Source organism: Ferrimonas futtsuensis DSM 18154 (genome assembly GCF_000422645.1).
Lineage (GTDB): Bacteria > Pseudomonadota > Gammaproteobacteria > Enterobacterales > Shewanellaceae > Ferrimonas > Ferrimonas futtsuensis.
Genome location: NZ_AUGL01000024.1, coordinates 1 through 57,671 on the forward strand (window position 1 = coordinate 1; position 57,671 = coordinate 57,671).

General features: G+C 57.2%; 31 protein-coding genes. 22 read left to right on the plus strand and 9 right to left on the minus strand.

The annotated features are described in order from the left end of the window. Positions 1-422 precede the first annotated feature (422 nt). The 3 genes from nhaA to G505_RS21725 are packed head-to-tail and all read left to right on the plus strand — an operon-like array spanning position 423 to position 6,053. Complete coding sequence (gene nhaA / locus G505_RS21715; RefSeq protein WP_084644023.1) at positions 423-1,844, plus strand: Na+/H+ antiporter NhaA; 1,422 nt, start codon at positions 423-425, stop codon at positions 1,842-1,844. Beyond that, positions 1,834-4,575: an aconitate hydratase AcnA gene (gene acnA / locus G505_RS21720; RefSeq protein WP_051216290.1), complete on the plus strand. Its 2,742-nt coding sequence runs from the start codon at positions 1,834-1,836 to the stop codon at positions 4,573-4,575. The genes nhaA and acnA overlap by 11 nt, the downstream gene beginning before the upstream one ends. After that, the gene (locus tag G505_RS21725) at positions 4,572-6,053 is read left to right on the plus strand and encodes a class II fumarate hydratase (RefSeq protein ID WP_084644017.1); all 1,482 of its coding nucleotides are present in this window, start codon (positions 4,572-4,574) and stop codon (positions 6,051-6,053) included. Before acnA ends, G505_RS21725 begins: the two co-directional genes overlap by 4 nt. A 522-nt stretch (positions 6,054-6,575) precedes the next feature. Here the strand turns inward: G505_RS21725 and G505_RS0114965 are convergent. Continuing rightward, the gene (locus G505_RS0114965; protein WP_028110289.1) at positions 6,576-7,277 is read right to left on the minus strand and encodes a Crp/Fnr family transcriptional regulator; all 702 of its coding nucleotides are present in this window, start codon (positions 7,275-7,277) and stop codon (positions 6,576-6,578) included. A gap of 277 nt (positions 7,278-7,554) precedes the next feature. On the opposite strand from G505_RS0114965, the gene G505_RS21730 reads away from it, so the two are divergent. After that, positions 7,555-9,636, plus strand: coding sequence for a hypothetical protein (locus G505_RS21730; RefSeq protein WP_157509238.1), 2,082 nt, complete (start codon positions 7,555-7,557; stop codon positions 9,634-9,636). Between the two features lie 872 nt (positions 9,637-10,508). Here the strand turns inward: G505_RS21730 and G505_RS0114980 are convergent. Continuing rightward, a complete protein-coding gene (locus G505_RS0114980) occupies positions 10,509-10,871 on the minus strand; it encodes a group I truncated hemoglobin (protein ID WP_028110290.1) in 363 nt (120 codons plus the stop codon). A 415-nt stretch (positions 10,872-11,286) separates the two neighbouring features. Here G505_RS0114980 and G505_RS22530 point away from each other — a divergent pair, with 415 nt between their 5' ends. Further along, a complete protein-coding gene (locus G505_RS22530) occupies positions 11,287-17,331 on the plus strand; it encodes a LamG-like jellyroll fold domain-containing protein (protein ID WP_084644020.1) in 6,045 nt (2,014 codons plus the stop codon). 35 nt (positions 17,332-17,366) lie between these two features. On the opposite strand, the gene G505_RS0114995 is transcribed toward G505_RS22530, so the two are convergent. The 7 genes from G505_RS0114995 to dinG all read right to left on the minus strand — a co-directional run bounded on the left by G505_RS0114995 (position 17,367) and on the right by dinG (position 23,589). Continuing rightward, positions 17,367-18,092 (minus strand): hypothetical protein, encoded by a 726-nt coding sequence (locus G505_RS0114995; protein WP_028110291.1) that lies wholly within the window; start codon positions 18,090-18,092, stop codon positions 17,367-17,369. Continuing rightward, complete coding sequence (locus G505_RS0115000) at positions 18,067-18,330, minus strand: late competence development ComFB family protein (protein WP_028110292.1); 264 nt, start codon at positions 18,328-18,330, stop codon at positions 18,067-18,069. Before G505_RS0115000 ends, G505_RS0114995 begins: the two co-directional genes overlap by 26 nt. Before the next feature lie 13 nt (positions 18,331-18,343). Continuing rightward, the gene (locus G505_RS0115005; protein ID WP_028110293.1) at positions 18,344-19,246 is read right to left on the minus strand and encodes a histone deacetylase family protein; all 903 of its coding nucleotides are present in this window, start codon (positions 19,244-19,246) and stop codon (positions 18,344-18,346) included. A 115-nt stretch (positions 19,247-19,361) separates the two neighbouring features. Continuing rightward, positions 19,362-20,075: a YccT family protein gene (locus G505_RS0115010; protein ID WP_028110294.1), complete on the minus strand. Its 714-nt coding sequence runs from the start codon at positions 20,073-20,075 to the stop codon at positions 19,362-19,364. A 10-nt stretch (positions 20,076-20,085) separates the two neighbouring features. Beyond that, positions 20,086-20,727, minus strand: a complete 642-nt coding sequence (locus G505_RS0115015; protein ID WP_035385463.1) for a primosomal replication protein — start codon at positions 20,725-20,727, stop codon at positions 20,086-20,088. Beyond that, entirely contained in the window at positions 20,724-21,500 is a 777-nt protein-coding gene (locus tag G505_RS0115020; RefSeq protein WP_028110296.1) for a TSUP family transporter, read from the minus strand. The genes G505_RS0115015 and G505_RS0115020 overlap by 4 nt, the downstream gene beginning before the upstream one ends. 1 nt (position 21,501) lies before the next feature. After that, the gene (gene dinG, locus G505_RS0115025) at positions 21,502-23,589 is read right to left on the minus strand and encodes an ATP-dependent DNA helicase DinG (RefSeq protein WP_028110297.1); all 2,088 of its coding nucleotides are present in this window, start codon (positions 23,587-23,589) and stop codon (positions 21,502-21,504) included. 62 nt (positions 23,590-23,651) lie between these two features. Here dinG and G505_RS0115030 point away from each other — a divergent pair, with 62 nt between their 5' ends. The 17 genes from G505_RS0115030 to G505_RS0115120 all read left to right on the plus strand — a co-directional run bounded on the left by G505_RS0115030 (position 23,652) and on the right by G505_RS0115120 (position 57,580). Continuing rightward, entirely contained in the window at positions 23,652-25,979 is a 2,328-nt protein-coding gene (locus tag G505_RS0115030; protein WP_028110298.1) for a DNA polymerase II, read from the plus strand. Between the two features lie 229 nt (positions 25,980-26,208). Further along, positions 26,209-27,237: a porin gene (locus G505_RS21740; RefSeq protein ID WP_157509241.1), complete on the plus strand. Its 1,029-nt coding sequence runs from the start codon at positions 26,209-26,211 to the stop codon at positions 27,235-27,237. 452 nt (positions 27,238-27,689) lie between these two features. Further along, complete coding sequence (locus G505_RS0115040; RefSeq protein ID WP_028110299.1) at positions 27,690-30,548, plus strand: TonB-dependent receptor domain-containing protein; 2,859 nt, start codon at positions 27,690-27,692, stop codon at positions 30,546-30,548. A 698-nt stretch (positions 30,549-31,246) separates the two neighbouring features. Beyond that, complete coding sequence (locus tag G505_RS0115045) at positions 31,247-32,023, plus strand: DUF3450 domain-containing protein (protein ID WP_035385464.1); 777 nt, start codon at positions 31,247-31,249, stop codon at positions 32,021-32,023. Further along, the gene (locus G505_RS0115050; protein WP_028110301.1) at positions 32,023-33,384 is read left to right on the plus strand and encodes a MotA/TolQ/ExbB proton channel family protein; all 1,362 of its coding nucleotides are present in this window, start codon (positions 32,023-32,025) and stop codon (positions 33,382-33,384) included. Before G505_RS0115045 ends, G505_RS0115050 begins: the two co-directional genes overlap by 1 nt. A 2-nt stretch (positions 33,385-33,386) precedes the next feature. Then, a complete protein-coding gene (locus G505_RS0115055) occupies positions 33,387-33,911 on the plus strand; it encodes a MotA/TolQ/ExbB proton channel family protein (RefSeq protein ID WP_028110302.1) in 525 nt (174 codons plus the stop codon). A 10-nt stretch (positions 33,912-33,921) separates the two neighbouring features. Continuing rightward, on the plus strand, positions 33,922-34,326 hold the full coding sequence (locus G505_RS0115060; protein WP_028110303.1) for an ExbD/TolR family protein: 405 nt from the start codon (positions 33,922-33,924) through the stop codon (positions 34,324-34,326). 2 nt (positions 34,327-34,328) lie between these two features. Then, positions 34,329-34,949, plus strand: coding sequence for an energy transducer TonB (locus tag G505_RS0115065; RefSeq protein WP_028110304.1), 621 nt, complete (start codon positions 34,329-34,331; stop codon positions 34,947-34,949). 12 nt (positions 34,950-34,961) lie between these two features. Further along, positions 34,962-36,215 (plus strand): tetratricopeptide repeat protein, encoded by a 1,254-nt coding sequence (locus G505_RS0115070; protein ID WP_028110305.1) that lies wholly within the window; start codon positions 34,962-34,964, stop codon positions 36,213-36,215. Positions 36,216-36,288: 73 nt separating this feature from the next. Further along, positions 36,289-38,106: a DUF885 domain-containing protein gene (locus G505_RS0115075; RefSeq protein ID WP_028110306.1), complete on the plus strand. Its 1,818-nt coding sequence runs from the start codon at positions 36,289-36,291 to the stop codon at positions 38,104-38,106. Between the two features lie 354 nt (positions 38,107-38,460). Further along, positions 38,461-40,968, plus strand: a complete 2,508-nt coding sequence (locus tag G505_RS0115080; protein ID WP_028110307.1) for a TonB-dependent receptor plug domain-containing protein — start codon at positions 38,461-38,463, stop codon at positions 40,966-40,968. Between the two features lie 618 nt (positions 40,969-41,586). Next, positions 41,587-44,223 (plus strand): TonB-dependent receptor, encoded by a 2,637-nt coding sequence (locus tag G505_RS0115090; RefSeq protein WP_028110309.1) that lies wholly within the window; start codon positions 41,587-41,589, stop codon positions 44,221-44,223. A gap of 567 nt (positions 44,224-44,790) precedes the next feature. Next, positions 44,791-47,688 carry a TonB-dependent receptor domain-containing protein gene (locus G505_RS0115095; protein ID WP_028110310.1) on the plus strand — a complete coding sequence of 966 codons (2,898 nt, stop codon included), beginning with the start codon at positions 44,791-44,793 and terminating at the stop codon, positions 47,686-47,688. A gap of 455 nt (positions 47,689-48,143) precedes the next feature. After that, positions 48,144-50,969, plus strand: a complete 2,826-nt coding sequence (locus G505_RS0115100) for a TonB-dependent receptor domain-containing protein (protein WP_028110311.1) — start codon at positions 48,144-48,146, stop codon at positions 50,967-50,969. A 276-nt stretch (positions 50,970-51,245) separates the two neighbouring features. Beyond that, positions 51,246-53,153, plus strand: a complete 1,908-nt coding sequence (locus G505_RS0115110; RefSeq protein WP_028110312.1) for a methyl-accepting chemotaxis protein — start codon at positions 51,246-51,248, stop codon at positions 53,151-53,153. Between the two features lie 225 nt (positions 53,154-53,378). After that, complete coding sequence (locus G505_RS0115115) at positions 53,379-54,452, plus strand: efflux RND transporter periplasmic adaptor subunit (RefSeq protein WP_028110313.1); 1,074 nt, start codon at positions 53,379-53,381, stop codon at positions 54,450-54,452. Continuing rightward, a complete protein-coding gene (locus tag G505_RS0115120) occupies positions 54,452-57,580 on the plus strand; it encodes an efflux RND transporter permease subunit (protein ID WP_028110314.1) in 3,129 nt (1,042 codons plus the stop codon). The genes G505_RS0115115 and G505_RS0115120 overlap by 1 nt, the downstream gene beginning before the upstream one ends. Positions 57,581-57,671 lie beyond the last annotated feature (91 nt).

Sequence of the window (57,671 nt, forward strand, 5' to 3'; positions counted from 1 at the left end):
ACCGACAGCGGCCCCATCAACACAATGATGGCGTTACTCCTGTTCAAGCCGAGAATCGGTCTAACTTACTGTCCGGAATTAGTTGACCACTACATGTCGACTAGGGTAGCGATGTGCGTATTCTTAGAACCGGAAATCAGATCCCTGAATAGCCACCACTTCCATAGACACCCCACAGCCAAACAAGCCATAAAATTGTTAGCTCTACACTGGCTTCTATTGAAGTGGGGCCGATTCAATTAGAACAGTGTCGATGCGGCTAAGGGACTAGACTGAGTGAGTGGGATTTAAGCTGTTCACAGGGGGTGATTTATGCCGTGGGTCAATGGTGACCGTGTGTTTCCGTGCGATGGTATGTGCTACGTCTTTGGAGGGGGTTGTGGTTATGCCAGGCGCTTACCGGGTCTGAGCCGGCGATCATCATGAAGGTTGGCGGTAATAAGTCATCCTGGGTGAAACGGGGCCATCCAACTCAACTGCCGAAAGCGCACATCGATTGGGTCACTTATCCGGTCACGCGTTTCGTTAAGCTCGAAGCCTCCGCAGGTTTGGTTCTGTTGTTTTCAACCTTGCTTGCTTTGGCGCTCGCTAACTCTCCCTGGCGTGAGCCATTCGCTGCCGTTTGGCATACCTCAGTTGGGATCAAGTTCGGCACCCTTGTGTTTGAACGGTCGCTGCATGGCTGGGTGAACGATGCCGCGATGACTCTGTTTTTCTTCCTAATCGCGTTGGAGCTCAAGCGTGAGCTGGTGCTCGGTGAGTTACGTCAGCCGCGCCTGGCCATGTTGTCGATCAGCGCCGCGCTGGGAGGCATGCTGTTTCCTGCACTCGTCTATCTGCTGTTGCAGTTTGGCGAGCCCGGTCAGCATGGCTGGGGCACCGTGATGGCAACGGATACGGCGTTTGTGATCGGCTGCTTGGCATTGCTGGGTCCGCGCATTCCCAGAAGTTTACGGATATTCATGCTGTCGCTCGCCGTTGTCGATGACATTGGGGCCATTATGGTGGTTGCCATTGGCTACGGCTCAGAGACCCATTGGCTCCCTATCGGACTGGCTGTGCTGGGTTTGTTGTTGATCCGGCTCATCGGGTTTCTTGGGGTGCGCAGTATGCCACTGTTTTTTCTGTTCGGCGGATTGGTCTGGTTGGCGATCGATGCATCCGGAATTCACCCGACCGTCACGGGCGTGGCGCTCGGTTTGATGGCCCCCACCAATAAATGGGTCACCGAGGACCGTCTGCATACCATCATGGACTGTGTGGTGGCTTATCCACCAGGCGACCATTGGAGTGGGGATACGCCCGGCCGCAGGGTGTTAAAAACTGCGGAAGCGGCGGCGCGTGAAGCGCTTTCTCCGGTCGAGCGGTTGGAAATGCTGCTGCACCCCTGGGTCGGCTTTGTGGTGATGCCTTTGTTTGCCCTGGCCAATGCGGGGGTGCAACTGTCTGATACGACGTTTACGTCTTCATTGGTGATGGCGGTATTTCTGGGGTTGGTGTTCGGCAAGCCGGTCGGAATTCTCTTGTTTAGCTGGCTGGCCGTAAAGTTGCATATTGCGGTTTTGCCCCGGGATCTCAGTTGGCGATTGATCCTCGGTGGCGGCGCGTTAGCTGGCATTGGCTTCACCATGGCGTTTTTTATTGCCGAGCTGGCGTATACCCCAGCGCAAATACAGTCAGTGAAATTAGCCATTTTGCTTGCGTCGGTTGCGTCTGCTCTATTCGGTCTGATTTTGTTGCGTTACCTCACTCCGTCTACGGTTGAGCGACCTGCGCCCCCAACAGGGATGCCACAGGGGCCGCCCGATCGTCGACCCACTGAGGCTAATGACTATGAGATCTAAACAAGCAAAGCAATGGCGCCAACGCTATTTGACCGAGCACGTCAGCGACGGCGAAACGTGGCGTTATTGGTCGCTACCCAAACTGGCGCAGGATCACCATTTCTCACTCGAGGAGCAACCGCTTATCGTGCGGCTGTTTTTGGAAAACGTCATGAGACACAGCCAGGGGGATGACGACCAAGCCAATATCATCCAACAGCTCGGCGCGAGCAACGCGTCGCAGGCGTTTGAGTTTTCGTTTTTCCCCAGCCGGGTGCTGATGCAGGACTATACCGGCGTACCGGCGATCGTCGACCTGGCGGCGATGCGCGATGCGGTGCACGCCAAAGGCGGCGATGCTAAGCGGATCAATCCGCTGTGTCCGGTCGATTTGGTGATCGATCACTCGGTGATCGTTGATAAAGCCGGAACCTCCGATGCGTTGTCTTTCAACCGGCAGCGGGAGATGGAACGCAACCGTGAGCGCTACCAGTTCTTAAAGTGGGCTCAGGGCGCTTTTGACAACCTGACTGTCGTGCCGCCGGGCAGGGGGATCTGCCACCAGGTTAATCTCGAGTATTTGGCTCAGGTAGTGCGCCAGGTGGATGGTGTCCTGTCTCCGGATACGCTGGTGGGTACTGACAGCCATACGACGATGATCAACGGCTTAGGGGTGCTCGGTTGGGGCGTTGGCGGTATTGAGGCCGAGGCAGTTATGCTCGGCGAACCCTTGAGCCTCAATGCACCCACCGTGGTTGGGGTGAATTTGCTGGGGGCGCTGTCCCCGGGCCTGACCGCAACCGACTTGGTGTTAACCCTGACCGAGTTACTGAGAAACCACGGTGTGGTGGGCAAGTACGTAGAGTTTTACGGAGCGGGGTTGGCCAACCTGAGTGTGGCGGATCGTGCCACGATCGCCAATATGGCGCCTGAGTATGGCGCGACCTGTGCGCTGTTCCCCATCGATGATCAGGTCATCGACTATCTCACCTTGACCCATCGCCCCGCCGATCTGGTGAAGCGGGTGCACGATTATGCCCTCACCCAAGGCTTGTTCTATCAGCCGGGCGAACACGCCAGTCCGGTTATTTACTGTGAGAACCTGACGGTCGATCTCGGCGAGATAGTCCCCTGTGTTGCCGGCCCTAAGCGGCCACAAGATCGGTTGCCGTTAGCGGCGATCAAGCAAAAGACCCTGGATGAGATCGCCTTGGCGGGTGAGCACTCGCGCCAACAAGGTGCGGACGGCACTAAGGGTCTGAGCGACGGCGATCTGGTGATTGCCGCTATCACCTCCTGCACTAACACCTCAAATCCGCAGGTGATGGTGCTGGCAGGATTATTGGCCAAGGCGGCGGTGGAGAAAGGAATGACGGTCAAACCCCACGTCAAAACCTCGCTTGCCCCCGGTTCTCAGGTGGTGGCGCACTATCTGGATCAGTCCGGCCTGCAGGGGTATTTGGATCAGTTAGGCTTTCATCGGGTGGGATTTGGCTGCACCACCTGCATCGGCAATTCCGGTCCACTCAAAGATGATCTGGAAGCGGTGATCGCGCAAGGCAAGCTGCAAGTCTGTGGCGTGCTGTCAGGCAACCGCAATTTTGAAGGTCGCATTCATCCCTTTGTGCGTATGAATTGGCTGGCATCGCCTCCGCTGGTGGTGGCGTTTGCCTTGGTGGGGCATACCCGTATCAATTTAGACACTGAGCCCCTGGGTACGGATCGCGATGGCAATGCGGTGTTCCTGAGAGACTTGTGGCCCGATAGCGCCGAGGTTGCGGCGGTGCTGGCGCAGATCAACCGAGCGCTGTATGGCCAGTCTTATGCAAACATGACCATGGGTGACGACACTTGGGAGGGACTCAAGGTCGACAACGCGGTGTGTTATCCGTGGCAAAAGGGATCCACCTACATCCGTCAGGCCCCGTTTGTGGCTTGCAACACGCCTCCCAAGCCGATGGTGGACGGTCGGATCTTGGCGATCTTTGGTGACTCCATTACCACGGATCACATCTCGCCAGCGGGTCCGATCGATCTGCGGACCCCGGCGGGCGAATATCTGCTCAGGCAAGGGGTTATGACCGAGGCCTTTAACAGCTACGGCGCGCGCCGGGGCAATCATGAAGTGATGGTGCGAGGTACTTTTGCCAACCGGCGGCTCAAGAACCGTTTAGTGGAACCGATGGAAGGGGGCTTCACCCGTATTTGGGATCTGGCGGGCGGATCGGCTCCTCAGCACAGTGACCTGAACACAGCGCAGACAGAGCCAGTCTCGATCTACCAGGCCAGTCAATACTATCTCGCTCATCATGTGCCGCTGGTGATCTTTGCCGGTAAGGAGTACGGCACCGGATCAAGCCGTGACTGGGCAGCGAAAGGCTGCTTGTTGTTGAATATCAAGGCGGTGATCGCACGCTCGTTTGAGCGTATTCATCGCAGCAATCTGGTGGGGGTGGGGATCATGCCCCTGTTGTTACCTGCCGATCTCGAACCCAATGCACTGCACCTAAGGGGCGATGAGCTGATCAGCATTACCGCGCCATCGGCCAATGGGTTTGAAGCGCTGGTGCCCCGGCAGACCCTATCCCTGCGGATCGCTGCTGCCGATCCATCGCCGCTTGAACCGGCAGCGCAAACGATCCCGGTGACGCTGGCGATAGAGAATGGGCGTGAGCTGGCGTATTTCTTCGCGGGGGGGATTTTGCCCTATGTGGCCAATCAATTCTGTTCACCCAAGCAGGACCGGGGATGAGAAAGCGCAACAAGCACGTCGCTCGCCGACTTAGCTCTCAGCCTCGTTTCGCTGCCGCTCCTGAGCCGACAAGGGCGGCGGATATTGCGCCGCAGCAGAGCGATGAGCGGCAGGAGGATGGCACGATCTTGTGGGGCAAGCAGACGCGAGCTTCGCTGCGCTATTTCAACATCGGCGAACACCGATTTAGTCCGCGATTTATTGCCGTGTTGGTCACCATTAAGCGTGCCTGTGCGCTGGTCAACCGGCAGCATCGACGGCTAACGACCGAGCACTGTGATGCCATCGTGCATGCGTGTGATGCCATATTGGCGGGCGACCATGCGGCACAATTTCCGCTGCGGATATGGCAAACCGGCTCCGGCACGCAAACCAACATGAACGTCAATGAGGTCATCGCCTCACTGGCCAACAGTTATGTTTCACAGGCTGAGCAAGGACGGGCGCAGCCAGCGCCCATTCATCCCAATGATCACGTCAACCGGTCGCAGTCCTCCAACGATGTGTTCCCCAGTGCCATGCATATCCTGGTGGCCACGCAAACTCAGCAGCGATTGCTGCCTGCGCTGGTTCACATGGAGCGGGTTTTAGCGCAAAAACAGGCTGAGCTTCACCCGATCTACACCGTCGGGCGTACCCACTTGATGGATGCCTTACCCATTCGTGTAGGGTCGATATTCTCGGGCTACCTTAGTCAGTTAACGGCGGCGAGAAACGCGATAGAGCAGAGTCTGGAGGCGGTGTATCCGTTGGCGTTGGGGGGCACGGCGGTGGGCTCTGGGGCCAATGCGCCGGCACCATTCGGTCAGCAAGTGATCGCGCTGTTAGCCGAGCATTATCAGTTACCCTTTAGCCAACACCCCAATTTGTACGCAGCCGTATCGAGTGAGGACGCACTGCTGCGTTATAGCGCGGCGTTAAAGCAGTTGGCGGCCAGTCTGCAAAAAATGGCGAACGATTTTCGATTGCTGGGCAGTGGGCCACGTTGCGGCTTTAACGAGTGGCACTTACCCGCCAATGAACCGGGCAGCTCTATCATGCCGGGCAAGGTGAACCCGACTCAATGTGAGGCGCTGAGCATGGTGTGCCTGCAGATCTTCGGCAACGATCTGACGGTCGCGCTGGCCGTTTCAAGCGGACAGTTGCAACTGAACACCTACCGGCCGGTGATCCTCTATAACCTGTTGGAAAGCATAGATTTGCTGTCCGATGCAATGAACGCCTTTAGCGACCACTGCATTGCAGAGCTGACCCTCAACCAAGCGCAGATCGACATAAACATGCGCAACAATCTATCGCTGATCACCCTGCTTACCCCCGAGCTTGGCTATGATGTGGCCACCGAAATCGCCCGCACTGCACAACAGAAAAACCTCCCGTTATCGGCAGCGGCTGAAGTCTTGGGACTATACACCCAGGAGCAATTTGAATTGCTGCTATTAGGGCGTTTGAATCGGTACTTTTCGACGATAAAGTGAGCGCTACGGAGCGTTGAGAATGGGATCTCGTTCAATAGAGGCGGCGCAAAGGAATGTGGTCCGTGTGCCCGTTGTAGATGAGTGGTTGACCATTCGACCATGCATCGGAGCGAAGATCGAGCAACCTCCCGGCCAGCCGATGTGGTGTTACTTTTCATCACCTCAAATCCTTGCCCGTAACCCTATGCAGGTTTTTGCTTTAGTTGCATGCAAACTTATGGTTCAAAAGTACGGGTAAGTGTCTGACGCTTGGTTGTTGCTTATGCAGACTTATGGTTTAAGCGACAACCTGCCTGATTTTAAAAGAAACTCCTTGTCAACGACCGTAGTGGTACACACGGTGAGACACTTTGGGCTTTTCAAACACGTCTATATCGTACTCAGCACCCTATCTGTTTCAGTCCAGGCATGGCATCTGCTACGCCCGTGTGGTTTTTGCCTCCAGCTCCCCCTGACCCTCTTCCAAGTCTGACATTCATCCGTGGCTGCGTACCTGTCGCTGTCGGAATCCTGTGTCACTCCCTACACATACAGCTTCCATCTGTGGGCGGATGCCTTGCGTAACACCTGTTGGCGTTTTAGCTCTGCCATAGCGCGGCTTACGGACTCTTCACTGATGCCCAACAGGGAGGCGCAGTCTTGGTTGGTCAGCAAGTAGAAGGTGGCTGATTGCTCGGATTGAAGGGACTCAAGAATGCTCAGAAGATTGATAACCCTGCTTTTTACTGGGCCCTGAGTCAGGTGGACGTGATGGTTGTCAGCGCTGAGGCTCTGTTCTTGCCATTGTGCCATCAACCGTCGATAGAGCTCGGGCTGCTGTTTTCCAAGGTGGTGCAGTGTGTTGGTGGGGATGCGGCACAGGTTGGTCGGGCCAATGGCCACCGCGCTGTGCTGATAGTGTGGTTCAAGCAAGGCCTCCAGTCCGATGGCAGACCCGGTACCGAGCAAGCGGACGATCCTGTCGCCGTTGTCTGAAGAGTACAACGACAGTTTTACGCTGCCACTTCTGATGGAGTACACCGCCGCGGCCTGGTGGCCCTCCTGGTAAATCATGGCGCCCGGCTTCATCAGGTAGTGAGCGATCGGTGAGAGCAGGAGCCTGTCTGTCTCAACATCCAATCCGGCGAACAGTAAGCGGTCGCGTATCACGCAACCAGCACAGTCTACCTTCTCCAGTCTGTGCCTGGCGTTGTCGCACCGAGTCGGGGGAGTGCTCCGTTTCATTCTGTGGCTCCTTGCCATCTGCCGGGGCATTGATCCAGTGATCATTGAACTCAAAATTGCGGATTATCAACCGCTTTTCCTCTGGCTTTTCTTAAATCTAGCTATACAAAGGATGAGAGTAAACTCCCTACAGGGTGCCCGGGGTTTTCCGTTGCGGTGTTCTTGATCGAAAGTGAGCGCTTTCAAAGAGTTTCGTTCCTCCTTTCTGTGGCTGTCCGGTGTCTGTGAAATTGTCGCCGAGTTCAGACCTTGTCTTAAATAAAATCAGGTGGTTACGATGAAAACTTTGTCAAAGCGTATCTGTGCGCCTGCGCCGATTGCTCTACTCGTATACTGTTCACTCCTTTCCCTGGCCAGTAACGGACAAGAGCCTGCGGCCGCGTATACCTCTCCGCTTCACACCTTCTCCATGGACGATCTTCTTATCGACTTCGAGGGACGGACTGTAGCTCAAGACCCTGCTGCGATCTGTGGATTGCCGGGCGGCATCAGTTGCCCCGGCGAGATTGATCCTGCGACCGGTCAGCCTTATGTCTATCCAATTGTTGATAAACAGAACATCACGCTCTACCCGGTCGACACCGAGTTTGGCTTTGAGGTGGTGGACTTCCTCGGGGCAGAGGGGAAGTCTCTGGCTTCAAGGGACTATGCCGAGGGGTACGTGGGCAATATTACCGAAGGCGATAAGGTCATCGGCGTCAAGGTGTCAAACGCCAAAACGGACACCTACAAGGTGAAACCCCCGCTGGGTACCTGGTGCCAAGGGCTGGGGGGAACTTCGGTTAAATGTTCAACGGAGCACTATACGGTCTTGGAGCACGCTCTCACTTGTCATGAAACGGTGCCTTACTTGCATGCGGACCCCGAGACGGGCAACCAGGGGGTGCTGATGCTTCCATCAGGAGAGCAATCACAGTGTGCCCTGGCAGGCCTTGATGATCAGCAGGTCATTGTCGGAGAGCAGACGCCGTTGACAGCGTTTTCACAGCTGGCTCCGAACGACAATCTAAGGGTTGATCGGGATATCGCCGTCAGTTCAGATTATTCCATTACCGTTAAAGACGATGGCAAGGCACTGTATCGCTGGGGTGGTTTGATTAAACGTCCGAATGATATTCGCCTGTACGCGAGAATACCTCTGCCTTCGGAATGGAAGGAACCCGGTGCAGAGTACGAAATCAGGAGCGCCAAGCTGGTGGTTACCCACTGGATCACCAATAACCCCAATGATCAACTTCGGCCTGAAGATCTTGAAAACGAAGCGGCCACAGGTCGCAAGCCCGCCTATTGGGTGGACGCAAACGACAATTGGCGTTCGGCCAAGGATTGCTTTGAAGGAGACGGTGACTTCATTGAGGAGAATACCTATTTCCGCCATAAGCCGGACAGCACGTTGATTCCGGCCGGGGATTCGCCGCCACTTGAGACGCGCCTGTCCAAAGATCTCAGTGAAGGTTACACCAATGCCTATTACACCAGTATCGATCGGGATCCATTTCAGTGGTCCTATGTGAACGCCGCCGAGGCAGCAGCCGGGCGCTTTCACTTTCTCGGTTTTGAACATCCACTGAAGGCCGAGGAGACGGTGCAGCAGGGACTGGTTCTGGTTTCCGGCCCCAGGTGGCGGTTAAGAGCCAATAAATTCGGTCAGGATATTCCTGGACTGGAGATCCCACGGTCAGAGTGCACCGTTCCGCCTTATACCCATGACAACATTCGCTACGAAGTGGGAACGCCGGTGACCACAGTGATCAATCTGCTTGACTGGGATGCTGAGAATGGGGCATCTCCCCTGGCAAGCAGCAGGGGCTGGGTCGACGTTGCCAATAATCTGGGGGTTGAGGTTCAGCAGGGTGTGGTCAGCATTCAAAACGGCATCGAGTACCCGGTCTCCACCAATGGTTTGCCCATGACCGAGGACTTTGATCTGGCGGTATACATCAAAGGTGACCGAAAGCCGACGGCATTATTTACTGCGCAGTTACTGATCAACCAGGAGATGTCAGAGCAACCCCTGGCCGATGCCATGAGCATCTACAGGCTCAAGACGCCCAACAAGGTCCGTATCTACAAGGATGACGTCCGCATAGCCGTTACCGTGCTGAACGAGGAGACGGCGATGTCACCCGGAGATGGTGAGCTCGTCATTGTGGCGACCCGTGAAGAGAGCGGGGAGGTGGTGGCTCAATTTACGACCTCCATCGACGGGCTGGAACCCGGGCGCAAGAAGACTTACGACTTCCTTTGGACCAGCCCGGGTGAACCTGGCTTGATCATCTGGACGGCGTCTGTACTGAAAGAGGATAAGGTGATTGCTGAGCTGTCCGATGTGACCCTGGTGCGTTCAAAAGGTCAGTAAGGTATTGCCATAACGCTGTGGCCTGAATCGTTCATGGAATGAGCTCGGCGGTGAGCAGCTGAGGGAGCCGGCAATGGCTCCCTTTTTTGTTGGAATAAGGTCAACACGTTGCCATCAGAAAATTGGCGCGTTTTCGTATTATCCCCCCCTTGCATAGTCCGCTGTAGGCGCGCCGGTGAGCGCCAGATTCTGCCGCTGTGTTTGATGGCACGAACGCGACTGAAAAGTGTCGCCTGAAACAAGGTGAAGTTTGTTGCTTAAAGGGTCGCCTTGTTCAATATGTAATCCATTGATTAATAAGCGCATTGATTGGATTTTGACCAGGCCATCCAAGGCCGGTTTTTGACTGAATCCGAGTCGGCAAGTTTGGGCATATTTGTGCTTTTGTCGGTTTGTGTTTTTTAGGGATTTCTACCTTTGAAATGTCAGTGTTTTTTACGGGTGCAGATGATGGTCTGGCTTCTGTGGTCAATGCTGGCGAGGGTCATAGGGTGTTGTATGATTACCAAACTGGGCTAAAAGTCAGGGTTGTATTCCGCTGCCCAAGCCACATTTTGCCTAAAAATGTTGGTTTATGACCTATTTTGGTGCGCGTTCAGGGTGGGTAAGGCAAATGCGGTTATAATGGTATACACCACTATGATTTGATTAAATTTTTTTTTGAGTCATAATGGGTTTAAGTTTAATGAGCCGAAGCTGGCCCTGACCGGGCGTAAGGAGGAGATGGATGAAATCAGTAATTAAAGAGTTATCTGTACTTGTAGTGCTGTTTGTTGCCATCGCCTCAGTGGGGATGATCGGCACCCCCATGGGTGGTTAACCCTGAGCTACCCTGGGAAGAATGATCCGGCAGGGATTGCCGGACCATTTATCTAGATACGGATTATCTGCCCCTTCAAGCCATAGAGAATGCTCAGTACCTGCTGGCGCGCCTCGGGTCCGATGGCATTTTTATCCAGTGCGTCCAATACGTCATCCACCACGGCCATAAACTCCTGCTCGGAGATGTTCATCCCCTGGTGAGCCGTGATCATATCTTGCCCTGAGTAGGATTGGGGGCCTCCCGAGCCGGCGCAGAAAAACTCCACGGACATCTTTTTGGCCCGCTCGATATTGGCGCTGTGTTGAAAGCGGCTTTGAACGATTGGATTGTTCAGGTGAGCATTGACCGCATCCTCCACGATCTGGGTGATGCCGGCTTCTCTGCCGAGAAGGTCGTACAGGCTAGAAGACATGGGCCCCTCCAAGCGTGGTTCGATGAGCCCAGTCCGGTAGAGTGGGCTCAAGCAGGGTTAACTGCTCAGGTTAGAAGTGCCCCACGGAAACATCAAGCCGTCAGACGGCCCCGACCCTATTCCAGGCAGCACTGCCCTTTAGGGTATTTTCTGTATAGGGATCGGCGTGTTGTGCCCGAGTGATTTTTTTTCGGGGACGCCTTCGAGCCTCCTTGTCCACACTTGTCCCAATGCTTCAATCAGTTATCCAGAGTTGCCCATTCGGCTTCATTGGAACCTCCTCAAAGTCATGAAACTTTTTCAGCTGTTGCCTGTGTGGCCTCGACTACACTCAGTTCAAATCATTTCGGTAAGACCATAAATTTTTTATGGATAAGCCGGGACTTTGGTCTCGATATGACAACGGGTGAAGGCTATGCGCAACTGGTTAGTTTCCATTCTGTTGCTCCTCACGCTGGGAGCCTGGCCAATGGTGGTCTGGCCGGCGCTGCTGGATGATCAAGATTTCACGGAGGAGACGCTGGCCAGGCCGGATGGCCAGGGTTGGTCAGGGGTGGTGGGGCTGGCCTTTTCGGAAGCCGGTGACCGAATCTATGCCTGGGAGCGAGACGGAAGGGTATGGATCATCGATGAGTCCAACCCGGTATCCAGCCCTTTTATCGACATCGCAGATGAGGTGCTGGCTTGGCGGGATCACGGCTTGTTGGGGTTCGCACTCGATCCTCGCTATGACGAGAATGGCCATGTCTACATTGGTTACATCGTCGACCGACACCACCTTCTTCACTGTGTCGAACCTGCCTCTGGGGTGGGGGCCCCCATCTGTGACTCGGAGTATGACCCCAATCTGACCATTCAGGTCACCCAGGCCACCATAGGGCGAGTGGTGCGATACACCGCAATAAAACCTCAGGGGGCCAGTGATTTCTCCGGGGCCACCAGTGTGGATTATGCCAGTCGCAAGGTGCTGATCGGTGAGTCTCCCAGCTCTGGGATGCCGATGACCCATCAAACCCATGGAATCGGGCAGCTGGTGTTTGGTACCGATGGGACTCTGCTGGTGGCCTTTGGCGATGGTGCCAGTTTCTCCTCCACCGATGTGGGCAGTGCTCCAGAGAGTGCCTATCTGGACGCACTGGCCGATGGGATCCTGCGCCCTGATGAGAATGTGGGTGCCTACCGTGCCCAAATGGTGAACTCCCTCAATGGCAAGATACTGCGTATCGATCCGGCCAATGGCGATGGTGTGGCCAGCAACCCCTATTACGATGGTGCGGCGCCCCGCTCTCCCGCTTCCCGAATGTGGGCACTGGGCCTGCGCAACCCCTACCGCATGTCGCTGAAGCCCGGAACGGGCAGCCATAACCCGGATGAGGGCAATCCCGGGGTGCTGTATGTGGGAGATGTGGGACTGAGCCGCTGGGAGGAGTTTCTGGTGGTGGACGGTCCCAACATCAACTTTGGTTGGCCCGCGTTCGAGGGGATGACCATTCAGAGTGGTTACTATTTTGCTTCCCCCAACAGCGCCCAGGCTTCCGCGGCCCTGGGATGCGATGTTGAATTCACCGACCTGATTGTTCAGGAGACCCTGAGCACACCCAGCTTCCCCAATCCCTGTGGTTCTGGCCAGATCACCTCCGTGCCGGTATTCGAACATCGACGCCCCAGCCTGGACTGGTTCCACGATGAACCGCAGACCCGCTACCCCGCCTTTGATGGCAACGGTGCAGCGGTGGCCGTCGGTGTCGGCGAACCGGTACCCGGAACTTCAGACATTCTGACTCAGGGAACGCCTTTTGCCGGTAACGCCTCCACTGGGGGGGCGTGGTATCTCAGTGGTGAATTCCCTGTGACCTATCACAATACCTATTTTCACGGAGATTTCGGTGGTCAGTGGGTGCGCAACTTCGTGATGGATGACAATGACAGGGTCACTCAGGTTCGCCCCTTTGCCTCCGACGCCGGGGGGGTGGTGTTTATCGCCACCCACCCCGCCGACGGTAGGCTCTACTACATCAGCTGGGCCACCTTTATCTATCGGGTCAGCTATGCTCCGGGTGGCAACCGGGTGCCCACGGCGGTGGCTTCGGCCAACCCCAGATATGGTCCCAGCCCACTGACGGTGCAGTTTTCTTCGGCCGGGTCCTCTGACCCCGATAACGACACCCTGAGTTACGCCTGGCAGTTTGGCGATGGCGACAGTGGCAATGGTGCCTCTCCCAGCCACCAGTACACCGCGCCCAACGGCAACCCCATCAGCTTTACGGCCACGTTGACCGCCACCGATGATGGCTCGCCGGCCCAGAGCGACTCCGATACCGTGCTGATCAGCCTCAACAACACGCCACCTCAGGTCAGCATTACCTCCCCGGCCGATGGCACCCTGTATCCACTGGGTAGTGACACCCTCTATAACCTGACGGCCCAGATCAGCGACAATGAGCATGGCAGCGGTGAGCTGAGCTGCGTCTGGCAGACGGTACTGCACCACAACAATCACACCCATGAAGACCCGGTGGACAGCAACTGCGCCAGCCAGGTGCAGATCGCCCCGGCGGGCTGCGACGGCGAGACCTACTTCTACCGCGTCACCCTGACCGTCACCGACGATCACGGGCTCTCGTCCACGGCAGTGTCCAACCTCTACCCCGATTGTGACAGTGTGTCGCCGCCGGATGCCAATGATGACAGCGCGTCGGTGGCCGTGGGGGGGACCGTGGAGGTGGACCTTCTGGCCAATGACAGTGACGACACCGGCATCAATGTGAACTCCCTGACCCTGCTGAGCCAGCCGGCCAGTGGCCTGGTGACTCTGCTGCCGGGCACCGGAAGGGTGCAGTACCAGCCTTCCATCACCACTTCGGGCAGCGTCAGCTTCCAGTACCGGGTGTTAGACGTTGATGGTTTTGTTTCCGACCCTGCCACCGTGGTGATCACCATCACCCTGGTGGGCGGCACCCCGGTGGTGGCGACGCCGGTGATCTCCCCCCCTGGCGGGCAATATACCGCGCCACTGGCGGTCACCCTCAGCTCCTCGACCGCCGGGGTCAGCTTCTACTACAGCCTGGACGGTTCAGATCCGGACCTGAGTTCGCCGACCAGCGACGGCAACCTGACCCTGGAAGAGGGGGCCACACTCAAGGTCTGGGGTTACAGGCAGGGTTATGTGCCGTCCCAGGTGGCGTCTCAGACCTATCAGCTGACACCTCCAGATAATGGTTTCCCCATTAATGGCCTGGTGGGCTACTGGCCACTGAACGAAGCGGGAGGCACCCTCATCGGCGATGCCTCTGGCAATGGTCATGATGGCCAGCTCAGTGGTGCCACCTGGGTCAATGGATGGGACGGCGGCGGTCTGCGCTTCGACGGCGTGGACGACCGTGTGGTGATTCCCCACAGCAGCCAACTGGCGTTCACCCTGTTTCAGAGTTTCTCTTTGAGTGCCTGGGTCCAGCCCGATGGCGGTCAGGGAGGCTGGGCGGGCCTGGTGACCAAGTCCAGAGAGCGCGCACCCTGGTATGGTCTGTGGATCACCTCCTGGGATGCCTGGGCGGCTGGCGGTCCTAATGCCATCTTCGACGGCCCCATCAGCGGCGGCTGGCACCACCTGGCCCTGGTTCAGGATGCCCTGGTGGACAGTCGCTGGCTGTACGTGGACGGGGTGCTGGCCGGTACCCTGGATGCCCAGTTTGGTGAGGGCAGTGGAGAACTCTGGTTTGGCGGCGCGGCCGGCGTGGCCGAGTTCTTCGATGGGGTACTGGATGAGATTCGACTCTATGACCGGGCGCTCTCAGCCGATGAGGTGGGGGTGCTGGCGACCACACCGCCGCCGGCAGCCGGGCCTGTGACCTCTGCGGACTGGGTTCAGATCTCCAGTGGCGCCACGGTGGATATTGACGTACTGGCCAATGACTCGGCCATCGCCGGGCTGGACCCGGCCACCGTCGAGGTGCTGACTTCGCCGGACCAGGGCAGCATCACCTCCATCAACAGCAGTACCGGGGTGATCACTTACAGCCACAATGGTGGCGCCCTGGATGATGGCTTCAGCTATCGGGTGCAGGACACTACCGGTGCCTGGTCGGTGGCCACGGCGGTGTCCATTGCCGTCGAGGCCTATCTGCCCCCGACGGTGACCATCACCTCGCCTCAGGATGGGGCGCAGATAAGCGGTAACCTGCTGGTGCAGTGGCAACTGTCCGGGGACGACTCTCTGTACGACCACATTCATGTGCGCCTGGACGACAACCCCCACGTTACCCTGCATAACACCGGCCTCACCAGCTATGATTTCGGCCAGGTCGACCCAGGCAATCACAGCATCGAGGTCTGGCTGGTGACCCCGGATCATCAGCCCCTGGCCAATCCTGAGGCCAGCGATTCGGTGTCGGTGACCGTGCTGGATCCAAGCGGTGGCGATCCCACCCTGGTGGGCTACTGGGCGTTGGACTCCGGCTCTGCCCAGACGGCGGTGGACAGCTCGGGTAACCAGAACGATGGGGTGATCCTGGGCGCCCAGGTGGTGACCGGCCGCTTTGGTCAGGGGCTGAGGTTCGACGGTGTGGATGACCTGGTTCAGGTGCCTCACAGCAGCGCCTTTGCCTTCGGCAGTGGCGATGACTTTACCCTGGCGTTCTGGGCCCAGGGCATTGGCAGCCAGTCCGGCTGGTCCGGGGTGGTGACCAAGTCCAGGGATCAGGCGCCCTGGTACGGCATCTGGGTGGCCAGCAACCGGCGATGGACCTCCGGCGGGCCACAGAACATCAGCGGCAGCAAGATCAGCGCCGGCTGGCACCATCTGGTGCTGGTGCAAAGTGGTGGCAGCCGTTACCTCTATCTGGATGGTGTCCTCAATGCCGAGGGCAGTGCCCAGCAGGCCAACGGTGGCGGTGATTTGATCTTTGGCGGCACCCTGGGGGTCAGTGAGCACTTCAGCGGTGTGCTGGATGAGGTTCGCCTCTACAGCCGGGCCCTGGATGCCGGTGAGGTGTCCAGCCTGTATAACCTGGAGCCTGGCGGTGTCAGTGTGGTGGCATTGGACGACAGTGCGTCTCTGGGGCAGGGGGAGAGCATCAGCGTCGACCTGCTGGCCAACGACAGTGCCACTCTGGGGCTGGATGCCGGTTCGGTAGAGCTGATGAGCGCGCCGGCCTACGGTGATCTGCAGATTGACTCAGCCACCGGCGTGGCCAGCTATCAGCATGATGGCAGTGCCACCACCGCCGACGGCTTCAGTTACCGGGTGGCGGACCTTCAGGGCAACCTGAGCAACACTGCCCAGGTGCAGTTGATCATAGAGCCGTATGAACCGCCGGCGGTGACCATCACCGCGCCGGCAGAGGGGGCGCAGCTGACGGGCAACCTGGTGGTCCAGTGGCAGACTGCCGGGGATCAGACCGGCTTCGACCACATTCATGTGCAGCTCGATGATCAGCCCTATGTGCCTCTGCACGATACCGGGCTGACCAGTTACGACTTCGGCCCGGGCACTGCAGGCAGTCATGTGATGCGGGTGTGGTTGGTGGACGCCAATCATCAGGCGCTCACCAATCCGGAAGCCTCGGATCAGGTCAGCGTGACCTGGAGTGAACCGGCGGTAGTGAGCCCGCCTGTGATCGACCCCAATGGCGGTGATTACACCTCGGAGGTGACCGTGACCCTGAGTGCCGACTCCGGTGCGGCCATCCATTACACCCTGGATGGATCGACGCCGGATGCCGGTTCCGATCTCTACCAAGTGCCGATTCTGGTGGGTCAGAGTCTGACTCTGCAGGCGGTGGCCATCCTCGATGGGGTCAGTAGCAGCGTCAGTTCTGCCCAGTTCAATCTGGATCTGCCGGGGGACGGCTTGCCCAACGCCGGGCTGGTGGGCTACTGGCCCATGGATGAAACCAGCGGCAGCCAGGTGCTGGATGCATCGGGTTCCGGGCTGGTGGGTGACATCAGCGGCGCAATTCGAGTGCCGGGCTGGGCTGGTAATGGGCTCTATTTCGATGGGGTGGACGACCTGGTGCGGGTGGCTCATGACGCGCAACTGACCTTTAATGCCGGGGCCAGCTTCTCCCTGTCGGTTTGGGTGAGTCTGGATGGGGATCAGGGAGGCTGGGCCGGCGCGGTGACCAAATCCAGGGACGAGGCCCCTTGGTACGGACTGTGGGTGGCCTCCTATGACCGCTGGATCTTTGGTGGGCCCGCCAACATCAAAGGACCAGTGGCGCGAAGTGGCTGGCAGCAGCTGACCCTGATCCAGGATGGCGTCTCTGGCAACCGCAGCTTCTACCTCAATGGTACTCTGGTGGGCACCGGGGCGGCGCAGTCCGCCGATGGGCCTGGAGATCTGCTGTTTGGTGGAGCGGGCGGCGTCGCGGAGTTCATGAGGGGCACCCTGGATGAGGTGCGTCTGTATAACCGGGCCCTGAACGCCAATGAGATTCAGGCGCTGGCAACCCTGGCGCCCTGAGGCTCTGCCTGAGCACAGCCCCGCCGTGCGCGGGGCTAGTGATTCTGTTGACGGGCGATTGGCATGGGCAAGGATTGAAACTGGGTTAACTCAACCTCGAGCACCAGGATCCCCAGACGACGGACCTCAAGGCGTACCAACTGATTGCCCAACTCCGGTGCAAACCAGAAATCGGCCACCCTGGACTTCCTGGGGTGAGTTTGGCGAAGGTGCAAAGTGGTGACGCTCCTGTCCATCAGTGGCAGTGTGGTCAAGCCGAGATTCTCGAAGCGGTAGTGGCGGGTCTCATCGCCCCAGGTGTAGCTGGTGACCACGTCTTGACCCGGCTTGGCCAACAGAGGAAGGTTCTGCAACATGGTGGCGGCCCCCTGGATGGCTGGGGTCATGGTGTCCGGATAGTCGATGAGTTCGCCATCCTCCAGTACCTCCATGGTGCCCTGAGCGCCCGGTTTGCCCCGGTACTCCACCGGGAACCAACCTTTTACCTGGGAGGCAAAGCTGTCGGTGTTCCAGCGCTCGTTAAACCAGCTCATGCGGGTAAGGTTGTTGGCATCGCCGAACAGGCAGAAATCGCCGCTGCCTTCGAGGAGGGCCTGTTGTCCCTCCAGTTTCAGGCTTTGGGTGCCCTGACCGCAGGGCACCCCCTGGCTGCTTGCCTGGTAGTGGGCGGTAAACGGGGCGGTGGGCAGGGGCTCGGCCACTGCTGGCAGGCTGGCCGCCAACAGCAGGCACAGCTCAATCTTTCCGGGGGTGATTTTCAATGTACTCCTGAGCCCGCTCCAGAGCCTGATCCACATTTTTCTGCATGGCGATAAGTTCGTCCATGGAGGCGTAGGCACTTAAGTCCACCCGGTGACGGAAGTAGCGACAGGGAAGCTGATTCAGGGTGAGACAGAAGAGATCGGCCAACTGGTCATCGTCGAACTTCTCCCCCAGTTTGCGTTCGGTGACGGTCTGATCCAACAGGATCTCATAGTAGTTTCTGATTTCAGCGTCCATGTGTCAGGGTCCTCTATCCCAGAGTTAAGGCGGCGCGGAACAGCTGCGCATGGCGCCTGGTCAGGCTGTCGGGGTCGCGGTCGTAGCCGCCGCCGATAACGCAGGCCAGGGGGATGGCGCTGTCCCTACATTTAGATAGTACCAGCTGTTCTCTCTGGCGTAATCCCTCATCGCTCACCTGCAGATGGCCGAGGCGATCATCCTTGTGCACATCCACACCCGCATCGAAGATCACCAGATCCGGGCTGTGCAGCCTCAGGGCCAGGGTCAGAGCCTGATCCACGGTTTGAAGGTAGGCGGAATCGCCCACCCCTTTTTCAACTGGGAAGTCCAGATCTGAGGGGGGCTTGCGGCTGGGGAAGTTGGACTCGCAATGGACAGAGCAGCTGATGATCTCTGGTCTTGAGGCACACAGTGCCGCGGTGCCATCGCCATGGTGGACATCCAGATCGAAGATAAGCACCCGGTCTATCCCTGGGTGGGTCAGGGCCTGTTCGGCGGCGAGGACCAGGTCGTTGAAGACGCAGTAGCCGCTGCCAAAGTCGAAATGGGCATGGTGGTATCCCCCGGACAGGTGCAGGGCCAGGCCATGCTCCAGGGCCAGTTCGGCGGTCAGGCAGGTGCCGGAGACCGAGGCCAGTGTACGGGCCACCAGGGTTTCACTCCAGGGGAAGCCCATGCGACGAATCGCTTTGTCGGACAGGCGGTTCGTCAGGAAGGCGTTGGCGTAGTCGTCGCTGTGGCACAGGGACAGGCGTCGGGGATCCAGGCTGTCGGGACGGTGCCAGAGAAGTCGGCCTGGCGCTACGGTGGTGGTCAGGTGGTCGTAAAGGTGGCGATACTTGGTGATGGGGAAGCCGTGGCTGGGCGGCAGCACCAGTTGCGAGTAGATGGGGTGATAAACGCAGTGCAGCATGGGCGACAGCCGCGGGAGAGGCTCCCGCATCATGGGGCCTGTTGACTCAACAGGGAAACAGGTTCGGCGTCATTTGAGCGCCGAACCTCTGCCCGCAAGCAACAGGCCCGGGGCCTTACATGTTGGAGATGGCCCAGGTCATAAACTCTTTACGAGTCTTTTCGTCGGCCTGCTGCCACCAGTACTTGAGCATCGCCTCTGGGTTCAGCTTAACGTCACCCTGCAGTTGGACCTGATCGGCAGTGCCCTGGCTGGGGGCGGTGGCGGCGACGGCGCTGGTTGCCACAGTCGCGGTGGTCGCGGCAGCCGCATTGGTGGCGCTGCCCGCCGGGGCGGTGGCGGCAATCACTTCCTGCTTATGCTTCTGCTCTGGGGTCAGCTCCTTGGTCAGGGTATCGATGATGCTCTCCTCACGGATGGTGGTCATCTCGATGCTGTACTGAACCTGCTGGCCGCCGGAGTGGGTCACCTTGACCTTGGGATCCTGGGCGAAGGCCTTGGCCTGCTTCAGATCGCGAATGGGGGTTTGTGGGCGCAGTTTGTACTCGCCATCGGCGTCGATGGTGATGTGCAGCAGGAAGGGGTCGGAGTTGACCCGCTGGTGGCCATCACCATAGGGCTCTTCGATGAGATCCTTGTAGACCAGGGCCACAGTGTGCTCGCCTTTCTCCAGCTCAAGCTCATCTTTGTGGCTGAAGAAATTGGATTTTACCTCCTGGCCATTGACGGCGATGAACTCCATGGACAGTGGAATGTTCAGTTCAGCCGCCAGAGTGTTCAGGCTCATGCCTCCGGCGATTAGTGCAGCCATCAGTGAGGCTTTGTTCATCCTGTGCTCCTTAGTGCTTCTGCCCACCCTTCTCCAGGCGGGCGATACGTTCTTCAATATAGGTCATAGCCTGACGACAACGGCCAAGCCGCTTTTGCGTTGCCAGAATCTCATTCTGTAGTGTGATTTTTTCCGCCCCCTGATGCAAATCAAGTTTTTGTTCCAATTCATGAATCTTTTGTTGAAGACGGTTGGCCCAGTTCTGGTGTTTTCTCAGCTCCTCATAGGCGCTGTGGCTGTTCTGCATCACCGAGCGGGCGATCCACTGGTACTTGCTGTCCTGCCGGGGCAGGCCCTTGCGGCGGCTGGAGAAACGCGCCCCTGCCGCCTGTAAGCCGGTGGCGCTCATCGCCTGCATCACCGCCTGATAGCGGTCGGAAAACTGCTGACACACCAATTCAAAGGTGTCACCGGAATCCGGGGCCTGGCTCAGCCGGCTCAGGGTATGCAGATCCTGCTCCAGGCGTTGCAGGCACTGAGCCAGGGAGGCGCCGGTATGGTCAAACAGGGCGGAGTGAAACCTTTGCTGGTGATCCAGGGCCTGGGTGGTGTTGTTGGCCAGGGACTGGTCATGTTGCTGGACCTGACTCTTGAGCTGCTCCAGTCGCTGCCTGAGCAGCTGCAGAAGTTCACTGCGGGCACGAAAACTCATAGCCAGGCCTCCACCGCCAGCTTGCCGGCGATGATCAGTACCACGGAGATGAACACCGGCCGGATAAAGCGGCTGCCAAAGCGGATGGCGGAGTGTGCGCCGATCCAGGCGCCGGCCATCAGGCACAGCCCCATTGCCAGGCCGATGCCAAAATGGACATGGCCCAGGCCGATAAAAAAACCGAGGGAGGTGGCGTTGCTGACGAAGTTCATGCTGCGGGCCAGCCCGGAGGAGAGCAGGATGTTCATCCGGTACAGCACCATGGAGGAGACGGTCCAGAAGGCGCCGGTTCCCGGGCCGGCGAAGCCGTCATAGAACCCCAGTGACACCCCCTGGCTCCACTGCTTGGTGCGCAGGGCCCGGTCTTTTTCCGGCAGCCCCCGCTGTTCATCACAGGGGGAGGGGGCCAGCAGGGTATAGAGGGCGATGATGACAATCACCAACGGCAGGATGCGGTTGAGCAGGTCGGCGGAGAACAGGTCCACCGCCAGGGTGCCTGCTGCGGCGCCGATAAAGGTGGCCAACACGGATCCTCGCCAGAACTGCGGGTTAAACAGCTGTTTGCGATAGAAGGTCCAGCTGGCCGTAAAGGAGCCAAAGCTGGCGGCCAGCTTGTTGGTGCCCAGAGCCAGATGTGGCGGCAGCCCGGCGGTCAGCAGGGCGGGTATGGTCAGCAGTCCACCCCCTCCGGCCACGGCATCGATAAAGCCAGCGGCGAAGGCTACGGTGGAGAGCAGCAGTATCAGGTTCAGGTCGAGACCCAGTTCCATCATCTCAATATTCAATATGGCGGCGGTAGGGAGGCAAAGAATCCAGCAGAGCACTGCCGTAGCGTTTGGTTACCAGGCGACGGTCCAGCACGGTGATTCTGCCGTAGTCGGTTTCGTTGCGAAGAAGACGACCGCAGGACTGTACCAGTTTTTTGGCTGCATCGGGAACCGCCAGCTGCAAAAAGGGGTTGCCTCCTTTGGACTTGATGTATTCGGCGTGGGCCTGCTCCACCGGCGAGGTGGGCACGGCAAAGGGCAGCCGGGTGATGATCAGGTTGGTCAGGTAGTCGCCCGGCAGATCCAGACCCTCGGAAAAACTGCTGGTGCCAAACAGGATGGACACCTCCCCCCGATCAACGCGGGCTTTGTGTTCGGCAATCAGCTCTGAGCGGGCGCCTTCACCCTGCACAAGGATCGGCAGTTTCTTATGCATCCTCAGGGTGTCGGCCACCGCCTCCATTTGCCGGTAGGAGGTGAAGAGCACCAGGCTGGCGGTCTCCTCCTCCAGCAGATCCGGAATGGTTTTCACCAGCATGTCGCCGAAGCGGTCATCCTGGGGCTCTGCGGTCACTTTAGGCAGGAACAGGGTGGCGTTCTGCTGGTAATCGAATGGTGAGGGCAGGGCGGTGTAGCGGGTGCCATCGTCGTTGCGCAATCCCACCTGGTGCCGATAATGATCGAAGCTGCCCAGGGCCATCAGGGTGGCCGAGAGCAGGGCCACGCCGGCGGCCTTGCTCCACAGCATCTCCTCGAGCATAAAGCCGATCTCTATGGGGGAGGTGCTGACATGAAAGTCCTGGCGTTGCTGAAATTCCACCTTTTCTATCCAGCGAGCCAGGGGCGCGCTGTTTTGAGGGATCTCTTTGGACATCATCTGCCACAGCTGGGTCAGTCCCTCCAGCCGCTGCAGGTGCATGCCCACCTCGGCCACCAAGGGTTCCGCCTGCCAGCCCTTGATCTCCCCCTCCTTCACCGACTCCATCAGCATGGTCTGCAGCTTGGTGAGCTTTTTCAGCCCCTGGCCGCAGGCGGTCTTGAGGTTGGTGGCCAGGGTGACCAGCACTTCGGGCAGGGCACCGTTTTCAAATCGGTGGCGCAGCTCCGGATTGTCGAACAGACTTGGGTTGGCTTCGCAGAAACTGACCACCTGGCCGAGGCCGTCTCCGAGGGCCTCCAGGTCTTCGGTGAGTTCCATGGACAGGTTGGTGGCCTTGTCGGAGCGCAGCTCTCTGGCCAGTTTGTGGGCCGATTTCTCCAGCTTGCCCAGCCACTCCACCGTGCTTTTCATGTTGGCACTGGCGGCGGAGAAGTCCCGGGTTACCTGGGGAAGGTGATGGGCCTCGTCGACAATGTAGTACATGGAGTCCGGGTCGGGGAGGATCTTGCCGCCGCCAAGCTCCAGGTCCGCCAGCAGCAGGGAGTGGTTGACGATCAGTACATCCCAGCTGTCCATCTCATCCCGGCTACGGTGAAAGGGGCAGTCGCGGTGCGCCGCCAGCTGCTTATTGCAGCTGTGCTTATCTGAGCCAATCTGCTGCCACAGGTAATCGGGCACCGGCTCGGGAACGCTGTCCACCTCGCCGTTCCATTTCCCTTCGTGGTAGGCCTGATGCAACCGTTTAAGCAGGGCCACATCGGCGCTGGCGGGCTTGCTCTCCCACAAGGCCTGTTGACCGGTTTCCCCCTCACCGGCTTCGCCGGCGAGCAGTTCCAGCTTGGAGAGGCAGGCATACCGCTGCCGCCCTTTGGCCAGGCCAAAGCGAAAGTTCATGCCGCTGTGCTTCTGTACCAGAGGCAGGTCCTTGTTCACCAATTGTTCCTGCAGGGCCACGGTGGCGGTGGCGATGCACACCTTGCGGCCACTGGCCAGCGCCTGGGGGATGGCACCCAGGCAGTAGGCCAGGGATTTACCGGTGCCGGTGCCGGCCTGGACCACCATGATGCGCCGCTCTTTGCAGTACTCACCGGCCAGGGTCTTGGCGATCTCGGCAATCAGGTAGTTTTGCTCCTTGCGCCGGACGAAGTTGGGGATCGCCTCGGCGATGCCGTTGTAGGCCTGGCGGGTCAGTTTCTTGGTCTTATCGCTGAGCATGCTGTGCGTGGGTTGGGGAAAGTAGCTGTACAGAATACCAGTATTTAGGTGAGAATGCCTCAATGACCGAACCCACACACCAAACCGGCTGGTTGCTGAGCCGCAACCAATATGGCGAAGAGCAGGGCATCACCCTGGAGTACTGGCTGGCCACCGACCAGGGGCCAGTCAGGCTGACTGTTCCCGGCCAGGCTCACCAGGGGTTTGTCCCCGTCGCCCAGGAGCAGGCAGTCAGACAGTGGCTCAATCCCTGGCCTCGCAGCCAGTGGCAACTGGCACCGATTCAGGCCAGGGATTTCGATCATCAACCGCAACTTGGGATCTACATTCGCTCGGATAAGCTGTGGTATGAGCTGCAATCCTTCTGCCAGAGTCGTGACATTCCATTGCTGGAGCGTGATGTACGCGCCTGTGACCGCTTTCTTATGGAGCGCCGCATCACCTCGGCACTCTCCTGGCGCAAAGGGGCTCAGGGGGTGCAGGTGCGTGCCTCGGACAGGCTGCCGAACCTGACACTGGTCTCACTGGACATCGAATGCAGCCGCGAGGGGGAGCTCTACTCCATCGGTTTGCACAGTGATATGGATGTCTGCGTGCTGATGCGCGGCGAGCCTCAACCGGAATCTCCTTCCTATATAAGGTGGTGCTTTGACGAGGCGGCACTGATCAACGCGCTGCTTGCCTGGTTCCGCCACTGTGATCCGGACGTGATCATTGGTTGGAACGTGGTGGGTTTCGACCTGAAGCTGTTGCAGAAGCGGGCGGAGCTGCACGGCATCCCCTTTACCCTGGGGCGGGGTGACACCCTGCCTCTGTGGCAACAGCATGCCGGGCCTGGCCGGGGCTATGGTCTCCCCGGCCGGGTGGTCCTCGATGGCATCGACTGGCTGAAGGCGGCCTTCTATCAGTTCGACAGTTTTGCCCTGGATAATGTGGCCAGAGAGCTGCTGGGGGAGGGCAAGGCCTGCCAGGACAGTGCTAACCGCATGGAGGAGATTGAGCATAACTTCCATCACGACAAGCAGGCCCTGGCTCACTACAACCTGATGGATTGTGAATTGGTTCGTCGCATCTTCGACAAGCTGCATCTGCTGCCCTTTGCCTGCCGACGCGCGCAACTGACCGGGTTGCAGATGGACAGGTTGGGCGGCTCTGTGGCCGCCTTTACCAACCTCTACCTGCCCGAGCTTCATCGCGCCGGCTTTGTGGCGCCGGATCTGACCGAGAGTGATATCGCCCCCAGCCCGGGAGGCTATGTGATGGACTCCAGGCCAGGGCGTTATCGAAACGTGCTGGTGCTGGATTTTAAATCTCTCTACCCCTCGATCATCCGTACCTTTCTCATCGACCCCATGGGGATGTTGGCGGCCACCCAGGAGGACGAGACTGAATCGGTCGAGGGATTCAGGGGCGCCCGGTTTCATCGACGCCGGCATCGGCTGCCCATCATCATTGAGGGGTTGTGGCAGCAGAGGGAACTGGCCAAAGCCAGTAAAGATGCCCCGTTGTCACAGGCCATCAAGATCCTGATGAACTCCTTCTACGGCGTGCTGGGGGCGGCAGGGTGCCGCTTCCACGACCCCAGGCTGGCGTCCTCCATTACCCTGCGCGGTCATGAGATCATGAAGACCACCAGGTCCTGGATTGAAGGGCAGGGCTATGAAGTGATCTACGGGGATACCGATTCCACCTTTGTCCACGTTGGCGATCATCTCACCGCCGATCGGGCCAGGGAGATTGGCCAGGAGCTGGTGCAGATGGTCAACAGCCGCTGGCAGCAGAAGCTGCAGGATGAGCTGGCACTGACCAGTGTCCTGGAGCTGGAGTTTGAAACCCACTTTGAACACTTCTTTATGCCCACCATTCGCGGCGCAGAAACCGGATCCAAGAAGCGTTATGTCGGGGCAACCCGGCAGGGGGACGAGCTGGAACTGGTGTTCAAGGGGATGGAGACGGTGCGCAGCGACTGGACACCCCTGGCCCGAGAGCTGCAGCAACGGCTCTACCGACACTGGTTTGAAGGCAAACCGGTGATTCCTTTGGTGCTGGAGCGAACCGAGGCACTGATGCGAGGCGAGTGTGACGAATTGCTGGTGTACCGCAAACGACTCAGGCAGGAGCTGGGGGAATACCGCTCTAAGGGGCCCCACGTTGTGGCAGCGGAGCGGGCAAACCGGCTGCTCGGCAGGCAGCGTTACCGTCGCGGCAGTCAGATAGCCTATGTGATGAGTCGCAGTGGCCCCATTCCCCTGGAAGAGGGGGGCGCTGTACCGGACTACGAGCATTATCTGGAGAAGCAGATCGAGCCCGTGGTGGAGCCGGTGCTTGCCCATCTGGCGTCGCCCACGACCTTGGAAAAACTGATGACTGGTCAGATGGGTTTATTTTAATGAGGGATTGTTAATGCTCTGTAATGATACGGAGTCGAAGGTGGTTATTAAAAAGTAATTTATGCGTTTATGATGCGATTTAATGCATTTGGCCTGACAAAAATGTGAAGTTGATCGTCGTCTGATTTGAACATTTCTTGCTAGTCTCGGTCCCCTTCAGCGGATGAATGTTGCTCGCGATGGATTGGGAGACACACTAAGAATCAGATAGACGAAAAGGTTAGGTTAGATGAAAAAGTCACTTCTTGCAGTTGCCGTTCCGGCGTTGTTGGCTGCCCAAGCACAGGCAGTTGAGTTGTATAACGACGGTGTTAATTCCGTAACCATGGGTGGCCACCTAACCGTACAGCTGGATGACAAATCCGGCGATACCAAGATTAATGACAACATGCCACGCATCAACTTCAGCTTTGATCGTGACATGGGCAACGGCTTCAAAGTCGACTCCCGCATGGAAAGCCAGTTCAACATGGTGAACGGCGGCGAATCCTTCAAAACCCGTCTGGGCTACATCGGCATCTCTCACGACGATTACGGTCGCATCTCCGTTGGTAAGCAATGGTCCGTCTACTACGATGTGGCTGTTGTCACCGATTACGCTTACGCCTTCTGGGCCGACCACCTGGGCGTATACTCCTACGGCGTAGATGGCGGTGAAACCGGCATGGGCCGTGCGGATCAGGCTCTGCAGTACCACAACACCTTCTCCCTGGGCGGTGCCGGTGACCTGACTCTGGGTCTGCAGTGGCAGGGTGCCGAGAACGGCCTGGACGATCGCATGGGCGGCAGCCTGGTGTACAAGGTTGGCCAGGTAAGCCTGGGTGCCGGTTACTACGGCGGTGACGTAGACGGTTCCTTCACCACCCCTAACGGTGTGGTTCTGGAAGATGGTGAGAGCGTTGATGGCACCATCGTATCTGCCAGCTACGGCACCTGGAGCAAGGGCCTGTACGCTGCGGTAGCCTACATGCAGGGTGACAACCAGGAAGACTACCGCTTCACCGGTGAGTCCGAGGGTCTGGAATCTGTACTGAGCTACGGTTTCGACAATGACACCACCGTGTACACCATGCACCGCTTCATCAAGTCCAAAGATGACGTTGAAGCCCTGGGCCGCAAGTACAACGAGTCCGACATCCTGGTGGGTGCAGCAAAAATGCTGAGCAGCAACGTTGAAACCTACGGTGAGTACCGCTTCGGTACCGGCGACGACCTGGATGACAACGCTTTCGCCATCGGTCTGCGTATTTATCTGTAATATACATATAAATTTGTAGAATAGGCCGCCCTCTAAGGGCGGCCTTTTTTATATCTGTTTATTAAGGTCGGCTGACTAGTTTGCGCAGTTAATGATTGTGTGTGTCCGGTTTGTTAATAAAATTAGATCGTCAAACGTGGCGGAAATCCAGTTGTAAAAATTGTGTCAAACCGGTTGTCAATGGCACATTAAACTAAAATACGTTTTTTGGAGTGGGTTTTGTGGATGCTGCTCACTGCTTGAGGTGGGTCGAACTTTGTTTTGGTTATTTGTTGAGCGGTTATTGGTGGTGCATTGACAAAACTCATGTAAAAGAAAGGTTGCATAGCTGTTGCCCCTGTGATTAATATCGGTGTTGCTAAAGGGCTTGCCCTACCGAAGCGTCCTTTATTTGGGATTCAAGTCGCTACGGACAAAACAATAAACACATTGATGTGTCTAGGGAGATAAACATGCAAAGCAGCACAGTCTCAAAAGCTGTTCGACTGTCCTTATTCGCCGGTGCTTCTGCCGCCGCGATGACCGCAGCCCCAGTTTGGGCGGAACAGGAAGGTGTCGAACGTATCGAGGTCACCGGCTCTCGTATTAAGCGTACCGACATGGAAGGCGCCAATCCGGTTACCGTGATTGACCAGGCCTCTATTGAAAAGATGAGCGTCACCAACGTGGGTGACCTGTTGCAGAACCTGAGCTCCTCAGCGGGTGCAGCAGTCAACACTCAGACCAACAACGGCGGTGATTCCTCCGTTCGTTTCTCCCTGCGGGGTATCGGTTCTGAGCGTACACTGGTTCTGATTAACGGCCGCCGCGTTGTGGCCGGTGGTGGCGGTGCCAACGGCTCCGTTGACCTGAACACCATTCCCACCGCCATCATCAAGCGCGTTGAAGTGCTGAAAGATGGTGCGTCTGCAGTTTACGGCTCCGACGCCATCGCCGGTGTAGTAAACATCATCACCAAAAACGATTTCGAAGGCTTCGACGTTAAGTTGGAGTATGGTGAGTCCGGTGAAGGTGACGCTGACAAGAAGTCCATCGACGTAACCTTCGGTGCCGCCAGTGACAAGGGCAACGTGGTTGTCTCACTGGGATATGCCGATCAGGGTCAGGCGCTGATGGGTGACCGTGGTTTCTCCGAGTTTGAGCTGCGTGCCTATCCTGACGGTACCACCCAGCCAGGTGGCTCCTCCGCGCCGCCATGGGGCAACATGGATGGCTACGACGGTGACAACGTGACCCGTGGTCCGGAGTTTGGTGACTGGCGTGCCTATGACGGCTCTACCGACTCCTACAACTACAACCCGGTTAACTACCTGCAGACTCCTAGCACTCGTCGTTACGCCAACGTGTTTGGCAGCTACGAGCTGGGTGAGTTAGGTTTCCTGGGCGAAGTTCGTGCCTTCAGTGAAGTGTCCTACGTAGAAACCAATGGTGAGCGTCTGCTGGCTCCCGAGCCACTGGCACCCCTGGTGTTCTTCGGCTCTCCGGCGCCCTACTCTCCAAATAACTACTACAACCGCACTCAGGGTCCAAAGGATCCCGATGGCAACTCCTTCGTGATCAACGACTGGCGTCGCCGTATGGTTGAGACCGGCGGTCGTGCCAACACCCGTGACTACAAAACCTTCCGCACCGTGGTGGGCTTCGAGGGTGAACTGCAAAACGGCTGGGCCTGGGAAGTGTCCTACAACTACGGTAAGAACGACTCCGTTGAGCGTGGCGAGGGTTACTTCAACCTGGATCGCGTAGCGGAAGCCGTTGGTCCTACCGGCTGGCTGGATGAGAATGGCCAGTTGATCGTAGATGGCGGCGGCAACCCCATTGTCGATGCCCCTAACGGTCAGTCTCTGGTGTGTCTGAACGAAGAGGGCGCCATCATCGATGGCTGTGTACCTCTGAACATCTTCGGTCAGCCAGGCACCGACACCGCGATCACTGCCGATATGCTGCAGTACATCAGTGGTAACTACAACACCACTGAGCTGGGTCAGAACCGTCAGGAAGGCATTCAGGCCATCATCAGCGGTGATGCGTTCGAACTGCCAGCCGGTTACGTGGGCTTTGCTGCCGGTTACGAATACCGTAAAGAGAGCGGCTCCTACACCCCGGATTCCCTGATTCTGCAGGGCATCACCACCGCAGGCTCTGCCGTAGGCACCGAAGGTTCCTACAGCGTGGATGAATTCTTCGCCGAATTCTACCTGCCCCTGGTGAAGGATGCGCCCCTGGTTGAGAGCCTGGACCTGACCCTGGCGGTCCGTTACTCCGACTACTCCACCTTCGGTGACAACACCTCCGGAAGTGCGGGTCTTGAGTGGCGACCTACCTCCGACCTGCTGCTGCGTGGTAGCTATGCTGAGGCATTCCGTGCCCCTAACACTACTGAGCTGTTTGGCGGTGCCAGCACCAGCTTCCCTGAAGCGACCGACCCCTGTGAGGCCGGCCCGGTTAACGCCAACTGTATCGCCACCGGCGTACCTGAAGGTGGCTACGATTCCGGCGGTGTTGAGCAGATCCCCACCAAGATTGGTGGTGCCGACAACTGGACCGACGGTACCGAGCTCAAGCCTGAAGAGGCCGAGATTGTCACCATTGGTCTGGTGTACAACCCCGAGTGGCTGGATGGCTTCTCTGCCACCATCGACTACTGGAACATCGAGCTGACCGACGCCATCTCCACCGTCGGCACCCAGGCTCGTCTGGATGGCTGTTACGAGCGTGGTGAGTACTGTGGCACCATCGAGCGCTTCGGTCTGGATTCTGCCGTTCCAGGTAACATCCTGTTCGTGTATGACTACCAGGTGAACGTAGGTGGTATCGATACCGACGGTATTGACTTCGAGTTCAGCTATGGCTTCGAGACCGGTGACTGGGGTGATTTCCGCGTTGCTCTGGACGGTACCTACCTGTTGAGCTACGAGAAGGAGATCGCCGGTGGTGAGATCATCGACCACACTGGCCGCTTCGAAGAGGGTCACGATGGTATGTTCGCCGAATGGAAGACCAACCTGACCGTACTGTGGAGCATCTCTGACTTCGACACCGCGGTAACCGGTCGCTACATCTCCGGTGTAACCGAGACCGAGTCTGGCTGGTGGACCGATGCCTTTGACCGTGACGTACCGTCCAACACCGTGTGGGACTTCCAGACCAACTGGGCCGCGACCGAAAACCTGACCTTCACCCTGGGTGTGGACAACGTGTTCGACAAGCAGCCTCCGTTCGTGTTCTCCGCCTTCGGCGCCAACACCGACGTGTCTACCTATGACGTAATTGGTCGTTACTACTACGCCCGTGCCAGCATGAGCTTCTAAGCTCACTCGCACTCTATCCATGCCGGCAGCGTCGCTGCCGGCATTTTTTATGCCTATTGTTAAGACGAACCTTGCCTCGACCCCCTTTGCCAGCCGGCATCACGTACCTCACTGTCCTGGGCGAAACATCTTCATTATTTGGATCTTTGCCAACGACATCCTGCATGCATAATCAGTCGCTTCTACCCGCCTCGTTATTCCTCTTTCGGTAAATCCAGTTGAACAGTCAATGGAAGCTCAGGTTTCCAAGTTTCGGTGCAAAGCTTGTGGTTTTTTCGCAGGTCGATCTGTGGGTGACTGATGCTGTGTTACCGGGATGTTTCCAGTTGAATTGACTATTGAGTTATAATGTATGGCAATCTTGAGCCTGTCATAGGCCTTGGCTTGGAGTTAGATACTGGTCAATGCTGTGAATAAACATGAAGAAAATACAGAAAAAAGCGCTGTTTGAATAAAATTTATCCCGTCGGCCGGATTTATCTAATCTTTGCCCTCTGAAGCATTTGGTAACACGGTTGACACACCTTGGCAAACTGTGGAAAGATGCGGGGGCGCTCACCTTCGCAAAGGGAAAGAGAGCAAGGGATATATAACAAATAGACCAATAATGTAGGACTGGCTCCGACAAAATGCATAGGTGTACACACCATAATAATGTCGCCGGAGTCGCAAACTCACAACAAGACTGGTTGGGAACTATGTCCGTGATTAGTAAAAGAACCGCACTAGCAACTGCCTTTGCTGTGGCAATGGCAGGCACCGGCGTTGCGTCCGCCGCTGATCTGGCCGGCATTCAGAAAGCCGACGAACAGATTCAGAAAGACGCCGTAAAGTCTCAAAAGAAGATCAACAAACTGTATGACCAGGCTCAGGACATGCTGTACGACTACCGTCTGGTGGTTGACGAGTATGAGACCCTGAAGTCCTACAACGACTACTACGCCGGTCTGGTAGCAGATCAGGAAGCCAATATCGCTTCCCTGCAGACCCAGATTGGTGGCATCGAGAAGACCAAGCAGGGCATCATCCCTCTGACCTTCAAGATGATCGATACCATGGAGCAGTTCATCGAACTGGACGTGCCTTTCTCCATCGACGAGCGCCGCAGCCGTGTTGCCCGTCTGAAAGAGGTGATGGGTGACTCCAACGTATCTACCGCAGAGAAGTACCGTCTGGTTCTGGATGCTTACCAGATCGAGAACGAGTACGGCAACAAGATGGCTGCCTACGAAGGTAAGCTGAACATCGACGGCAAAGAACTGACCGTAGACTTCTTCCACCTGGGCCGCGTGGTATTCCTGGCTCAGTCCCTGGATCAGAAAAGCGGTTGGGTATGGGACAACAACGCCCGCACTTGGAAGGCTCTGCCTGACGACAACATGCGCAGCGTGGCTAACGCCATCAAGATGGCCCGTAAGCAGGCCGCCCCAGACCTGTTGAAACTGCCTGTTCAGACCGCGGAGGGAGCTGAGTAATGAAAAAGTTGATCTCTACCGCCATGGTAGCCGCTGCGCTGTCTTTCAGTGGTGCAGCCCTGGCCTCCGAGGCACCTAAAGCCGTTTCTCTGGATCAGCTGCTGAACCAGGTGAAGACCGAGCGTCAATCCGAAGCCAAACTGAACAAGAAGCGCGAAGCCGAGTTCAGCGCAGAGCGTGCCGACAAGGCGGCCCTGCTGAAGAAGGCCAAGGCCACCCTTGCTGCCGAGAAGCAGCGTGGTGAAGACCTGGTTCGTCGCTTTTCCGACAACGACCAGACCATCAACCAGCTGAACAAAGACCTGGAAACCGCCAAAGGTGACCTGGGTGAGATGTTCGGTGTGGTTCGTCAGGTGTCCAACGACACCGCCGGTCTGATCGATGCCTCTCTGATCAGCGCCCAGTACCCTGGTCGTGAAGACCTGATGTTCAAGCTGGCTCAAGCCAAAGAGCTGCCGACCATCAAGGAACTGGAAGAGCTGTGGATCTCCCTGCAGACCGAAATGACCGAGTCTGGCAAGGTGGTTAAGTTTACCGCTCCTGTCACCGACTCCAACGGTAACGTAGCCGACCAGAGCGTAACCCGTGTTGGTCCCTTTACTCTGCTGGCCAACGGCGAGTACCTGAGCTACAACTCCGAAACTGGCACCATCCTGGAGCTGCCCAAGCAGCCTGAGGGTTACAAAGTCGCTTCTGTGAAGAAGTTCCTGGGTGCCGGCGCCGGTGAAACCACCGCAACCTTCGTTGACCCCTCCAAGGGCGCGCTGCTGCAGGTTTACACCCAGAAAGCGTCTCTGGAAGAGAAATTCCACCAGGGTGGTACCGTAGGCTACATCATCGCCGGCCTGCTGGGCTTCGGTCTGCTGATTGCCCTGTGGAAGGTTATGACTCTGACCGCGGCATCCGCCAAGATCCGTTCTCAGATTAAGAACGTCGATAACCCTGGCAACAACCCTCTGGGACGTATCCTGAAGGTGTACCAGGAGAACAAAGACGTTGACGTTGAGACTCTGGAACTGAAGATCGACGAAGCGATTCTGAAAGAAACCCCAAGCATCGAGCGTGGCGTACCTCTGATTAAGGTACTGGCCGCTATCGCACCTATGCTGGGTCTGCTGGGTACCGTAACCGGTATGATTAAGACCTTCGAGAACATCACCCTGTTCGGTACTGGTGATCCGAAGATCATGGCCGGTGGTATCTCCATGGCTCTGGTAACAACTGTATTGGGTCTGATCGCTGCTCTGCCCCTGATTCTGGTTCACGCTCTGGTCGCTGGCCGTGCCCGCGCCGTAGTGGACGTGCTCGAAGAGCAAAGTGCTGGAATCGTGGCTGCTCACGCTGAAACAAGGAGCAAGTGATTATGCTTTACCTGATAGAGCTCTGGGAGTCTGTCAGGGACTTCATGGCAACCGGCGGTGACGTTCTCTGGCTTGTAGCAGGTGCCCTGTTCCTGATGTGGGCCATGATGCTGGAGCGTTACTTCTACCTGAGTTTTGTGTTCCCCAAGGTGCGCAAGAAGGTAGTAGAGAACTGGCTGGCCCGCGAGGATAAAACCTCCTGGCATGCCCACCGCATCCGTGAAGCATGGCTTTCCCAGGCCAAGGAACAGTTGACTGCCCGTATGGGTGTTATCAACGCTCTGGTCGCCATCTGCCCCATGTTGGGCCTGCTGGGTACCGTAACCGGTATGATTGCAGTATTCGAAGTGATGGCAGTACAGGGTACTGGTAACCCCCGTCTGATGGCAGGTGGTATCTCAATGGCAACTATCCCGACCATGTCCGGCATGGTGGCAGCCCTCTCCGGCGTATTTTTCAGCACCCGTCTGAATGCGTCCCTGAAGGTGTCTGCTGAGAAGCTCCAGGATAGTCTGTCGCACCACTAGAGAGAGAATTATGGCACGCAAAAAGCATGCAACCCCAGCAGAGGGTGCGGAAGTCGATATGACTCCGATGCTGGACATCGTTTTCATCATGCTGATCTTCTTCATTGTAACGACCTCGTTCGTGAAGGAGTCCGGTATCGATGTGAACCGTCCTAAGGCACAACAGGCGAGCAAGAAGCCTTCGGCTAACATCTTCATCGCCATCAACGAGGCCGGCATCGTATACATGGAGAAGCGTGAAGTGGATATCCAGCGTGTACGTGCTAACGTTGAACGTATGCTGGCTGAATCCCCTGAAGCCTCTGTGATGATCCAGGCGGACAAAGAAGCCAAGCATGGCATCGTAGTTAAGGTGATGGACCAGGTGAAAGCTGCCGGTATCAACACCATCTCCGTAGCAGCGAAGGAAGAGTAATTATGCTGAGATCACTGTTAGCCCTAATACTTGGCGCAGCGGTGACCTTCGCTCTGTTCTCTTTCATGGCGTTTTTGATCGACGGTGGCGCCAAGCGCGCCGCCAACAGTGTCGATCTTCCGCCGATTGAGATCGTGATGGATCGCCAGGACGCGAAGGCACAAAATCGTGACCGTCCTAAGCCGAAGCCGCCGAAGCCGCCAGAGAAGCCGCCAGAGCCCATTGATCTGCAGCCCGAAACCAATGAGGTTTCCGACGCTGTTTCCATCAATGTGCCCAGTGTGGATATCGGTGGTGTCAACTCCGGCATGGGTGATGTCGGCGGCGCAATGATGCGCGACGGTGACGCGACCCCCATCGTTCGGATGGAACCCAAGTGGCCCATGAAGGCTCTCCGTGAGGGCAAAGAAGGGTACGTGGTGATGAAGTTCACCATCAACGAACTGGGTCAGCCTGAAGACATCACTGTTATCGAAGCCGAGCCTAAGCGCCTGTTCGATAAAGAAGCGAAGCGCGCACTGCGTAAGTGGAAGTACAAGCCCAAGATCGTTGACGGCAAGCCGGTTAAACAGCCTGGCATCACCGTTCGCCTGGACTTCAAACTCAACAAAGACCAAGGCTAAGGAGGAGGTATCATGCGCATGAAAAGCAAATTGCTGCCTGCTCTGGTTATGGCGGCACTGGGCGTAGCAGCCCTGCCCCAGGCCCAGGCCGCGGAAGAGAAGTGCCCAATCGACAAGCGTCAGACCAAGGTAATGTCCGAGCGGGTGGGTAAGAAGGTTCAGCGTGCGTTCGAGTTCTACTCGACCGATCAGATGGATGAAGCCCTGAGAGTGATGCTTGAGATCAGTCCCAAGCAGGCGTTCGACAAGGCTTACGTGAACCGCTTCATCGGTAATATCTACGCCGGCATTGAGGGTAAAACCTCTGAAGCCCTGAAGTATCTGCAACTGGCCGTAGACGCAGACGTACTGGGTGGCACTGACCATGCCCAGGCGATGCGACTGCTGGCTGACCTGCGTATGCAGGAGAAGCAGTACAAGGGTGCACTGGCAGATTACGAGAAGTGGATGGCGTTCACCTGTAAGGAAGACAAAAACGTCTACCTGCGTATGGGCCAGGCTCAGTATGAGCTGAAGCAGTACAACAAGGTGATCCCTCTGGCTGACAAGGCCATCGCCCTGGAGAGCAAGCCCAACAAGAACGCCTACGTACTGAAGATGGGTTCCTACTACGAATCCAAGCAGTACCCCAAGGCGGCCAAGGTTGTTGAGACCATGGTTGAGCTGTTCCCTGAAGAGAGCAAGCTGTGGGTCCAGCTGGCGCAGATGTATCTGCTCAGTGAAGACTACAAGAAAGCCCTCTACACCATGGACGTAGCCTACCGTCAGGACCTGCTGGAGAAGCCCTCTCACTACAAGATGCTGGCGCAACTGTACGCTCAGAACGAGGTACCGTTCCAGTCTGCCAAGATTCAGGAGATGTACCTGAGCAAAGGCATTGTAGAGAAGGACGAAACTTCCCTGTCCATGCTGGCCAATACCTATCACCAGGCTAAAGAGGTGAAGAAGGCGGCCCAGTATTACGGCGAAGCGGCCAAGCTGAGCAACAAGGCCAAGCACTACTCCAAGCAGGCAGCGCTGCTGCTGGAAGCCCAGGAGTATAAAGCGGCCCAGGCTGCTGGCAACAATGCTCTGAAGGCTGATGGCCTGACGAACAAGGGTCAGCTGCAGATGGTTCTGGCTCAGGCCTACTTCTACGACGGCAAATACAAACAGGCCTATGCGGCCTGTGAAGCGGCAACCAAAGATAAGAAGACGGCCAAAGCTGCCACGAGCTGGCTCTCTTACATCAAGGACACCGCAGCGCGGAAGAAAGTCCGCATCTAATTGAAAAGCCCCGCTTGCGGGGCTTTTTTCATACTGTCTCTCACCAAAAAAATGGAACAACAAGGAGCACCGAATGAGAGTGGCTAAACTCGCCGTGACCTTGGCGCTGGTGCTGGGCACCGCCGCCTGTGGGCCGGCCCAGGCCCCCAAGGAGCAGAATGCTGACGCTGCCCAGGTACAGACCCAACAAAGCATGGAACAGCAGTATCTGGAGATGGTTGACCAGTACTTTGAGGACCAGCTGGCCCTCAACCCCATCAGTGCTACCTTTGCTGGTCGAAGCCAGTACAACCACCTGTTTGGTAACGAGCTGACCGAGGACTACCTCAAGGCTCGCCATGATATGAACAGCACAATGCTGGACGACCTCAACAAGATTGATGTTGCCCAGCTGTCGGAGCAAAATCAGATTGGCTTCGAAGTGATTCGCTACAACGTTCAGACCGCGCTCAAAGCCGAGACCTACCCCTCTCGCTGGCTGCCCCTCAATCAGTTCTACTCCAAGGTGTTTACTCTGGTGCAGCTGGGCAGCGGAGAATCGGCTCAGCCTTTTGCAACAGAACAGGATTTCGATAACTTCATCGGCCGCATGCAGGGCTTTGCCCTGTGGGTGGACAGTGCCATTGTGCGCATGGACCAGGGAATTGAATCCAAGGTGGTGCTGCCCCGGGTGCTGGTGGAGCGAATGATCCCTCAGATTCAGGCTCAGTTGGTGGACAACCCCGCCGACAGCATCTTTGCCCAGCCACTGGCCCAGTTGCCCGCGAATCTGAATGAGCAGCAGCAGGCTGAGCTCAAGGCCCGCTACGACGACGCCATCATGACGGTGCTGATGCCGGCACTGACCAAGCTCGATGGTTACCTGACCGAGACCTACCTGCCCGCCTCCCGGGGCTCCCATGGTTGGTGGGGGCTGCCCAATGGCAAGGATTGGTACCAGTTCCTGGCGAATGAGAACACCACTACCCAGATGCCGGTGGATCAAATCCATGAGCTGGGCCTTCAGGAGGTAGCTCGGATCCTCAGTGAGATGGACAGGGTGCGCCAGCAGGTGGGCTTTGAGGGCGATCTGGCGGCGTTCTTCGAGCACCTTGGCAGCGACCCCAAGTTCTTCTTCACCACTAAGCAGGACCTGGTGGACGGCTACATGGGGCTGAAGAGTCGCATCGATGCGGTGCTCCCCGGCTATTTCGATGTGTCACCCAAAGCGGATTACATTGTTAAGCCCGTCGAGCCTTTCCGGGAGCGCTCTGCCGCCGGTGCCTCTTACGAAGCGCCGTCGCCTGATGGCACCCGTCCCGGGGTGTTTTATATCAACACCTTCAACCTCAAGGCTCAGCCGAAATGGGGCATGACCACCCTGTCTCTTCACGAAGCGGCTCCAGGCCACCACTTCCAGATCGCCATCAAGCAGGAGCTGGACGGGGTGCCTGAATTCCAGCGCTTTGGTGGCTACACCGCCTTTGAAGAGGGCTGGGCCCTTTATGCCGAGTACCTGGGCATTGAGATGGGGCTGTTCAGCGACCCCTATCAGTACTTTGGCAAGCTCTCTGATGAGATGCTGCGCGCCATGAGGCTGGTGGTGGACACCGGCCTGCATGCCAAGGGCTGGAGTCGGGAGCAGGCGATTCAGTACATGCTGGATAACAGTCCTCTGGCAGAGACCGACGTCATTGCCGAGGTAGAGCGCTATATGGCGATCCCCGGCCAGGCGCTCTCCTATAAAGTGGGCCAGTTGAAGATTCTGGAACTGCGCGCCGATGCCGAGAAGGAACTGGGTGACAACTTTGATCTCAAGGCATTTCACAACCAGGTTCTGACCTCGGGTTCTCTGCCCATGGCGGTGCTGGAGCAGAAGATTCGCCGCTGGGTTGAGACCGCGAGAAGTTAATCCAATTTCAGTGTGATAAAGGGGGACAGACTGTCCCCCTTTTTTTGTGCTTGCGTGATCTGGGTCACATTAGTGCGATCTGGCCAGTTAACTCTGTAAACCCCCTGCTGATGTTTTTGTCACTGGCTTTGGCACTTTAGCAAAGTGATATTCACTTATTTCTAAAGATAAACGCAGCTAAATATTCAGTCGCTCGTGACTCCCCACACAATATGAGATTTCCCCTTAACAAAGGGGTTACCGCAGCATGACATTCCTTTCGTTGACCTTAATTTGGTGATTCATCACTATCCTGGCAGGGAAACCCCAAAAGAGGGGCCCATAACAACGACAATCATAAGAAGGGAGAAAGGGATGAATAAGCCAACCCATCTGGCCAGAGCCGTACATTTTGGGGTAATCGCCGGCGCCATGTTGCCGGTTACAGGTACTGCCGTGGCCCAGGAGCAGTTGGAGGATGTGGAGCGCATTCAGGTCACCGGTTCCCGCATTCAGCGTCAGGACATGGAGACCGCCTCTCCGGTCACCGTGATTGACTCTGCGACCATCAAGGCTGAAGGTTACACCTCAGTTGACCAGGTGCTGCAGTCCCAGCCCTCCATGGCGGGTGCTGCGGTAGGCTCGACCACCAACAATGGTGCCGACGGTGTGGCCCAGGTGGATCTGCGCGGCATGGGCGCCAACCGTACCCTGGTGCTGCTCAACGGCCGCCGCATGGTGAACTCCGGCTCTGGAGCCGACAGCGCCGTGGATCTCAACACCATCCCGGTGGCGATGATTCAACGCATCGAAGTCCTGAAAGACGGGGCCTCGGCGGTTTATGGCTCCGATGCCATCGCCGGTGTGGTGAACATCATCACCAAGACCGACTTCGAAGGTTTCCAACTGGACATCAACGGCGACATGACCGAGGAGGGGGACGGTGAAAACATCGAGATCTCCGCCCTCTATGGTGTCTCCACCGACAGCGCTAACTACACGGTGGGTTTCTCCTACACCGATCGCGGTGAAGTGATGCAGGCGGATCGCGACTGGGTGCCTGCCGGGGCCAGCTCCTTTGTGCCAGGTGGCTCCCTGGGCGGCTATGTGCCCACCGAGGATGGTTGGAAGGAGCGCGACTTCGGTTACGACTATACCGATGACAGCTATCTGCAAACTCCCAGCACCAAGTATAGCCTGTTTGCCAACACCACTCAGATGTTGAACGACGATCTGAATTTCACCGCGGATGTGCTCTACACCCGCCGTGAGTCCAAGCAGCAGATGGCGCCTCAGCCTGCCGACGTGATGCTGGACGTCTGTGGCGAGCCTGGCGTGGACCCGAGCCGCTGCATCACCCTGACCGATGACATGTTGGCTGCGGGCATCTCCGCCGATGAGACCGGTCGCATCAACTACCGTCGTCGTATGGTGGAAGCCGGTCCTCGCATCTATGAGCAGGAGACCGACACCCTGAGACTCTCTGCCGGGTTCAGCGGCTACGCTGACATCAACCAGGGGATGGACTGGGATCTGTCCTATACCTATGGCCGCAACCGGGCGGACACCTGGGTGCACAACTCCATCAATGCGGTGAAGATGGAAGACTCCATCTACGCCAACCAGGATGCCTGGTTCTCCGGCAACTCCGAGGAGATCGACCCCTTCATCAGTGACATCTCCTACCTGGAAACCAACGATGGCGGCAATGACCAGCACATTCTGGCCGGTGTCATCAGCGGTGACCTGTTTGAGGTGGACGCAGGTATGGTCTCCTTTGCTCTGGGCGCCGAGTACCGGTACGAGAGCGGTTTCTACAACCCGGACCCGGTGATTGTGGCGGGGGAGGGTACTGCTGCGCAGCAGGACCCCACCGATGGCGATTACAACGTCTTCTCCCTCTATCAGGAGGTGGCGATTCCCTTCACCGACACCCTGAGTGCCGAGTTTGCATTGCGCTACGATGAGTACAACACCTTCGGCGGCGCCACCACCTGGAAAGTGGGTCTGACCTGGGAGCCGGCCGATGAGTTGATGTTCCGCTCCGTCGTGGCCACCGGTTTCCGCGCGCCCAATGTGACCGAGCTCTACGGTGGTAACACCGGCTCCTACGATTACCTGATTGATCCCTGGGGCAATGCCCAGGACGCGCAGATCCTGGTGAACTACACCTCAGATGAGGAGCTGCAGGCGGAGGAGTCTGACTCCTTTACCTTTGGCGTGGTCTACTCCCCCGCCTTTGCCGATGGCCTCTCCTTTACCGTGGATTACTGGTCCTTCAAGATTGATAACGCCATCGCCCGTATGGATGTGCAGGCGGGACTGGATGCCTGTTATGGCGGCGATGCCAGCGCTTGTGAAACCTTCAACATCACTGCGGACGGCAACCTGGAGAACCTGACCAGCCCGCTGACCAACGTGGGCTACCAGGACACCAGCGGCATCGACTTCAATGCCCATTACCGTTTCGAGGCGGCCGGGCTGGAGTGGCTGATCAACAATGACCTGACCTATCTGCTGGAGTTTGACCAGGATGGTATCGATTACACCGGCACCATTGGTGGCATGTTCGGTGGCTACGCCGAGGTGAAGAACAACTTCACTGTGACTGCGCGTCATGATGATTTTGCGCTGCTTTACTCGGCCCGGTACATCGGTTCCATGGATGAGATCAACACCGGTGAGAAGATCGACTCCATCACCTATCACAACCTGTCTGGTACCTACTACATCAACGAAATGGTGAGTGCCACTCTGGGTGTGCGAAACCTGACCGACGAAGAGCCGCCGATGGTGCCCTATGGCAACGATGCCGGCACCGTACCTGAGGTGTACGAGACCATTGGCCGCACCTACTTCGGTGGTGTCTCCATCCGTTTTTAATCACTCTCCCTAAAGTGATCGCAAGGCAGCCTTCGGGCTGCCTTTTTTGTTTTCTCCAAGTTTGGCTTTCCCTCTTGGGCGTTCGGTGTTTTCTTTTTGAGCGCTGCATCCTGCACTTCCCCCCAATGGGTCGTTCGCCTCAGCGGACAGTGTTCCCTCCGGATGAGATCATTGCCCATATCCTGTTTGACGATGTCGTCGAAAACGCCACGCATGAAAAAGTTAATGGTCTCGATATGACTCAAATTTGTGATGCAGATCCTTTGTGATCAAGCGGAGTTCAAACCATTAATGAATAAGTATTCGCTACGATTAGAGTCATTATACGAGAAATTTATGGATGAGTTATGTAGAGGAAATGTTATCGGAATTTACATGGTTAACGTGTGGCTATTCAGTTATATCGCCGTAATTTGAGACCTGAATAAAATTTGGTTTTAAATTGCACGGTGGGCGGCAACAAGGCATTAACATTGACAACTTTGGCCTTACATTTAACTAGTTGACACAATGTTGTAATCAAGTGCAGCATTAGCGTCGAGTAGCAAACTCGTTATCAACAAAAATGAATAAAATGGCGTAAACAGTAAAGTTTGCGTCACTTTAGGGAGAATTATAATGAGAACCCATACCACAGTTGCGAAGTCTGTTCGCCGTGTAATGCTGTTGGCTGCTGGTGCCACCGCATTTGGCGGATTTGGCGCTTACGCTGCCGAGGAAAATGGCGATGTAGAACGCATTGAAGTGACTGGTTCCCGCATTAAGCGGACCGACATGGAAGGGGCCACCCCAGTAAGCATCATCGATGCTGAAACCATGGTTAATGAAGGTATCTTTACCGCTGCTGATGCTCTGCGTAAGAGCAACTTCAACAGCTTCGGTTCCTTCTCTGAGTCCTCAGGTAACAGCTGGCAGTCTCAGGCCACTGTGAGCCTGCGAGGCCTGGGCTCCGACCGTACTCTGGTACTGATCAACGGTCGTCGTATCCCTGGCTCCCCAACTACCGGTGGTTCCTCCGTTAACCTGAACACCCTGCCTATGGCGGCTGTTGAGCGTATCGAAGTGATGACCGACGGTGGTTCTGCTGTATACGGTTCTGACGCCGTAGCCGGTGTTGTTAACATCATCACCAAGAAAGGCTTCGAAGGCCTGACTGTTTCCGGTGGTGTTGGTGATCGTCAGCACGACGATGGCACCAACAGCTCCGAGTTCTCCATCCTGGCTGGCATGAGCTCCGATAAGGGCAACCTGACCGTTTCCTATGAGCGTCAGCAGCGTGACGGCATCTATGACAAGGACCGCGATTACTCCGCGCCTTGGGCGACTGACCTGAACGGTGACGGCGTCATCGACATCTATAACGAAACCGACGGTTACTCCTACTACGGTGCGACCATCAAAAACCCTGAAACTGGCCTGCTGGAAGCGTCCCCTGATTGTGACAACCTGGCTGCCAACGTAGATGGTTTCTACGGTGAGATGGGCGGTGCTGCCTGGGGCCCTGGTAACGCTGTTTGTGCTTACGCCTACGGCAACATCTCCACCAACAAAGCCTCTCTGGACCGCAACACTCTGTATGTTGATGCCAGCTATGAGATCGCCGAAGACGTTGAGTTCTTCTCTCAGGCGATGGTAAGCCGCGTAGATTCCTGGGGTCGTTTCGCGCCTGCCGCTGCGTCCTGGAGCAACGTTCCTGCCAACAGCACCCACAACCCTTATGACGAAGAGACCAAGGGTTACTTCCGTTGGTACCAGTTGGGTAACCGTAACAGCGACGTGACCGACGTGTCTCACGACCTGCTGGCCGGTGTTCGTGGCCTGCTGGACATCGGTGACGGTGTAGACTGGGAAGTTTACTACCACTACAACAAGGCCGATAACAAGAACGTTGGTAACACCTACCTGAGCTACTCCGGTCTGGATTACAACCTGAACAACGACATCCCTCTGGACAGTGAAGAGGGCGTGGCCAACATGGGTGCCACCACCCTGCAGGAAGACAAGCTGAACTTTAACCAGTTGTATGCTGGTGCCAGCTTTACCCTGGGTTCCCTGCCTGCCGGTGATATCGGTCACTACTTCGGTGCCGAGTACATCGAGTACACCTACAGCTCTCAGGTTGACGCTCAGTCCGAAGCCGGCCTGGTGGGCGGTGGCTCCGGTGGCAGCTCCGCCGGTGAGCGCGACGTAACCGCTGTGTTCTATGAGACCGTGATTCCTGTAATCGACACCCTGGAGCTGAACCTGGCTCTGCGTTACGACGATTACTCCGACTTCGGTGACAACATCGCGCCTAAAGCGTCCATCCGCTGGAATGCCACTGACGACATCGTAGTTCGTGCTTCCTGGGGCCAGGGCTTCCGTGCTCCTGCCCTGAGCGAGCTGTTCTCTGCTGACTCCTTCAGCGCCGAGTACGCCACTGACTATGTAAACTGTCAGAACATTGGCACTGCTCTGGATAAGTGCTCCGAAGTACAGTACGACACCTTCTTCAAGGCCAACCCCAACCTGAAGGCGGAAGAGTCCACCACCTACAACTTCGGTGTGGCTTGGGACATCACCGATTGGGCTGGCATCAAACTGGACTACTACAACATCCAGGTTGAAGACGCCATCAGCACCATCAGTGTGCAGGATCTGATCTGGGCCGAGTTCCTGGGCCAGGAACTGGACATCGAAGGCGTGTCCATGACCCGTAACAGCAACGGCACCATCGAGCTGGTTGAAACCACCTATGTAAACGGTGCTGAGTTCAACGTTGAGGGTGTGGACATTGAGCTGGACCTGAACCACGACACCGAGTACGGTGAGTTCGGTTTCAACATCTCTTCCAGCTACATCATGGCCTACGAAGAGGAAGCCTATTACAACGGTCCTGTTCAGGATACCGCCGGTTGGGCTCTGCAGCCTGAGTGGAAGGCCAACGCGACCTTCACTTACGCCCTGGCTGATCACCGCTTCTCCTGGAACATCAACTACACTGGTGACACCTTCGAGGAGACTGCGCCTGAGTTCGATGCTGAAGGTAACCCAACCGGTACCCTGAAGCCATCCGGTCACCTGCCGTCTTGGACCATTCACAACGCGACTTACGCCTACACCTCTGACGGTTACGGCGAGATCCGCTTCACTGTGAACAACGTCTTTGACCGTGACCCAGTACTGGACAGCGACGGTAAGTACGCCAACAACTTCGACTACCTGTACAACAACTTCGGTCGTGAGTACCGCGTAAACTACAGCTACAGCTTCTAAGCTGAAGTCAGTCGACAAAAAGGCGAGCCTGAGGGCTCGCCTTTTTTTTTGAATTATCGCCTTGATGAATCGAATATTTATGCAGTCACGAGTGAGTGGCTCTGCTAATTCCAAGCCATTACCCTTTATTTACGAAGTTAAGATGACTTTTCTTCAATTATCTCTGGCTCTAACGAAGGGTGAAAATTGCGCAAGATTTCGCTAAATATTCACGATGTTTATTGCAAAATAATTTCTTCAACAGAACAAAAAAGAGACAAACGAAACGCAAATTGTATTTAAATTTGTCATTAAATTAGGTTTGTCTTCTTAAGGGTTAACAAGTTGGCATCATGTTAAAGTTGCTGGTGACTGTGGCTTAGAGGCCTGATTTGTCAGTAAGTGTCAGTTTCTGAATTTACAATGGAGTGACGGATATAACAATATGTTAAAAACTTGAGCGTGATCAATGTCATTGACTCTTGTCGGCGTGAAATGCAGCATCATCGCGAGGTTGGAGCAACCTTAAAATAACAAAACCCCATAAGAATTAGCGAATAGAATCGCTAGAGTGGAGATATTATTCGAATGATGATGCAATCAATTGTGTCACGCGCCGTGAAGGGAGCAATGCTGGGTACTCTGGCTTCCGCGACCCTGATCAGCAATGTGGCTTATGCAGAAGAAGGCAGTGAGAATGAAGTTGAGCGTATTCAGGTAACTGGATCGCGAATCGCCCGCCCTGAATTTACTCAACCAGCGCCCATCGTAAGTATCGGTTCCGAAGAAATTGCAAAATTCGGCAACGTTGACCTGGGCTCTATCCTGGCTGAGCTGCCCTCTGTTGGGGCGACTGACACCCTCGTAGGTAACAACAACAGCAATGCTTCTGCAGGTATCAGCTCTGCTGACCTGCGTCGCCTTGGTGCCAACCGAACTCTGGTTCTGGTCAACGGCAAACGCCACGTAGCCGGCGCGCCTGGTTCTGCACAGGTTGACTTGACCACTATTCCATCGGCTTTGATTGAGCGTGTAGAGATCGTAACTGGCGGAGCTTCTGCAATTTACGGTTCAGATGCCGTATCTGGCGTAGTCAACGTCATCCTCAAGGAAAACTTTGAAGGATTTGAGTTTGACGTAGCTTACGGCGACTCTACCGAAGGTGTTGGAACAAAGGACCATAAAATCAGCCTGCTCGGCGGTGCCGATTTGTCTGATGGCCGCGGTAACGTCACTTTCTTCGCGAACTACGATCGCACGAAGGAAGTGATGTCCAAGGACCTGCGGCAGCTGGATGGTTGGGGTACCATTAAGAACCCGAATGACACTGGTGAAGATGATGGCATCCCAGATCGTCTGCGTGTACCTCGTGTATACTCCGAGATGATCAATGCAACTGGTGTTATCAACCCATTTGGCGGTGCTGCAGGTCGATGGACTTTCGACGACGCTGGCAACCCAATGTTGCAAACTGAGCGTGACCAGTCTAATAGCTTTGCTTTCGGTAATTTCCCGAATGGATGTGATACCTGCTTCGATCCAGAAAGCTATGAGAACTATATTCCTGGTGTTGAAAGAATCACTGTTGGCTCCACTTTTAATTACGATCTGACTGATAACCTTCAGTTCTACAGTGATTTCAAGTATGTAAGCTCTGATATCAAACAGCAGTACCAGCCGTCTTTCCGTTTCGGAAACATCAGCATCAATGTTGAAGACAATGCGTTCATGGACGAAACCCTGCGCAAGACTCTGCTGGATGCTGGTCAAACTACCGTCAGCATGGCTAAGTTCTTTGATGAGCTTGGAAATCGTTCCGCAGACAACCAACGTGACCTGTTTCGCTTCGTAAGCGGTGTTAAGGGTGACTTTACTCTGAGCGAGACCGACTTTAACTACGAGGTGTTCTACGTATGGGGTGAAACCCGCAACGAACGTAAGACACTTAACGACCTGATTCCCGACAACTTTGTTGCCGCTGTTGATTCTGTCATTGATCCTGCAACCGGCGAAGCCGTTTGCAGAAGCCAACTGGCCAGCGCGCAACCTGATGGATATGAGGATCCCGCGTCCGTTAATGGTGATCAGTGCGTGGCTTATAACCCCTTTGGTTTAGGTCAGGCTTCTGAAGCAGCGCGCGACTTTGTGTCTGCAGATGTCACTCGCAACGACAAAATCACTCAGCAGGTCATGGGGGCAACTCTGGCCACAGATTCCAGTGAACTGTTTGAACTGCCTGGCGGACCTGTAGACGTAGTTGTAGGCTGGGAATATCGAGAAGAGACCTCAGCATCCACTACTGATGAGTTTACAAAAGCGGGCCTGGTTGGCAGCGCTGCAACTCCAGATTCCTACGGTGAGTATGACGTTACCGAGTACTTCATCGAGGTTAACTTGCCACTGATTCAAGGCATGACTGGTATTGAAGAGTTGAGTGTAGATGGTGCTTTCCGTGGTGCTGACTATTCCCACGCTGGTAACGCGGATGCCTGGAAGTTTGGTGTGTTCTACGCACCCTTCGATGGCCTGAGTTTCCGAGGTACTTTGGGTGAGGCAGTACGCGCTCCCAACATCGGTGAAGCTTTTGACCCACAATCTCCAGGCTTTGCTCGTGTAAGCGATCCTTGTGATTCAGATAATATCAGTGATGATCCGGATCGTCTGGCAAACTGCACCGCGCTGGGCATGCCCGCAGGCTTCGAAGCTAACGATAATGTGAGTGTAGATACTCTGTCCGGCGGAAACCCAGACCTGAAGTCCGAGACCTCCAAGTCTAAGACAGTGGGTGTAGTTTGGAGCCCAGACTATGTCGAGAACCTGTCTATTACTCTGGACTACTACGACATCGAGATTGAAGATGCGATCGTTTATGTACAACCTCAGAACGTAGTAGATAACTGTGTCGACGCCACAGGTGGCCCAGACGCCGGTTACTGCTCTCAGGTTGATCGTGATCCCAATACTTTTGATATTACTCTGGTTCGCTCCGGTTACCTGAATGCTGCTGCATACAATACCCGTGGCTTCGAGTTCCAGGCGAGTTACTCCATGGAAGTTGGTCCAGGTGAACTGGATCTGAGCTTGGTAGGTAACAAGCTGCTGGAGTTGGAAAAGTTTGAGTTCCAAGATCGTCCTGATGAAGTGAATAATGAGAAGGGAGAGGTGGGTGATCCAGAACTGCAGTTCCGCTTCACCGCAAACTATGAGTGGGATGACCTGACTGTTAACTGGTCTACCCGTTTCGTTGATCGCTCCGTAACTTATGACGTATCACCAAATGGTGGTTCGCCAGAAGATTTGGATCCTTCTCACGTACCTACCATGATCACTCATGATCTGGGCGGTAGCTACCACGTGAACGAGTTTGTTTCTGTAAGAGGTGGTATCCGCAACCTGTTTGACAAACTGCCTCCAGGTTACACCACTAATCCAATCTACGATTTGGTTGGTCGTCGCTTCTACCTGGGCGTAAATGTTCGCCTGTAATAGGTAAAGTACGAGAAAAGGCGCGGTTGTTACCGCGCCTTTTTTACCTCTTCAGAAGTTCAGCGGGTAAGAACATCACACTTGCCATCCAAGTAATCGCATCTCAGCTTCCAATGCTGGCCAGTGCCCTGGTGAGTCCGCAATGGAGCAGGATTGACAGCTCCCCTACTCAGGAATAGGTGCATCGAGGCTTTTAGGCTGATGTGCGCGGCCCAACCGACGTTACTCAAATGCAAGCTAAATGTAACCGCATGACTTTATTCGAATAATATTTTGATTTTGGTCTCACACTCATACGGTTTCACCTAGCCGGTGACTCCTTTCATGAGAAAATAGCCCCCAATTTTTTAGATCGCATCTTTTCTGAAAAGGCTCTCTTTTCGGCCTCTTCGGATGAGTTGCGAACAGACTGATGTTTTATCCGCCATTGTCTGGCGGACGGAGATAATTTGCTGATGAAGCGTTCAGTGGTTTCTCGAGCCGTGGTCTCGGGATTATTCACAACCCTAATTACTGCCACCCTGACCAGTGGCGTGGCGACAGCGACAGAGGCGGAGATAGAGCGCATTACCGTTCTGGGCACCCGCATTGCCCGGGAGGGGACCCTAACCCCGACGCCGGTGACCGTGGTGACCGGGGAGAGCCTTATCAATACCGGGGCGGTGAACATTGCCGAGGCCCTGAACGAGCTGCCAGCCCTGGCCAGCAGCGGTGCCCTGGCCAGCTCCACCGTGGATGTCGGCGGTGGCGGACTGAGCGTACTGGATCTCAGGGGCATGGGCTCGGAACGCACCCTGGTGCTGGTGGATGGCAAACGCCACGTTTCCAGCAGTGTCGGTGACTCCAGGGTGGACATCAACACCATTCCTCTGGAGTGGGTGGAGAGCGTGGAGATCATCACCGGCGGAGCCTCGGCCATCTACGGAGCCGACGCGGTCACCGGTGTGGTGAACTTCCGTTTGAAGCGTGATCTCCAGGGGCTGACCTTGCGAGCCATTGCCGGTAGCGCGGATGACAGCGACTTTAATACCCGAAAGTTCTCCCTCTCCTACGGCCAGGATTTTGATGACGGCCGGGGCAATGCCGCCCTGTCTCTGGAGTACGCCGGTCAGTCCAAGCTGGGCGCCCTGGACAGGGAGGCGACTGAGGACTCCTGGACCACCATGACCGGCACCGACACCGTGGAGCGTTGGGTTCAGGGGGGCTATTACGGGGTTAACAATGCCGGAGTGGTGTTCGGCCCCTGGCACGGCCTTGGCGACAGCTACACCTTTGCCGACGATGGCTCCCTGGTGACCATCGACACCGGCGACGAGGCGGAGGGCCTGAAATGCGGCGCCTCCTGCAACTACTACGAGAACCTGCGTCAATGGGAAACCCTGCAGCCCAAGCTGGACAGCGTCACCGCCAACTTCAAGGGCCACTACGGTCTGGGCGATGAGATGGAGGCCTACCTGGAGGCCAAGTGGTCTCGAACCGACGCCCACTATGCGGGGCCACCGGCGTTCTTCCTCGGCAACCTGCAGCTCCAGCGTGACAACGCTTTCATCGGCGCCGACCTGGGTCAGCTGATGGATCAGAACGGGCTGGGCAGCATCATGCTCAACCGCTTCCTGAACGACCTGGGGCCGCGCAGTGAGGAGAATGAGCGCACGGTTCAACGATATGTGCTGGGCGTGAAGGGGGAGCTGGTCGATGGCTGGGAGCTGGACGCCTTTGGTCTCTTTGGTCAGTCCGATCTGCGCCGGGAGAACGGCAACAACCTGGTCAACTCCAGGTTTGCCAAGGCCGTGGATTCGGTGCTGGTCGACGGTGAAGCGGTGTGCCGTTCCGAGGCCGACCGGGCCGAGGGCTGTGTTGCTCTGAACCTCTTTGGTGAAGGCTCCATCACCCCCGAGATGCGCGATTACATCAGCACTACCTCGGTGATGAATGCGGTGCTGCAGCAGACCGTGCTGGGCGCGTCTGTGACCAATCCGGCCTGGTTTGCACTGCCTGCGGGAGAGGCCGGTTTTGCCGCGGGGGCAGAGTACCGCAAGGAGAGCATGAAGACCCGAGAGGATGAGCTGGCCGCCTCGGGCGATACCTTCTTCCCCGCCTACGCCAACGAAGATGCGCACTACGATGTGTCCGAGGTGTACGCGGAGCTGAGCCTGCCGCTGGTGGCCGATCAACCCGGTGTGGAATCTCTGGAAATGGATCTGGCCGCGCGCTACTCCAACTACTCCAGTTCGGGCGACACCACCAGCTGGAAGCTGGGACTGAGCTGGGTGCCTGTGAAGGACCTCAGGGTACGCACCACCCTCTCCAGCGCCTTTAGGGCGCCCAGCCTGGGTGAGTTTGCCGGGGCGGAGAAAGACGGCTACTACCCCATCAATGACAGCTGCAAGGCGAGCCGCCTCGCCGAGCTGACCGAGGAACAGCGTGCCATACGTGCCGGTAACTGCGCCTCCCTGGGAGTGCCGGCCGATTTTGATTCTGACTATGACACCGTGGACCTCAAGGGGGTTGAGAGCGGTAACGACAAGCTGGAACCCGAAGAATCCCGAAGCTTCACCGCCGGCCTGGTGTACCAACCCGGCTTTATCGACTCTCTGACCCTTACCCTGGATTACTGGGACATCGAGATCACCGATGCCATCGCCAAGGTGGGGGCGCAGAAGATCATCGATCGCTGTCTGGACAACCCCACCGGCACAGACAACCCATACTGCGACTTGCTCAGTCGTGATCCCGTGACACATGAGTTGACCCATCTGGTCAACACCTACACCAATGTGGCCAAGCAGGAAGCGTCAGGTGTGGACTTTGAGATCGGTTACGACACCGCGCTGGGTGAGGGGGACCTGAGCACCAGCTTGGTTGGCACCTACCTGATTGGACGCAACGAGTATGCCTTTCAGGACGACCCGGCGGTCAAGGAGGAGTTCGCCGGTACTCCGGATTACGCCAAGTGGCAGGCGAACCTGATCACCACCTACAGCCTCAGTGACTGGGGTGTCGCCTGGACGCTGCGCTATATGGATGGCGTGGATGTCTACACCCCACAGTTTAATGATGATTTCACCAAACCCTACTCAACCATCATGAGCTACGGCACCTATGTGGTGAACGACGTACTGATGCACTACACCTGGGACAACGGCGTGAGACTGGGCCTGGGGGTCGATAACCTGTTTGACCGTGACCTGCCGGGTCACTCCATGGGCAATGTGACCGGCATGGCTGGGTATGACAACGTGGGGCGCTTCTACTACCTGACCTTTGATTACTCCCTGTAGTCTGCGATTCGACAAAGGCCCCATCTGGGGCCTTTTCTCTATCTAAGCCCGGACTGAATCAGTGGAAAGCTGTGCCATGAAATGATGTTAAATTACATTCGTTTGAGGTTTTGGTGAAAAATGATCAAAAACAAGTCAGTCCAGTCGAAATTTAATCGCGTCGCGCTTCCAAATTTGTAATAAAAGTACATAATCTCCCCCATCTGAATATTAATTCCCAATGACGCTACGCGTCACATGTTTGGCACCGGTCGACGTGCCCCCCGGAGGAGAACGATGAAACTGAACCAGCTGACCATTCGCAGCCGCCTGATGATGATGGTGCTGCTGTCGGTACTGGCATCCACCCTGGTCATTGGCATTATCAGCCAGTGGGAGGCGCGTAAACTGCTGGTAGAGAGGATGCAGCAATCCGAACTGCCCAACCTGGTTCAGCGGGTGCGCAACGCCATCGATCGAGAGATCAGCATGATGAGTGCCATCTCCTACACCATCGCAGCCAACCAGTCCGTCCTCGACGCCCTCGACGGCGGTCTTTCTCCGCAAGAGGAGCGCCATCTGGTGGCCAGCCTCGGCAGTGTGGCTAAACAGTACAACCTGAGTAACGTCAGCTTTGCCGATCGTCAGACCGCCGATTATTGGAATCAGGATGGTTTCCTGAGGCGTCTGAACAACGACAATCTGGATGGCTGGTTCTTCGCCTTCCGTGACAGCGGCAGTGCCTCACAAGTCAGCATCTATACCTACCCCGAGGGCAACAGCGACCTATTCGTCAACTATCAGCTACTGGACGGCCGCGGCGCATCCGGCATCTCTCGCTCTTTCGACGACATGCTCGACTATCTCCGTCAGTTCCGTATCGAGCAGTCTGGCTTTGTCTACCTGGTTGATGGCCAGGGGCAGGCGATGGTTCATCCGGAAAAGAAGCCGGGTCAGGCTCTGTCTCTGGCGGAGCTGCACGGCGATGTGAACTGGTCGCAGTTGTTGAAAAGGCAGTCCTTTGCCTTTGTTGAGGATGATGCGGTGATCATCGCGGCCAGTTATGTGGACAGCCTGGGCTGGTACGTGGTGGCTGAGGTACCCAAGGCGGAGCTCTATGCCGGCCTGAATGAATCCCGCAACTACATCATCCTTTGTGCCCTGGGGGTGCTGCTGGTCTTCGGTGGCCTGGGCGTGTTGCTGGCCAACTCACTGTCGCGGCCGATCAACGCTCTGGCCGGTGTGTTTCAGGAGATGGGCCAGGGCGAGAGCGATCTCAGTCACCGTCTTCGTGACCAGGGCCAGGATGAACTGGCCAGGGTGGGCAATGGCTTTAATGGCTTTATTGGCAAGATTCGTCATGCCATTGCCGATGTGGCCCAGACCTCCAGCCTGCTGCGCACGGCGGCGACCGAGGTTTCTGCCAGCGCCGAAACCGGCCGAGTGGAGAGTGAACGGCAGCGGGATGAGACCCTGGTGACCGCCTCGGCCATCGAGGAGATGGGGCTGACCATTGGCGAGATCGCTCGAAATGCTGCGGAAGCGGCCGACGTCGCCGAGCGTGCCAACCGGGAAACCGGCGATGCCATCACCGTGGTAGAGGACTCCAGCCGTACCATCGCCACCATGGCCGAGGAGATGGAGCGGGCCGGCGAGGTGATTGAGGAGCTGGCCAATCAGAGTGAGGCGATCGGCGCCGTGCTGGAGGTGATCCGCTCGGTCTCCGAACAGACCAACCTGCTGGCGCTGAACGCTGCCATCGAGGCGGCACGGGCCGGCGAGCAGGGCAGGGGATTTGCTGTGGTGGCCGACGAGGTGCGTAACCTGGCACAGCGTACCAATGAATCCACCGAGGAGATCCAACAGATGATCACCTCACTGCAGACCGAAGCACGCCGGGCGGTGGAAGCGGTCAACAGCGGCCGGGCCCAGGCGGGTGCCGGTACCGAAGCCGCGGCCCGTACCGGCGATTCGCTGGCACAGATTGCCGAGCAGATTCGGGCCATCGCCGATCTCAACCTGCAGGTGGCGACGGCCACCGAGGAGCAATCCAGTGTGGTCACTCAGATCACCGACCATGTCACCAACATCAATGACGGTACCGAGCGCGCCACCCAGGCGGCGGCAGAGATGGCGGGGGCCAGTCAGGCTCTGTCCGATCAGGCTCAGCAGCTGGAGCAACTGGTGGGCCGCTTCCGCCTGTAACTCAATCAGTCAGTGACACACCGGGTCCGGCGTTTGCCGGGCCCACATCCGACTCGGAGTCTTGTGCGTATCTTGATTGTCAACATTGTGTGGCCACTGTCACAGTTGGTTACCAATTGAATCACATCTTAAAGCCAACAGTGGATGGCTCAAGCTGGACGGCTTGGTACCCTATAGGGCAAAGCCCCGCAGGAGGGCTGTAAGCAATCAACTAGGCAAGAGATAATGAAAAAAACCATAGTTGCCGGAATCGTTTTCGCGCTGGGCGTGGCGGGGGCGATCTATCACAAAGAGACCAGCAAGGGCGAGGGAGCCCGGGGCAAACCCAGGGGCACCCCCTCCGTGGTGGTGACCCAGGTGGCGGCCGAGTCGATGCGCCGTGAGGTGGAGGCCCTGGGCACCGTCAAGGCCCGTGAGTCTGTGGTGATGTCGGTGAAGGTGACCGAAAAAGTGGAGGCGGTCCACTTCGATGACGGCCAACGGGTGGAAGCCGGCACCCTGCTGCTGACCCTGAGCGACGGCGAGCAGCAAGCCAAATTGCGTGCGGCCCGGGCCAACCTGCAGGAGCAGCAAAGGGAATACAATCGCATCAAGGACCTGGTTCTGGCCAAGACCATTGCCAGCTCCGAACTCGACAGGCTGGCCACCTCGGTCGATGTGGCCAAGGCGACCCTGGCGCAGTACCAGGCGGAACTGGATGCCCGCTACCTGCGTGCCCCCTTCTCCGGTGTCCTGGGGTTTCGTGAAGTCAGCCCAGGTACCCTGGTCACCCCAGGCACCGAGGTGACTACCCTGGATGACATCCAGGTGGTGAAGCTGGACTTCCCGGTGCCTGAGCGTTTCCTGGCCCAGCTCAATCCAGGTCGCAACGTCGAAGCGACCGCGGCCGCCTTCCCCGAGCGGGTGTTCACCGGCACCGTGGTCAGCGTCGACAGCCGGGTGGATCCGGTGACCCGGGCTGTGGTGGTGCGGGCCAACATCGACAACCTGGATCTGGCCCTGCGTCCCGGCATGTTGATGACCCTTAAGCTGATTACCGAACAGCGGGATACCCTGGTGGTGCCCGAAGAGTCGATCATTCCCCTGCAGCAGCGCCACTATCTGTTTGTGGTGACGCCGGACAACCGCATCGAGCAACGTCAGGTGGAAGTCGGCCTGCGCACCCGGGGGCGGGCGGAGATACTCTCCGGCGTCGATGCCGGTGAGACCGTGGTGACCCGAGGCATCATGAAGGTGCGCCCGGGACAGGAGGTGAACACCCGCAGCGGTGAGCCCTTCACTGTGCGGGGTGCCGAGTAATGCTGCTGACCGATCTGTCCGTCAAGAGACCGGTGTTTGCCTCGGTGATCAGCCTGCTGCTGATCGCCTTCGGCCTGGTCTCCTTCGACAAGCTGCCGCTGCGGGAGTACCCCAACATCGATCCGCCGGTGGTGGAGATCTCCACCAACTACCGGGGCGCCTCTGCTGCCGTGGTGGAGACCCGCATCACCCAGATCATCGAGGACCGCATCGCCGGCATCGAAGGGATCAAGAACATCTCCTCCTCCTCCAGGGATGGCCGCTCTTCGGTGACCCTGGAGTTCAACATCGAGCGGGACATCGACGCTGCCGCCAACGACGTGCGCGACCGGGTCTCCGGACTGTTGAACAATCTGCCGGAGGAGGCGGATCCCCCCGAGGTGCAGAAGGCCTCCGGCAGTTCTGAAGTGATCATGTGGCTCAACCTGCAGTCCTCCCGAATGGACACCCTGCAGCTGACCGATTACGCCCGTCGCTATCTGGTGGACAGACTCAGTGTCATCGACGGGGTGGCCAACATCCGGGTCGGCGGCGGCAAGGTGTACGCCATCCGCATCTGGGTGGACCGCCAGGCCCTGGCGGCCCGGGACCTGACGGTGACCGACATCGAATCCGCCCTGCGCGCCGACAATGTGGAGCTGCCGGCGGGCAGCATCGAGTCGGAAAACCGCCACTTTTCGGTGCGGGTGCAGCGCAGCTTCCTGGCGCCGGAGGATTTCTCCCAGCTGGTGGTGGGCCGCGGCATGGACGGCTACCTGATTCGTCTGGCGGACGTGGCTCATGTGGAGCTGGCCTCCGAGGAGGAGCGCATCAGCTTTAGGGGTAACACCGAGTCGATGATCGGCCTGGGGGTGACCCGACAGTCCACCGCCAACACCCTGGAGGTGGCCCGGGCGGTCAATGCCCTGGTGGATGAGCTCAATCCCACCCTGCCGGAAGGGATGGAGATCAAGCGTTCCTACGATGCCTCGGTGTTTGTTCAGGCCTCCATCGACGAGGTGTACAAGACCCTGGGCATCGCCATGTTGCTGGTGATTGTGGTGATCTACCTGTTCCTGGGCAGCGTCCGGGCGATGTTGATCCCGGCGGTCACCGTGCCTGTGTCTCTGCTGGCCACCTTCGTAGTGCTCTATGCCCTGGGGTTCACCATCAACCTGCTGACCCTGCTGGCGCTGATTCTGGCCATCGGCATGGTGGTGGATGACGCCATCGTGATGCTGGAGAACATCCACCGCCGGGTGGAGGAGGGGGAGTCGCCGCTCAAAGCCGCCTTCCTCGGCGGGCGCCAGGTGGCTTTCGCCGTTGTCGCGACCACCCTGGTGTTGATCTCGGTGTTTATGCCCATCGGCTTCCTCGAAGGGGACCTGGGCAAGCTGTTCAGGGAGTTTTCCATCGCCATGAGTGCGGCGGTGGCCTTCTCCTCATTGATCGCTTTGTCACTGAGTCCGATGATGTGTTCCAAGCTGCTCAAGCCCGCCTCAGAAGATCCCTGGCTGGTGCGCAAGGTGGATCAGGCGATGGAGTGGCTCAAGTCACAGTACCGGGACTCTCTCAAGCGCTGGGTGGCTCACCCTGTGCTGGTGGTGGCCATCATCGTCTCCGCCATGGCGGGCAGCGCCTTCCTGTTTACCAAGGTGCCCTCTGAGTTTGCTCCCAGGGAGGACCGGGGTTCCATGTTCATCATCATCAACGGCCCACAGGGGGCCAGCTACTCCTTTATGAAGGACTACATGGATGAGATTGAGCACCGGTTGATGCCCATGGTGGAGTCCGGAGAGATCAAGCGCCTGCTGATTCGTGCCCCGCGGGGCTGGGGTCGGGTGGCGGACTTCTCCGGCGGCATGGCCATCATCAACCTGGAGGACTGGGGCCAGCGTCGCAGCGCCTTTGAGATCATGGCCGATATTCGCAGCCGCCTGTCGGATCTCAGCGGCGTCCGTGCCTTCCCCATCATGCGTCAGGCCTTCGGCCGCGGGGTGGGCAAGCCGGTGCAGTTTGTCATCGGCGGTGGCAGCTATGAACAGCTGGCCCAGTGGCGTGACCAGATCATGGAGGCCGCCAAGGACAGCCCCATGCTGGTGGGACTGGACCACGACTACAAGGAGACCAAGCCACAGCTTCGGGTGGTGATCGACCGCGACCGGGCCGGAGACCTGGGGGTGTCCGTCAGCACCATCGGGCGGACTCTGGAGTCGATGCTGGGTTCGCGCCTGGTGACCACCTTCGAACAGCAGGGCAAGGAGTACGATGTCATCATCGAAGGGCAGAGGGAGAATCAGAATACCGCGTCGGATCTCTCCAACCTCTATGTGCGCTCCGCCTCTTCCGGTGAGCTGATCCCCCTGGCGAATCTGGTGTCGGTAGAGGAGTACGCCGATGCCCCCAGGCTGAACCGCTACAACCGGATGCGCGCCATTACCCTGGAGGCCAACGTGGCCGATGGTTACACCCTGGGGGATGCGCTGGGTTACCTCAGCGGCCTGGTGGATGAGCTGTTGCCGGTGGATGCGGTGGTCAGTTACAAAGGCGCTTCTCAGGACTATCAGGAATCCGGCGATGCGGTGGTGTTTGTTTTTGCCCTGGCCCTGGTGGTGGTGTTCCTGGTGCTGGCAGCCCAGTTTGAAAGCTACATTCACCCCCTGGTGATCATGCTGACGGTTCCCCTGGCGACTCTGGGCGCCTTGCTGGGCCTCTACTTTACCGGCCAGAGCCTCAATATCTACTCTGAGATTGGGGTGATCATGCTGGTGGGGCTGGCGGCCAAAAACGGCATTCTCATCGTGGAGTTTGCCAATCAGCTGCGGGATCAGGGGATCAAGTTTGAGGAGGCGATCATCGAGGCGGCGGTACAACGTCTGCGCCCCATCATGATGACCGGCATCACCACTGCCGCCGGAGCGGTGCCCTTGGTGCTGGCTACCGGGGCCGGCTCCGAAACCCGCTTTGTGATCGGCGTGGTGGTGCTCTCCGGCATCCTGGTGGCCACCCTGTTCACCCTGCTGGTGATTCCGGTGATCTACAATTTGCTGGCCCGCTACACCACCTCGCCGGAGTTTGTCGCCAGGCAGCTGGATGAGGAGCTGGCCCAGGAGGATCTCTACCTGCTCAAACGGCGCAGCGGCGAGTAAGGCAGGCCACCGGCAGCTCGGCGTCATTATCAGCCGAGTTGCCGAGTCCAAAGATGAACAACCAAGCGCCACCGTCAGGTGGCGTTTTCCT

Coding starts and splice junctions, on each gene's coding strand:
- G505_RS0115010 (WP_028110294.1), bottom strand. CDS start 20,075: ATGAACAAAGCCTCACTGATGGCTGCACTAATCGCCGGAGGCATGAGC.
- dinG (WP_028110297.1), bottom strand. CDS start 23,589: ATGCTCAGCGATAAGACCAAGAAACTGACCCGCCAGGCCTACAACGGC.
- G505_RS0115075 (WP_028110306.1), top strand. CDS start 36,289: ATGAGAGTGGCTAAACTCGCCGTGACCTTGGCGCTGGTGCTGGGCACC.
- G505_RS0115015 (WP_035385463.1), bottom strand. CDS start 20,727: ATGAGTTTTCGTGCCCGCAGTGAACTTCTGCAGCTGCTCAGGCAGCGA.
- G505_RS0115050 (WP_028110301.1), top strand. CDS start 32,023: ATGAAAAAGTTGATCTCTACCGCCATGGTAGCCGCTGCGCTGTCTTTC.
- G505_RS0114980 (WP_028110290.1), bottom strand. CDS start 10,871: ATGTCTTCTAGCCTGTACGACCTTCTCGGCAGAGAAGCCGGCATCACC.
- G505_RS0115100 (WP_028110311.1), top strand. CDS start 48,144: ATGAAGCGTTCAGTGGTTTCTCGAGCCGTGGTCTCGGGATTATTCACA.
- G505_RS0114965 (WP_028110289.1), bottom strand. CDS start 7,277: ATGAAACGGAGCACTCCCCCGACTCGGTGCGACAACGCCAGGCACAGA.
- acnA (WP_051216290.1), top strand. CDS start 1,834: ATGAGATCTAAACAAGCAAAGCAATGGCGCCAACGCTATTTGACCGAG.
- G505_RS21730 (WP_157509238.1), top strand. CDS start 7,555: ATGAAAACTTTGTCAAAGCGTATCTGTGCGCCTGCGCCGATTGCTCTA.
- G505_RS0115020 (WP_028110296.1), bottom strand. CDS start 21,500: ATGATGGAACTGGGTCTCGACCTGAACCTGATACTGCTGCTCTCCACC.
- G505_RS0115030 (WP_028110298.1), top strand. CDS start 23,652: ATGACCGAACCCACACACCAAACCGGCTGGTTGCTGAGCCGCAACCAA.
- G505_RS0115090 (WP_028110309.1), top strand. CDS start 41,587: ATGAGAACCCATACCACAGTTGCGAAGTCTGTTCGCCGTGTAATGCTG.
- G505_RS0115095 (WP_028110310.1), top strand. CDS start 44,791: ATGATGATGCAATCAATTGTGTCACGCGCCGTGAAGGGAGCAATGCTG.
- G505_RS0115040 (WP_028110299.1), top strand. CDS start 27,690: ATGCAAAGCAGCACAGTCTCAAAAGCTGTTCGACTGTCCTTATTCGCC.
- G505_RS0115045 (WP_035385464.1), top strand. CDS start 31,247: ATGTCCGTGATTAGTAAAAGAACCGCACTAGCAACTGCCTTTGCTGTG.
- G505_RS21740 (WP_157509241.1), top strand. CDS start 26,209: ATGAAAAAGTCACTTCTTGCAGTTGCCGTTCCGGCGTTGTTGGCTGCC.
- nhaA (WP_084644023.1), top strand. CDS start 423: ATGAAGGTTGGCGGTAATAAGTCATCCTGGGTGAAACGGGGCCATCCA.
- G505_RS0115080 (WP_028110307.1), top strand. CDS start 38,461: ATGAATAAGCCAACCCATCTGGCCAGAGCCGTACATTTTGGGGTAATC.
- G505_RS0115000 (WP_028110292.1), bottom strand. CDS start 18,330: ATGGACGCTGAAATCAGAAACTACTATGAGATCCTGTTGGATCAGACC.
- G505_RS21725 (WP_084644017.1), top strand. CDS start 4,572: ATGAGAAAGCGCAACAAGCACGTCGCTCGCCGACTTAGCTCTCAGCCT.
- G505_RS0115065 (WP_028110304.1), top strand. CDS start 34,329: ATGCTGAGATCACTGTTAGCCCTAATACTTGGCGCAGCGGTGACCTTC.
- G505_RS0115120 (WP_028110314.1), top strand. CDS start 54,452: ATGCTGCTGACCGATCTGTCCGTCAAGAGACCGGTGTTTGCCTCGGTG.
- G505_RS0115110 (WP_028110312.1), top strand. CDS start 51,246: ATGAAACTGAACCAGCTGACCATTCGCAGCCGCCTGATGATGATGGTG.
- G505_RS0115060 (WP_028110303.1), top strand. CDS start 33,922: ATGGCACGCAAAAAGCATGCAACCCCAGCAGAGGGTGCGGAAGTCGAT.
- G505_RS0115005 (WP_028110293.1), bottom strand. CDS start 19,246: ATGCTGCACTGCGTTTATCACCCCATCTACTCGCAACTGGTGCTGCCG.
- G505_RS22530 (WP_084644020.1), top strand. CDS start 11,287: ATGCGCAACTGGTTAGTTTCCATTCTGTTGCTCCTCACGCTGGGAGCC.
- G505_RS0115115 (WP_028110313.1), top strand. CDS start 53,379: ATGAAAAAAACCATAGTTGCCGGAATCGTTTTCGCGCTGGGCGTGGCG.
- G505_RS0115055 (WP_028110302.1), top strand. CDS start 33,387: ATGCTTTACCTGATAGAGCTCTGGGAGTCTGTCAGGGACTTCATGGCA.
- G505_RS0115070 (WP_028110305.1), top strand. CDS start 34,962: ATGCGCATGAAAAGCAAATTGCTGCCTGCTCTGGTTATGGCGGCACTG.